This is a genomic window from Streptomyces sp. NPDC056231 (assembly GCF_048270745.1).
Lineage (GTDB): Bacteria > Actinomycetota > Actinomycetes > Streptomycetales > Streptomycetaceae > Streptomyces.
Map to the genome: position 1 here is coordinate 1 of NZ_JBLVKW010000041.1, position 57,298 is coordinate 57,298.

51 protein-coding genes and 1 pseudogene (1 of these 52 cut by a window edge) are annotated in these 57,298 nt (G+C 70.3%); 18 read left to right on the forward strand and 34 right to left on the reverse strand.

All coding sequences use genetic code 11. The features are described 5' to 3' along the window. Positions 1-49: 49 nt before the first annotated feature. From ACNPQM_RS26800 to ACNPQM_RS26815, 4 genes are all read right to left on the reverse strand, one after another. Positions 50-1,174, reverse strand: a complete 1,125-nt coding sequence (locus ACNPQM_RS26800) for a GuaB3 family IMP dehydrogenase-related protein (RefSeq protein ID WP_030914322.1) — start codon at positions 1,172-1,174, stop codon at positions 50-52. 104 nt (positions 1,175-1,278) lie between these two features. Further along, the gene (guaB, locus tag ACNPQM_RS26805) at positions 1,279-2,781 is read right to left on the reverse strand and encodes an IMP dehydrogenase (protein ID WP_358860548.1); all 1,503 of its coding nucleotides are present in this window, start codon (positions 2,779-2,781) and stop codon (positions 1,279-1,281) included. 140 nt (positions 2,782-2,921) lie between these two features. Continuing rightward, complete coding sequence (locus ACNPQM_RS26810; protein ID WP_030084428.1) at positions 2,922-3,497, reverse strand: sigma-70 family RNA polymerase sigma factor; 576 nt, start codon at positions 3,495-3,497, stop codon at positions 2,922-2,924. A gap of 279 nt (positions 3,498-3,776) precedes the next feature. Next, positions 3,777-4,388, reverse strand: a complete 612-nt coding sequence (locus ACNPQM_RS26815) for a response regulator transcription factor (RefSeq protein ID WP_003948568.1) — start codon at positions 4,386-4,388, stop codon at positions 3,777-3,779. Between the two features lie 413 nt (positions 4,389-4,801). Here ACNPQM_RS26815 and ACNPQM_RS26820 point away from each other — a divergent pair, with 413 nt between their 5' ends. Continuing rightward, the gene (locus ACNPQM_RS26820; RefSeq protein ID WP_418086023.1) at positions 4,802-5,134 is read left to right on the forward strand and encodes a WhiB family transcriptional regulator; all 333 of its coding nucleotides are present in this window, start codon (positions 4,802-4,804) and stop codon (positions 5,132-5,134) included. Positions 5,135-5,427: 293 nt separating this feature from the next. Here ACNPQM_RS26820 and ACNPQM_RS26825 read toward each other — a convergent pair whose 3' ends face one another. Continuing rightward, complete coding sequence (locus ACNPQM_RS26825) at positions 5,428-6,318, reverse strand: LysR family transcriptional regulator (RefSeq protein WP_358860550.1); 891 nt, start codon at positions 6,316-6,318, stop codon at positions 5,428-5,430. Between the two features lie 147 nt (positions 6,319-6,465). On the opposite strand from ACNPQM_RS26825, the gene ACNPQM_RS26830 reads away from it, so the two are divergent. Further along, the gene (locus ACNPQM_RS26830) at positions 6,466-7,140 is read left to right on the forward strand and encodes an MOSC domain-containing protein (RefSeq protein WP_418086024.1); all 675 of its coding nucleotides are present in this window, start codon (positions 6,466-6,468) and stop codon (positions 7,138-7,140) included. Positions 7,141-7,174: 34 nt separating this feature from the next. Further along, positions 7,175-7,948, forward strand: a complete 774-nt coding sequence (locus tag ACNPQM_RS26835; RefSeq protein ID WP_358860552.1) for an SDR family NAD(P)-dependent oxidoreductase — start codon at positions 7,175-7,177, stop codon at positions 7,946-7,948. Between the two features lie 21 nt (positions 7,949-7,969). On the opposite strand, the gene ACNPQM_RS26840 is transcribed toward ACNPQM_RS26835, so the two are convergent. Next, positions 7,970-9,499 (reverse strand): right-handed parallel beta-helix repeat-containing protein, encoded by a 1,530-nt coding sequence (locus tag ACNPQM_RS26840; protein ID WP_418086025.1) that lies wholly within the window; start codon positions 9,497-9,499, stop codon positions 7,970-7,972. 166 nt (positions 9,500-9,665) lie between these two features. Here ACNPQM_RS26840 and ACNPQM_RS26845 point away from each other — a divergent pair, with 166 nt between their 5' ends. The 6 genes from ACNPQM_RS26845 to ACNPQM_RS26870 all read left to right on the forward strand — a co-directional run bounded on the left by ACNPQM_RS26845 (position 9,666) and on the right by ACNPQM_RS26870 (position 15,842). After that, the gene (locus tag ACNPQM_RS26845; protein WP_358860554.1) at positions 9,666-10,760 is read left to right on the forward strand and encodes a substrate-binding domain-containing protein; all 1,095 of its coding nucleotides are present in this window, start codon (positions 9,666-9,668) and stop codon (positions 10,758-10,760) included. Positions 10,761-10,920: 160 nt separating this feature from the next. Further along, a complete protein-coding gene (locus ACNPQM_RS26850) occupies positions 10,921-12,249 on the forward strand; it encodes an ABC transporter substrate-binding protein (RefSeq protein WP_418086026.1) in 1,329 nt (442 codons plus the stop codon). After that, positions 12,249-13,142, forward strand: a complete 894-nt coding sequence (locus tag ACNPQM_RS26855; RefSeq protein ID WP_358860556.1) for a carbohydrate ABC transporter permease — start codon at positions 12,249-12,251, stop codon at positions 13,140-13,142. The genes ACNPQM_RS26850 and ACNPQM_RS26855 overlap by 1 nt, the downstream gene beginning before the upstream one ends. After that, complete coding sequence (locus ACNPQM_RS26860; RefSeq protein WP_418086027.1) at positions 13,139-13,993, forward strand: carbohydrate ABC transporter permease; 855 nt, start codon at positions 13,139-13,141, stop codon at positions 13,991-13,993. Before ACNPQM_RS26855 ends, ACNPQM_RS26860 begins: the two co-directional genes overlap by 4 nt. Before the next feature lie 51 nt (positions 13,994-14,044). Further along, positions 14,045-15,073: a hydroxyacid dehydrogenase gene (locus tag ACNPQM_RS26865; protein WP_418086028.1), complete on the forward strand. Its 1,029-nt coding sequence runs from the start codon at positions 14,045-14,047 to the stop codon at positions 15,071-15,073. 73 nt (positions 15,074-15,146) lie between these two features. Further along, positions 15,147-15,842: an ester cyclase gene (locus tag ACNPQM_RS26870; RefSeq protein ID WP_358860559.1), complete on the forward strand. Its 696-nt coding sequence runs from the start codon at positions 15,147-15,149 to the stop codon at positions 15,840-15,842. A 95-nt stretch (positions 15,843-15,937) separates the two neighbouring features. Here ACNPQM_RS26870 and groL read toward each other — a convergent pair whose 3' ends face one another. From groL to ACNPQM_RS26890, 4 genes are all read right to left on the reverse strand, one after another. Next, on the reverse strand, positions 15,938-17,563 hold the full coding sequence (groL, locus tag ACNPQM_RS26875; protein ID WP_327244799.1) for a chaperonin GroEL: 1,626 nt from the start codon (positions 17,561-17,563) through the stop codon (positions 15,938-15,940). 100 nt (positions 17,564-17,663) lie between these two features. Beyond that, entirely contained in the window at positions 17,664-17,972 is a 309-nt protein-coding gene (gene groES / locus ACNPQM_RS26880; RefSeq protein WP_003998759.1) for a co-chaperone GroES, read from the reverse strand. Between the two features lie 487 nt (positions 17,973-18,459). Next, the gene (locus tag ACNPQM_RS26885; RefSeq protein WP_418086029.1) at positions 18,460-18,909 is read right to left on the reverse strand and encodes a hypothetical protein; all 450 of its coding nucleotides are present in this window, start codon (positions 18,907-18,909) and stop codon (positions 18,460-18,462) included. A 1-nt stretch (position 18,910) separates the two neighbouring features. Next, positions 18,911-23,464 carry a DNRLRE domain-containing protein gene (locus tag ACNPQM_RS26890; protein ID WP_418086030.1) on the reverse strand — a complete coding sequence of 1,518 codons (4,554 nt, stop codon included), beginning with the start codon at positions 23,462-23,464 and terminating at the stop codon, positions 18,911-18,913. 622 nt (positions 23,465-24,086) lie between these two features. Here ACNPQM_RS26890 and ACNPQM_RS26895 point away from each other — a divergent pair. Next, on the forward strand, positions 24,087-26,105 hold the full coding sequence (locus ACNPQM_RS26895) for a hypothetical protein (RefSeq protein WP_418086031.1): 2,019 nt from the start codon (positions 24,087-24,089) through the stop codon (positions 26,103-26,105). 465 nt (positions 26,106-26,570) lie between these two features. Here ACNPQM_RS26895 and ACNPQM_RS26900 read toward each other — a convergent pair whose 3' ends face one another. Then, the gene (locus ACNPQM_RS26900; RefSeq protein ID WP_418086032.1) at positions 26,571-26,993 is read right to left on the reverse strand and encodes a hypothetical protein; all 423 of its coding nucleotides are present in this window, start codon (positions 26,991-26,993) and stop codon (positions 26,571-26,573) included. Between the two features lie 195 nt (positions 26,994-27,188). On the opposite strand from ACNPQM_RS26900, the gene ACNPQM_RS26905 reads away from it, so the two are divergent. After that, the gene (locus tag ACNPQM_RS26905; RefSeq protein WP_418086056.1) at positions 27,189-28,361 is read left to right on the forward strand and encodes a THUMP-like domain-containing protein; all 1,173 of its coding nucleotides are present in this window, start codon (positions 27,189-27,191) and stop codon (positions 28,359-28,361) included. 232 nt (positions 28,362-28,593) lie between these two features. Here ACNPQM_RS26905 and ACNPQM_RS26910 read toward each other — a convergent pair whose 3' ends face one another. From ACNPQM_RS26910 to ACNPQM_RS26920, 3 genes are all read right to left on the reverse strand, one after another. Next, positions 28,594-29,145: a nuclear transport factor 2 family protein gene (locus tag ACNPQM_RS26910; RefSeq protein WP_418086033.1), complete on the reverse strand. Its 552-nt coding sequence runs from the start codon at positions 29,143-29,145 to the stop codon at positions 28,594-28,596. Positions 29,146-29,273: 128 nt separating this feature from the next. Beyond that, positions 29,274-29,678, reverse strand: a complete 405-nt coding sequence (locus tag ACNPQM_RS26915; protein ID WP_418086034.1) for a nuclear transport factor 2 family protein — start codon at positions 29,676-29,678, stop codon at positions 29,274-29,276. 342 nt (positions 29,679-30,020) lie between these two features. Beyond that, entirely contained in the window at positions 30,021-31,070 is a 1,050-nt protein-coding gene (locus ACNPQM_RS26920; protein ID WP_418086035.1) for a medium chain dehydrogenase/reductase family protein, read from the reverse strand. Positions 31,071-31,187: 117 nt separating this feature from the next. Here ACNPQM_RS26920 and ACNPQM_RS26925 point away from each other — a divergent pair, with 117 nt between their 5' ends. Continuing rightward, complete coding sequence (locus tag ACNPQM_RS26925) at positions 31,188-31,829, forward strand: TetR/AcrR family transcriptional regulator (RefSeq protein ID WP_418086036.1); 642 nt, start codon at positions 31,188-31,190, stop codon at positions 31,827-31,829. A 390-nt stretch (positions 31,830-32,219) separates the two neighbouring features. On the opposite strand, the gene ACNPQM_RS26930 is transcribed toward ACNPQM_RS26925, so the two are convergent. After that, the gene (locus ACNPQM_RS26930) at positions 32,220-33,152 is read right to left on the reverse strand and encodes an NAD(P)/FAD-dependent oxidoreductase (RefSeq protein ID WP_418086037.1); all 933 of its coding nucleotides are present in this window, start codon (positions 33,150-33,152) and stop codon (positions 32,220-32,222) included. A gap of 76 nt (positions 33,153-33,228) precedes the next feature. On the opposite strand from ACNPQM_RS26930, the gene ACNPQM_RS26935 reads away from it, so the two are divergent. Then, a complete protein-coding gene (locus ACNPQM_RS26935; RefSeq protein WP_418086038.1) occupies positions 33,229-33,804 on the forward strand; it encodes a helix-turn-helix domain-containing protein in 576 nt (191 codons plus the stop codon). Between the two features lie 360 nt (positions 33,805-34,164). Continuing rightward, positions 34,165-34,770: pseudogene (locus ACNPQM_RS26940) on the forward strand (transposase); the annotation flags it as partial. Positions 34,771-34,880: 110 nt separating this feature from the next. Here the strand turns inward: ACNPQM_RS26940 and ACNPQM_RS26945 are convergent. Together ACNPQM_RS26945 and ACNPQM_RS26950 are read right to left on the reverse strand one after the other, a co-directional pair. Further along, a complete protein-coding gene (locus tag ACNPQM_RS26945; RefSeq protein WP_358860564.1) occupies positions 34,881-35,246 on the reverse strand; it encodes a hypothetical protein in 366 nt (121 codons plus the stop codon). A gap of 53 nt (positions 35,247-35,299) precedes the next feature. Next, positions 35,300-35,965, reverse strand: coding sequence for a hypothetical protein (locus ACNPQM_RS26950; RefSeq protein WP_358860565.1), 666 nt, complete (start codon positions 35,963-35,965; stop codon positions 35,300-35,302). Positions 35,966-36,090: 125 nt separating this feature from the next. Here ACNPQM_RS26950 and ACNPQM_RS26955 point away from each other — a divergent pair, with 125 nt between their 5' ends. Beyond that, positions 36,091-37,149, forward strand: a complete 1,059-nt coding sequence (locus tag ACNPQM_RS26955) for an aldo/keto reductase (RefSeq protein ID WP_418086039.1) — start codon at positions 36,091-36,093, stop codon at positions 37,147-37,149. A gap of 234 nt (positions 37,150-37,383) precedes the next feature. Here ACNPQM_RS26955 and ACNPQM_RS26960 read toward each other — a convergent pair whose 3' ends face one another. The 6 genes from ACNPQM_RS26960 to tsaB form a co-directional block, all read right to left on the reverse strand. Then, positions 37,384-38,664 carry an RNA polymerase sigma factor gene (locus tag ACNPQM_RS26960; protein ID WP_418086040.1) on the reverse strand — a complete coding sequence of 427 codons (1,281 nt, stop codon included), beginning with the start codon at positions 38,662-38,664 and terminating at the stop codon, positions 37,384-37,386. Positions 38,665-38,708: 44 nt separating this feature from the next. After that, positions 38,709-39,065 carry a YciI family protein gene (locus tag ACNPQM_RS26965; RefSeq protein ID WP_358861560.1) on the reverse strand — a complete coding sequence of 119 codons (357 nt, stop codon included), beginning with the start codon at positions 39,063-39,065 and terminating at the stop codon, positions 38,709-38,711. A 564-nt stretch (positions 39,066-39,629) separates the two neighbouring features. After that, entirely contained in the window at positions 39,630-39,905 is a 276-nt protein-coding gene (locus ACNPQM_RS26970) for a hypothetical protein (RefSeq protein ID WP_418086041.1), read from the reverse strand. Then, positions 39,902-40,999 carry a tRNA (adenosine(37)-N6)-threonylcarbamoyltransferase complex transferase subunit TsaD gene (gene tsaD, locus ACNPQM_RS26975; RefSeq protein WP_418086042.1) on the reverse strand — a complete coding sequence of 366 codons (1,098 nt, stop codon included), beginning with the start codon at positions 40,997-40,999 and terminating at the stop codon, positions 39,902-39,904. The genes ACNPQM_RS26970 and tsaD overlap by 4 nt, the downstream gene beginning before the upstream one ends. Then, a complete protein-coding gene (rimI, locus tag ACNPQM_RS26980) occupies positions 40,999-41,514 on the reverse strand; it encodes a ribosomal protein S18-alanine N-acetyltransferase (protein ID WP_345515005.1) in 516 nt (171 codons plus the stop codon). The genes tsaD and rimI overlap by 1 nt, the downstream gene beginning before the upstream one ends. Then, the gene (gene tsaB, locus ACNPQM_RS26985; protein ID WP_418086043.1) at positions 41,511-42,173 is read right to left on the reverse strand and encodes a tRNA (adenosine(37)-N6)-threonylcarbamoyltransferase complex dimerization subunit type 1 TsaB; all 663 of its coding nucleotides are present in this window, start codon (positions 42,171-42,173) and stop codon (positions 41,511-41,513) included. Before tsaB ends, rimI begins: the two co-directional genes overlap by 4 nt. A 150-nt stretch (positions 42,174-42,323) precedes the next feature. Here tsaB and ACNPQM_RS26990 point away from each other — a divergent pair, with 150 nt between their 5' ends. After that, positions 42,324-42,887, forward strand: a complete 564-nt coding sequence (locus tag ACNPQM_RS26990) for a hypothetical protein (RefSeq protein ID WP_418086044.1) — start codon at positions 42,324-42,326, stop codon at positions 42,885-42,887. A gap of 219 nt (positions 42,888-43,106) precedes the next feature. Here ACNPQM_RS26990 and ACNPQM_RS26995 read toward each other — a convergent pair whose 3' ends face one another. The 11 genes from ACNPQM_RS26995 to ACNPQM_RS27045 form a co-directional block, all read right to left on the reverse strand. Then, entirely contained in the window at positions 43,107-43,304 is a 198-nt protein-coding gene (locus tag ACNPQM_RS26995) for a hypothetical protein (protein ID WP_418086045.1), read from the reverse strand. A 130-nt stretch (positions 43,305-43,434) separates the two neighbouring features. Beyond that, positions 43,435-43,992, reverse strand: coding sequence for a tRNA (adenosine(37)-N6)-threonylcarbamoyltransferase complex ATPase subunit type 1 TsaE (tsaE, locus tag ACNPQM_RS27000; protein WP_418086046.1), 558 nt, complete (start codon positions 43,990-43,992; stop codon positions 43,435-43,437). Then, the gene (locus ACNPQM_RS27005) at positions 43,961-45,223 is read right to left on the reverse strand and encodes an alpha/beta fold hydrolase (RefSeq protein WP_358861567.1); all 1,263 of its coding nucleotides are present in this window, start codon (positions 45,221-45,223) and stop codon (positions 43,961-43,963) included. Before ACNPQM_RS27005 ends, tsaE begins: the two co-directional genes overlap by 32 nt. A 64-nt stretch (positions 45,224-45,287) precedes the next feature. Then, on the reverse strand, positions 45,288-46,445 hold the full coding sequence (alr, locus tag ACNPQM_RS27010; RefSeq protein WP_418086047.1) for an alanine racemase: 1,158 nt from the start codon (positions 46,443-46,445) through the stop codon (positions 45,288-45,290). A gap of 160 nt (positions 46,446-46,605) precedes the next feature. Next, on the reverse strand, positions 46,606-46,989 hold the full coding sequence (locus ACNPQM_RS27015; RefSeq protein WP_418086048.1) for a DUF488 domain-containing protein: 384 nt from the start codon (positions 46,987-46,989) through the stop codon (positions 46,606-46,608). Positions 46,990-47,047: 58 nt separating this feature from the next. Beyond that, the gene (locus ACNPQM_RS27020) at positions 47,048-48,508 is read right to left on the reverse strand and encodes an NAD(P)H-hydrate dehydratase (RefSeq protein WP_418086049.1); all 1,461 of its coding nucleotides are present in this window, start codon (positions 48,506-48,508) and stop codon (positions 47,048-47,050) included. A gap of 4 nt (positions 48,509-48,512) precedes the next feature. After that, positions 48,513-48,881: a holo-ACP synthase gene (locus tag ACNPQM_RS27025; RefSeq protein WP_358861589.1), complete on the reverse strand. Its 369-nt coding sequence runs from the start codon at positions 48,879-48,881 to the stop codon at positions 48,513-48,515. Positions 48,882-48,905: 24 nt separating this feature from the next. Beyond that, positions 48,906-50,753 (reverse strand): glutamine--fructose-6-phosphate transaminase (isomerizing), encoded by a 1,848-nt coding sequence (gene glmS / locus ACNPQM_RS27030; protein WP_418086050.1) that lies wholly within the window; start codon positions 50,751-50,753, stop codon positions 48,906-48,908. A gap of 222 nt (positions 50,754-50,975) precedes the next feature. Next, positions 50,976-51,722 (reverse strand): copper homeostasis protein CutC, encoded by a 747-nt coding sequence (locus tag ACNPQM_RS27035; protein ID WP_418086051.1) that lies wholly within the window; start codon positions 51,720-51,722, stop codon positions 50,976-50,978. Further along, the gene (locus ACNPQM_RS27040; RefSeq protein WP_358861573.1) at positions 51,719-53,242 is read right to left on the reverse strand and encodes a M81 family metallopeptidase; all 1,524 of its coding nucleotides are present in this window, start codon (positions 53,240-53,242) and stop codon (positions 51,719-51,721) included. The genes ACNPQM_RS27035 and ACNPQM_RS27040 overlap by 4 nt, the downstream gene beginning before the upstream one ends. 23 nt (positions 53,243-53,265) lie before the next feature. Beyond that, positions 53,266-54,486: an ROK family transcriptional regulator gene (locus tag ACNPQM_RS27045; protein WP_358861574.1), complete on the reverse strand. Its 1,221-nt coding sequence runs from the start codon at positions 54,484-54,486 to the stop codon at positions 53,266-53,268. Between the two features lie 285 nt (positions 54,487-54,771). On the opposite strand from ACNPQM_RS27045, the gene ACNPQM_RS27050 reads away from it, so the two are divergent. Next, positions 54,772-56,589: a peptide ABC transporter substrate-binding protein gene (locus ACNPQM_RS27050; RefSeq protein WP_358861575.1), complete on the forward strand. Its 1,818-nt coding sequence runs from the start codon at positions 54,772-54,774 to the stop codon at positions 56,587-56,589. Between the two features lie 50 nt (positions 56,590-56,639). Then, positions 56,640-57,298, forward strand: partial view of an ABC transporter permease gene (locus ACNPQM_RS27055; protein ID WP_358861576.1) — the 5' portion only. The gene runs 301 nt beyond the window's last position; the window shows 659 of its 960 coding nt (coding positions 1-659); it begins with the start codon at positions 56,640-56,642; the stop codon falls past the right edge of the window.

Consider the following 57,298-nt stretch of genomic DNA (forward strand, 5'->3'; position numbering starts at 1 on the left):
GGCCCGGACCGCTCAAGCGGTCCGGGCCCTTCCGTATGTCCGTCACCAATCAGCGGCGGTGCTGCGAGTCCGCCACCGTCACCTCGACGCGCTGGAACTCCTTGAGGTCGCTGTATCCCGTCGTCGCCATCGCCCGGCGCAGCGCCCCGAAGATGTTCATCGAACCGTCGGGGGTGTGAGAGGGGCCGGTGAGGACCTCCTCCGTCGTGCCGACGGAGCCCAGGTCGACCAGCTTGCCGCGCGGCACGTCCTCGTGGACGGCCTCCATGCCCCAGTGCCGGCCGCGGCCGGGCGCGTCCGTCGCGCGGGCCAGCGGGGAGCCCATCATCACGGCGTCCGCACCGCAGGCGATGGCCTTCGGCAGGTCGCCGGACCAGCCGACGCCGCCGTCCGCGATCACGTGCACGTACCGGCCGCCGGACTCGTCCATGTAGTCGCGGCGGGCCCCGGCCACATCGGCGACCGCGGTCGCCATCGGGACCTGGATGCCGAAGACGTTGCGCGTGGTGTGCGCGGCGCCGCCGCCGAAGCCGACGAGGACACCGGCCGCGCCGGTCCGCATCAGGTGCAGGGCCGCGGTGTACGTGGCGCAGCCGCCGACGATGACCGGGACGTCCAGCTCGTAGATGAACTGCTTGAGGTTGAGCGGCTCGGCCGCGCCCGAGACGTGCTCGGCGGAGACCGTCGTACCGCGGATGACGAAGATGTCCACGCCTGCGTCGACGACGGCCTTGGAGAACTGCGCGGTGCGCTGCGGCGAGAGCGCGGCGGCGGTGACGACACCGGAGTCGCGCACCTCCTTGATGCGCTGCCCGATCAGCTCCTCCTGGATCGGGGCCGCGTAGATCTCCTGGAGGCGGCGGGTCGCCGACTCCACGGGCATCTCGGCGATCTCGTCGAGGAGCGGCTGCGGGTCGGCGTGCCGGGTCCACAGGCCCTCGAGGTTGAGGACGCCGAGGCCGCCCAGCTCGCCGATCCTGATCGCGGTCTGCGGGGAGACCACGGAGTCCATGGGTGCGGCCAGGAACGGCAGCTCGAACCGGTAGGCGTCGATCTGCCAGGCGATCGAGACCTCCTTCGGGTCGCGGGTGCGACGACTCGGAACGACGGCGATGTCGTCGAATGCGTACGCCCTGCGGCCGCGCTTGCCGCGCCCGATCTCGATCTCAGTCACGATGGTGTGGCCTTTCCCTCTACGTCTGCGTTCCCAGTATCCCCGACACACGGCTGAGGGGCGGTCCCGGTGCGCCCGGACCGCCCCTCACCTGTGGTGATGCGTTACTTCCTGCTGTAGTTCGGCGCCTCGACCGTCATCTGGATGTCGTGCGGGTGGCTCTCCTTGAGCCCCGCCGAGGTGATCCGTACGAACCGGCCGTTGGCCTGGAGTTCCGGGACGGTGCGGCCGCCGACGTAGAACATCGACTGGCGCAGACCGCCTGTGAGCTGGTGGACGACCGCGGAGAGCGGGCCGCGGTACGGGACCTGGCCCTCGATGCCCTCGGGGACGAGCTTCTCGTCGGAGGCGACGCCCTCCTGGAAGTAGCGGTCCTTCGAGAACGACTTGCGGTCGCCACGGGTCTGCATCGCGGCAAGCGAACCCATGCCGCGGTACGACTTGAACTGCTTGCCGTTGATGAAGAGCAGCTCGCCCGGGGACTCCTCGCAGCCCGCGAGCAGCGAGCCGAGCATCACGGTGTCCGCACCGGCCACGAGGGCCTTGGCGATGTCGCCGGAGTACTGCAGGCCGCCGTCGCCGATGACCGGGACACCGGCCGCCTTGGCGGCGAGCGAGGCCTCGTAGATCGCCGTGACCTGCGGCACGCCGATACCGGCGACCACGCGGGTGGTGCAGATGGAACCGGGGCCGACGCCGACCTTGATGCCGTCGACGCCCGCGTCGATCAGCGCCTGGGCACCGTCACGGGTGGCGACGTTGCCGCCGATGACATCGACCGAGGAGTTCGACTTGATCTTGGCGACCATGTCGGAGACGAGGCGGGAGTGGCCGTGCGCGGTGTCGACGACGATGAAGTCGACGCCCGCCTCGATGAGCGCCTGGGCCCGCTCGTACGCGTCGCCCGCGACACCGACGGCGGCGCCGACCAGCAGTCGGCCTTCCTTGTCCTTGGCGGCGTTCGGGTACTGCTCGGCCTTGACGAAGTCCTTGACGGTGATGAGGCCCTTGAGGACCCCGGCGTCGTCGACCAGCGGAAGCTTCTCGATCTTGTGGCGGCGGAGCAGCTCCATGGCGTCCACGCCGGAGATGCCGACCTTGCCGGTGACGAGCGGCATCGGCGTCATGACCTCGCGCACCTGGCGCGACCGGTCGGACTCGAAGGCCATGTCACGGTTGGTGACGATGCCGAGCAGCTTGCCCGCGGCGTCGGTGACCGGCACGCCGCTGATGCGGAACTTGGCGCACAGCTCGTCGGCGTCACGCAGGGTCGCGTCCGGGTGCACCGTGATCGGGTCGGTGACCATCCCGGACTCGGAGCGCTTCACCAGGTCGACCTGGTTGGCCTGGTCGGCGATGGAGAGATTGCGGTGCAGTACACCGGCGCCGCCCTGCCGGGCCATGGCGATCGCCATGCGGGCTTCGGTGACCTTGTCCATCGCTGCGGAGAGCAGCGGGATGTTCACCCGTACGTTCTTGGAGATGTACGAGGAGGTGTCGATCTGATCGGGCGCCATGTCGGACGCGCCGGGCAGCAGCAGCACGTCGTCGTATGTCAGCCCGAGCGTCGCGAATTTCTCGGGCACTCCGTCGACGTTTGCAGTCATGACACCTTCCCCAAATGGCCTTGATCGGTGCGGATGTCCATGCTAACGGCCTCCGGGGGTATCTCATTCCACGATCAAGATCACCTAGAGGTTCTGTAGCTTCGTACGGAACCTGCACACAAGGAGAGCCCGACGCAGCCCTACTGCTCGGCGAGGGCGCGCAGCCTGCTCAGTGCGCGGTGCTGAGCCACCCGGACCGCACCCGGCGACATGCCGAGCATCTGTCCGGTCTCCTCGGCGGTCAGACCGACCGCGACCCGGAGAACCAGCAGCTCGCGCTGGTTCTCCGGAAGATTGGCGAGGAGTTTCTTGGCCCAGGCCGCGTCGCTGCTGAGCAGTGCACGCTCCTCGGGCCCGAGTGAATCGTCCGGCCGCTCCGGCATCTCGTCGGAGGGCACGGCGGTCGACCCCGGGTGCCGCATCGCGGCCCGCTGGAGATCGGCGACCTTGTGGCCGGCGATGGCGAAGACGAAAGCCTCGAAGGGCCTGCCGGTGTCCTTGTAGCGCGGCAACGCCATCAGCACCGCGACACAGACCTCCTGCGCCAGGTCCTCCACAAAGTGGCGAGCATCACCGGGCAACCGGTTCAGCCTTGACCTGCAGTAGCGCAGCGCGAGGGGGTGGACATGGGCCAGCAGATCATGGGTGGCCTGGGCGTCTCCGTCGACGGCGCGGTGCACCAGAGCACCGATCACCGTCGTCTCGTCGTCGCGCATCGGACCATGGTGCCTCGACGCCGCTTCATCCGCGGCACCGCGTCCGTAGTTGTGCACCGAAGCGTTATGAGCGGGTGCGCCGGAAGTCATGTCCTGCGCCCTCCCCTTCCGCTCGACCGAATCGTTCCCGAGGAACTCCACATCTCAAGGATGCGTCATCGGCCGGGAAGCGTCACATACCGAGGCCGCCGAGCAGCCGATCGACGTCCCGCCGCCCCCGTCACCCCGTCCGCCGAAGTGCGGACGGGGAAGCGGCCGGTTACCGGTCATGGCCGGTCATCAGCGGACCAGGCCCCAGCGGAAGCCGAGTGCGACGGCGTGCGCCCGGTCCGAGGCGCCGAGCTTCTTGAACAGCCGCCTGGCGTGCGTCTTCACCGTGTCCTCGGAGAGAAAGAGCTCGCGCCCGATCTCCGCGTTGGAGCGGCCATGGCTCATCCCTTCGAGCACCTGGATCTCACGCGCGGTGAGCGTGGGCGCCGCACCCATCTCGGCGGACCGCAGCCGACGCGGGGCGAGCCGCCACGTCGGATCGGCCAGCGCCTGGGTGACGGTCGCCCGCAGCTCCGCGCGGGAGGCGTCCTTGTGCAGATATCCGCGGGCGCCGGCGGCGACCGCGAGCGCGACACCGTCCAGGTCTTCCGCGACGGTCAGCATGATGATCCGGGCCCCGGGGTCGGCGGAGAGCAGCCGACGGACCGTCTCCACACCTCCCAGACCGGGCATGCGTACGTCCATCAGAATCAGATCCGAACGGTCGGCTCCCCAGCGGCGGAGAACTTCCTCGCCGTTGGCCGCCGTCGTCACACGCTCGACGCCGGGCACGGTCGCGACCGCGCGACGGAGCGCCTCTCGGGCAAGCGGGGAGTCGTCGCAGACGAGGACGGATGTCATGACCGTCCTCCGCAGCTGATGCGCGTCACCTTGAGCCTCCAGGCTGTTACAAGTCGTCACCTGTGCGATTGACGCTCTCGGACATCTGCCCGATCGCTTTTTCTGCCAACCGCCTCCGCACTCTCAACGATGGTCACTCGAAAGAGTTACGGGCCCGCAGGGCGGGTTCGGCACTCTACGTGAGGGACCGTGCACAGAGGAGAGCGGCGCGGATCGTCAAGCCGTCAACCGAACTTCACTTGAACGTATGCCCCATTTAGTCACTTTTCTTCCCTTTTGCTGGTGTCTGTGGCTAGATTCGCAATCAGTCATATTTACATCTACTAGCACCGTAGATGTACGGTCATGGGCACCGGTCCAACGACGAACGACAACGACGTTTCCGACCCACCATGGTTTCGAGGAGACAAGCAATGGCAGATTTCTCCCGCCTTCCCGGACCCAACGCCGATCTGTGGGACTGGCAACTGCTGGCGGCCTGCCGTGGGGTCGACAGCTCGCTGTTCTTCCATCCGGAGGGTGAGCGCGGAGCGGCACGGAGCGCCCGCGAGAGCTCGGCGAAAGAGGTCTGCATGCGATGCCCGGTACGCGCCGAGTGTGCGGCGCACGCCCTGGCAGTGCGCGAGCCCTACGGAGTGTGGGGCGGACTGACCGAGGACGAGCGCGAGGAGCTCATGGGACGGGCCCGCAACCGGCTGATCGCGGCGGCACCCACAGGGATGGCCGCCCCGTCCGGACACGGCTGATCGATCCTTCCGCGCCTTGCACAACAACGGAAGAAACGTTCCTGCACCGCATGCCTGCGGGGCGGGCCAGTGGCATGCCCCGGCCCCGGTCTAGTGCTGCGACCGGAAAGGTTCACCGGCTCGCGACGCCCGGCACTTCCCCGAGCTCTCGGCTTCGCTCGAGCAGGGGAGACCCCATCCCTCGCCGCGTTGTCGCATCACCCGAGTACGTCCAGTACGAGGGCGATCCTCCGCCTTACGATGCACCGCACCGGACGCCGCGAGCTTCCCGGCAAACCTCTCCGGTCGCAGCACTAGCGGGCGGCCGCCAGGGACAGCTGGTCCAGGGTGGCTGCCACCGCGGGAACGTGAGCCAGGTCGGGAAGAGTCAGCGCGACGATCTCGCGTTCGATCGCCGGCTCCACCGTCACCGTACGGGCCCCCTTGGGACGTACCGACTCGATCGCCAGCTCCGGCAGTACGGCCACTCCCAGACCGGCCCCGACCAGGCCGATCACCGCGGGGTAGTCGTCGGTGGCGAAGTCGATCCGGGGAATGAAACCGGACTTCTCGCAGACCTCCACCAGCTGTCGACGGCAGCGCGGGCAGCCCGCGATCCAGGACTCGTCGGCCAGTTCACCGATCCCCACCGCGTCCGCGCCGGCCAGCCGGTGCCCGTCGGGAACCAGGCCGATCAGCCGGTCGGTGAGCAGCGGGCGCACGACCAGATCCTCCCACTCGCCGCCCGAGGCGCCGTAGCGGAACGCCAGAGCGATGTCGCAGTCCCCCTCCCTGAGCATCTCGACCGAGCGCGGCGGCTCCGCGTCGACCAGGGAGACCCTCGTCCCGGGGTGGGCGGCGCGCAGGGCGGCGAGGGCCCCGGGAACCAGAGTGGAACTGCCACTGGGGAACGAGACGAGCCGGACCCGGCCGGCCCGCAGCCCGGCGATCGCGGCGACCTCCTCCTCGGCGGCGGTCAGCCCGGCGAGGATGCCGGACGCGTGACGTACCAGCGCCTCACCCGCCTGGGTGAGCCGCATCTCGCGCCCTGTCCGGATCAGCAGCGTGGTGCCGGCCGAGGACTCCAGAGCCTTCATCTGCTGGCTGACCGCGGGCTGGGTGCAGCCCAGTTCGCGCGCGGCGGCGGAGAACGAGCCGGTGGCGGCCACGGCGCGCAGGACACGGAGATGACGGGCTTCGATCACGCTTCAACCATAAGGGCAGCTTGGGACACATGCGAATTATTCACATGTGGCTTTGGGGGTGGGGCCGCCGGAGCGTGTTTCGAAAGCAGCGCCGTCCGCCCGTAGGACGGGGCACGGCTTGCCGGGAGGCGCACTAGCGTTCGCTGCATGGAACTGCTGACTGTGAATGCGGGACGGCCCGAGGCCGTCGACTACACCGACGCCGCCGGAGGCGTCACCGGGATCGGTAAGCGGCCGGCCGACGGCCCGGTATGGGTCACCGATCCCGGTCCCAAGGGCAGCGGCGGCAGCGGGGTGGCCGGGGACGCGGTGTGCGATCTGCGCCATCACGGCGGCTCGGACCAGGCCGTGTACGCCGTCGCCCGCGAGGATCTCGACGTCTGGGAGCGTTCGCTCGGCCGCCCGCTGGCCAACGGCGCGTTCGGCGAGAACCTGACGACCGCCGGCCTGGACGTGAGCGGCGCGAGGATCGGCGAGCGCTGGCGGATCGGACCCGATCTGGTCCTGGAGGTGACGTCGGGCCGCATTCCGTGCCGCACGTTCGCCGGCCACCTCGGGGAGAAGCGCTGGGTCAGGCGATTCACGGAGGCTGCCGCTCCGGGTGCCTACCTGCGGGTGATCGAGCCGGGCGAGATCCGCGCCGGGGACCCGGTCGAGATCGTTCACCGGCCGGACCACGATGTCACCGTACGGATGCAGTTCCTGGCGTCGACGACGCGACGGGACCTGTTGCCGGAGCTGCTCCCGGCCCGGGACGCACTGCATCCCGAGACGCTGCGCGCCGCCCTGAAGTACGTGGAGTCGCAGGCGCCCGGCGAGTGATCAGTGCGGTGCGCGGGGCACTAACGTGCCGCGTATGACGACTGCATTGATTACGGGCGCGACCGCGGGAATCGGGGCCGCCTTCGCGCGGCGCCTCGCGGCCGACGGGCACAACCTGGTGCTGGTGGCGCGCAGCACCGAGCGGCTCCGGGAACAGGCCACCGAGCTGCACGACCGGCACGGCATCGAGGCCGAAGTGCTGACCGCCGACCTCTCCGAGGACGACGGGATCGCCTCGGTCGAGGCGCGGCTGACGAACCGTCGGCAGCCTGTCGATCTGCTGATCAACAATGCCGGGTTCGGCAACAAGGGCCGCTATCTGGATGTGTCGATGGCGGACGAGCTGAAGATGCTGAAAGTGCACTGCGAGGCGGTGCTGCGGCTGACCTCGGCCGCCGCGGCGGGGATGAAGGAACGCGGGCGGGGCGGGGTGGTCAATGTGGCCTCGGTGGCGGCGTTCGTACCGCGCGGGACGTACGGCGCGTCCAAGGCGTGGGTCGTTCAGTTCACCCAGGGCGCGGCGAAGGACCTGGCCGGTTCGGGGGTGCGGCTGATGGCGCTGTGCCCCGGCTTCGTACGGACCGAGTTCCATGAGCGCGCCGGGATGGGGACCGGCAACATCCCGGGCTGGATGTGGCTCGACGCGGACAAGCTGGTCACATCGGCGCTGGCGGATCTGGCGCGCGGGAAGTCGGTGTCGATCCCGGACGCGCGGTACAAGGCGCTGATGGGGCTGGTGAAGGTGGCGCCGCGCGGCCTGCTCGGAGGGGTCACCTCCAAGACAGGCCGCAAGTACGGTCCGCAGTAGGGCGGTCGGACGGTGTGCGGATTACTCGACGCCGCGGCCCGCGTACGCGCCGATGTTGGGGGCGCCGGGCTTCAGCTCGTTGCCGAACCAGTCCTTGCCGCCGTTGTTCTCGATGACGGCTCCGGCGGCGAGGGCGGGCGAGCCGTTGCCGAGCCGGAAGTCGTCCCGCAGCTTCGGGTCCTCGGTGATGCCGCCGGGGTTGGGGCGGGTCATGTCGATGCCGTAGAAAGCGTTGTGGTCGAAGGAGAGCCCGGGGGTCGGGTTCTTGAACGCGTAGCCGCCGGTGCCCTCGCTCACGAAGATGTTGTTCCGGACGGACAGTTCGTGCCGGGTGGTGGCGGGGCTTCCGGCGTCGTCCTGGACGAGGTAGCCGGGCACCTTCTCCTTGTTGTGGAACGTGTTGTTGTAGATCTGCGTGTCGAGGATCGGGCCCCAGCAGTTCTGGATGAGGCGCGCGCCGTCGTTCCGGCTGACGTTGTAGCGGGCGACCGTGCCGATGGTCTTGGCGCCGCTGTACGGGCAGATCAGCAGGAAGCCACCGGTGTTGTCGTGGCTGTAGTTGTACTGGAAGACGGTGTTCTGCGAGGCGCCGTCGGCGTCGAAGGACATGCCGTCGTGGGTGTTTCCGCCGCCCGAGACCTCGTTGTACTCGATGGTCGTGTCGTCGGTGTTGAAGGTCCAGATGCCGGCGTTGGCGGAGGGCGAGCGGAGCTGGAAGCCGTCGACCCTGTTGTGGTCGACGCGGGCGCCGCTGGTGGTGTCGAGCTTCATGCCGTCACCCGCGAGGGACTTCAGCGAGTTGTGGTGGATCCGGACGCCGGTACTGGGCGTCCACTCCCCCGGGTAGACGTTCGGGTCCTGCTGCTGACCGACCAGATCGCGCTTGGAGAACGTCGACTTGAAGTAGATACCCTCGCGGTCGACGTCCTCGATGCGGTTGTGGCTGATGTCGAGACCGTCGTACGCACTGGGCTCTGCCTTCCCCTCGACCGCGATGTGGATCGCGCTGGAGCCGGAGACCGTCTTGTAGTCGCCACCGCGCACATCGTGGATGTACAGGCCGGAGATCTTGAAGCCGCGGGCGATGCCGTAGTCGGTCAGGCGCAGCCTGACCCCGTTGCGCTCGCTGCCGGGGGCGGCGGCATTGGTGATCTCCAGGTCGCCGAGGTGCACGTACTGCATGTTGGAGAGCAGGACGACGTCGTGGGCGCCCGCACCGTCGAGCTTCGCGCGGGCCCCGCCGCTGCCGTAGTCGGCAATGGTGAAGGGGGCGCGGGCGGAGCCGGCGCCCCGCGGGGCAAGGGTGCCGGTGCAGGTGGTGCCACGCTTGAAGAGCAGCCGGTCGCCGGGGCCGTAAGTACGGGCGCCGGCCTCGGCCAGGGTGGTCCACGGGTGCTGCTTGCTGCCGGTGGCACCGGCCGGGTCGGCCGAGCAGTCGACATGGAAGGTGCGGCCGGTGGGTGCGGCCTGTGCGGCTCCCTGGCCCGCGACGGTCACACCTGCGGCAGCAGTCAGGGCCGCGAGCGCTGCGGCGATGACGCGATGTCTCACAATTCCTCCGTACGAACAGTCAGGGTCGAGTCGGCATCGCCGGAATCCTGGACTCGGATTGATCGAACGTCAATGGATTGCGTTTGAATGATCGAAACTTCCATCGTTCGATCACGCTGGACTAGGGTCGACCCCGGGGTCGGATCACTGCGAGGGGACTGCTGCCGTGCGCGAAACTGCTGCTGAACGTCATGACCGGCTACTGGGGCTGGTACGGGAACGGGGCTCGGCCCGGGTCTCCGATCTCGCCTCCCAGCTGGGCGTCTCGCCGGTCACGGCGCGCCGGGACGTGGAGGAGCTGGCGGGCCGGGGCCTGCTGGACCGGGTGCACGGCTCGGTCTCCTGGCCGCAGGACCACGCGGCCACCGGCGCCGCCGGCGCGGCCACCGGCGCGGGGAGCGGCCCGGTCCTCGGCATGCTCGCGCCCTCCGCGACGTACTACTTCGCCGAGGTCATCCGCGGGGCGCACGAGGCGGCGGCCCGGGCCGGGGCAAGGCTGATCCTGCGGATCTCGGACTACCGCCCCGAGGAGGACCACGCACGCACCGAGGGTCTGCTCTCGGCGGGCGCCGAGGGCCTGCTGATCGCGCCCGGCTGGCAGCATCCCGGCGACCCGGCGGCGTTCGGCGACTGGATCGCCTCACTGCCGGTGCCCACGGTGCTGCTGGAGCGCCGGCCCGCCGCGGGCTCGCGGCTGGACGGCCTGGACCGGGTCTGCTCGGACCATGCCCACGGGGTGCTGCTCGCCGTGCGCCACTTGGTGGAACTGGGGCACGGGGCGCCGCTGCTGATGGCCCGTGCCGACTCCCCGACAGCGATCGCGGTGCGGTCCGGATACGCGGAGGCACTGGCCGTGCTGGGGCTGCGCGCACCGCAGGAGGTGATCGATTCCGTACCGGCGGAGCTGACTCCCGACGCCTTCGAGGCGGCGGTGCAGGCGCTGCGCGAGGCGGTCGTCTCGGGGGTGGCCACGGCGGCGCTGATCCACAACGACGTGGACGCGATCCAGGTGGTGCAGCGTCTGGCCGAACTGGGCGTGCGGGTGCCGGACGACCTGGCGCTGATCGCGTACGACGACGAGGTGGCGGCGCTCGCGGACACACCGCTGACGGCGGTGGCGCCGCCCAAGCGCGATGTGGGCCGGCATGCCACCGGACTGCTGGTGGAACGGCTGGGCGAGGGCGGGGGCGCGCCGCGGCGCCATCTGACACTGCTGCCGCAGCTGCGGGTCCGCGACTCGTGCGGTTCGTCCCTCCCGTAGCCCGTCCCCGAGGCCCCCTCCCGCAGCTCCGCCGTCCACTTCCGTACGTAACTTGTTTGATCTTTTTTCGATCAATCAATCTTTCGCTCTTGACTTCGGTCACGACTGGTTCAAAGATCACGGCCAACGCCAATGTCGTCGCCTGTTCAGGAGCCTCGCTGTGAGCCGCAGTTCGACCAGAACGTCCCTTGCCTTCGCCGGCGCCGCCACCGCCCTGGCCGTACTCACGGCCTGCGGCGGCAGCGGCGACGACAGCGCCGCCCCCGGAAGCGACGGCAAGCCCGTCAGCATCACCTTCTGGGGCTGGGCCAAGGGGTCCAAGGAGGTCGTTGACGCGTTCAACGCCTCGCACAAGAACATCAAGGTCGTGTACGAGGAGATCCCGTCCGGCAACGCGGGCGGCTACGCCAAGATCTCCAACGCGGTGAAGGCGGGCAACGCCCCCGACCTGGTCTCCATCGAGTACCCGCAGCTCCCGGAGTACGTCAGTCAGGGCGCGCTCCAGGACATCGGCCAGTACTTCACCGAGGACATCAGGAAGAAGCTGCTGCCGCAGGCGGTGGAGCTGACGACGCTCGGCGGCAAGAACTGGGCCGTCCCCTTCGACGCCTCGCCGCAGTCCTTCTACTACCGCAAGGACCTGTTCGAGAAGTACGGCGTCGAGGTCCCCACCACCTGGGACGAGTTCCGCAAGGCGGCCGAGAAGGTCAAGAAGGCCGACAAGAAGGCCCGCATCGGCACGTTCTTCCCCGACGACCCGACCACGTTCCAGGCGATGGCCTGGCAGGCCGGCGCCCAGTGGTACAAGGCCGAGGGCGACACGTGGAAGGTCACCACGACCGACGCGGCCACCAACAAGGTCGCCGACTACTGGCAGGGTCTGCTCGACGACGACCTCATACGCGCCAACGCCTCGTTCAGCCCCGAGTGGACCAACTCCCTGAAGAGCGGCGGCACCGTCGGCTATCTCGGCGCCACCTGGGGCGCGGGCGTCCTGAAGGGCACCCTGCCCGAGCAGAGCGGCAAGTGGGCGGTCGCCCCGATGCCCAGCTGGGACGGCAAGCCGGCCAGCGGCATGCTCGGCGGCTCCACCTTCGCGGTGACGAAGACCAGCAAGAAGGCGAAGGCCGCGGTCGAGTTCGCCACCTGGATGTCGACCACCGAGGACGGCATCAAGGCCCGGATCGAGTCCGGCACGTCGAGCGCCTTCCCGGCCGCGGCCGAGCTGCGCCCGGTGGCGAAGAAGGCCTTCGACGCGGACTTCTACGGCGGCGAGGACATCTACCAGGTGTTCGAGGGCGCGGCGACGTCCATCGGCCCCAACTGGACCTGGGGTCCGACGACCGGCACGACGAACACCGCCATCAAGGACCAGTTCGGCAAGGTCGCGGCCGGCGGCACGACGATCGCCGATGCGGTCAAGGCGGGCCATGACGCCACGGTCGCCGAGCTGAAGAAGCGCGGTCTGAAGGTCGAGGACGCAGGCTGATGAAGCGCGCCCGGACGACCGGAGCCGCCGCCATTCTGCTGGGGCCCTTCTTCGTGCTGTTCACGTTGGCGATGGTGGTGCCGATCGGATACGCGGTCTGGCTCAGCCTGTTCACCGAGAAGCAGTCCGGCCTGGGCTTCGGCGGCACCGAGACCGTCTTCAGCGGACTCGACAACTACACGGCGGCGCTGGGCGACCGGGCGTTCCGCGAGGGCTTCGGCGTACTCCTCGGATACTGCCTCTTCTACATTCCGCTGCTGCTCATCGGGGCCCTCGCCCTCGCCCTGCTGCTGGACTCCACGCTGGCCCGCGCCCGCCGGTTCTTCCAGCTCGCGCTCTTCCTGCCGCATGCGGTGCCGGGCATCATCGCCGCGCTGATCTGGGTGTACCTCTACACGCCGCAGCTCAGCCCGGTCATCAGTGCCATGGAGTCCGGCGGTATCGGCTTCGACTTCTTCTCCCCCGAGGGCGCGCTCCCGTCCGTCGTCAACATCGCCCTGTGGGAGTGGCTCGGCTACAACATGGTGATCTTCTACGCGGCGCTGCAGGCCATCGACCGGTCCGTGCTCGAAGCGGCCACGGTCGACGGGGCGAGCGCCTGGCGCATCGCGCTGAGCATCAAGGTGCCGCTGATCCGCGCCTCCGTCGTGATGGTCGCCCTGTTCACGGTCATCGGCTCGCTGCAGCTGTTCACCGAACCGCTGATCCTCAACAAGGGCACCGGATCCGCCGTCTCCTCCACCTGGACGCCGAACATGTACGCGTACACCGCAGCCTTCGAACGCAACGACTACGGCCTCGCGGCCGCGGCCTCCATCCTGCTGGCCCTCACCGCCGCGCTGCTGTCCTTCGCCGTCACCCGCTTCACCGGCCGGAAGGGCAGGAAGGCATGAGCTCCTCAGCTCCGAAGAGCCGTTGGATGTCCAGGACGGCGGTCAACGGTTTCCTGGTCCTCGCGGTCGTCTACATGCTCTTCCCCCTCGTCTGGCTGGTCACCGCCGCCACCAAGGACACCGGCGGTCTGCTCGCGGGCAACGCGTTCTCCTTCGACGGCTTCAATCTCGGAGAGAACCTGTCGAACCTCGCCGCCTACGGCGACGGCATCTACTTCCGCTGGTACCTCAACAGCCTCTTCTACGCAGGCGGCGGGGCCGTCGTCTGCTCGCTGATCTGTGTCGCCGCGGGGTACGCCTTCAACACATACGAATTCCGGGGCAAGGAGACGCTGTTCGGCCTGGTGCTGATGGGTGTACTGGTCCCGACCACGGCGCTCGCCCTGCCGATGTATCTCCTGGCGTCCAGGACCGGCCTGGTCAACACCTACTGGTCCGTGCTGATCCCCGTCCTCGTCAACCCGTTCGGCGTCTACCTCGCGCGGGTCTTCTCCGCCGGTTACATCCCGAACGAGGCGCTGGAGGCCGCCCGTATCGACGGCGCCGGCGAGTTGCGCGTCTTCTGGTCGATCGGGCTGCGCATGGTCATGCCGGGCTTCGTGACCATCTTCCTCTTCCAGTTCACCGCGATCTGGAACAACTTCTTCCTCCCCCTCGTGATGCTGTCGGACCGCAAACTGTTCCCGCTGAGCCTCGGTCTGTACTCCTGGAACACCAACACCCACGGCGAGCCGAGCTTCTATCCGCTCGTCGTCACCGGATCCCTCCTCGCCGTGATCCCCCTGATCGTCGCCTTCGTCTCCCTGCAGCGGCACTGGAAGGCGGGGCTGACCGCCGGAAGCGTCAAGTGACCGTCACCCGCCCTTTGAGCCGAGCCCCCTTTGAGGAGTCCGAGTTCCACCATGCCCCACGCCACTGACAACCGGCCGAAAGCCCTGCTGGCGATGGGCCCCGGCATCGCCGACCGGCTCCTCGCCGACCGCCACCGCACGCGACTGGCCGCCCTCACCCGTACGGATCCCCGCTTCGTCGCCCACGACCTGGCCGACCCGACACCGGAGACGGCCGCCGCGCTCGCCGAGGCCGACGTGCTGTTGACCTGCTGGGGTGCGACGCCGCTGACCGCCGAGGTGCTGGAGGGCGCTCCGCGGCTGCGGGCGGTGGTGCACGCGGCCGGTTCCGTGAAGCACCACATCACCGACGCCTGCTGGGAACGCGGGATCGCAGTCACCTCGGCGGCCGCTGCCAATGCGCTGCCCGTCGCCGAGTTCACCCTTGCCGCGATCCTGTTCGCGGGCAAGCGGGTGCTGCAGACCGCGCAGCGTTACGCCGCCCTGCGCACCGACCACGACTGGCAACAGGAGCTCGCCGGCTCCGGCAACTACCGCCGTACCGTCGGCATCGTCGGCGCATCCCGCATCGGCCGACGGGTGATCGAGCTGCTGCGCCCCTTCGACCTGGACGTCCTGCTGTACGACCCGTTTGTCGACGCGGCGGAGGCGGCCCGGCTGGGCGTACGGCTCGCGGCGCTGGACGAGCTGTGCGCAGGCAGTTCCGTCGTCTCCGTGCATGCGCCGCAGCTGCCGGAGACGCACCATCTGATCGGCGCGGCGCAGCTGGCGGCGATGGCGACGGGCACGACGCTGATCAACACGGCTCGCGGGTCGCTGATCGACGAGGACGCCTTGCTTCCCCAGCTGCAGAGCGGGCGGCTGCACGCGGTGCTGGATGTGACGGATCCCGAACTTCCGCCCGCGCTCTCGCCGTTGTACGAGCTGCCGAATGTGCTGCTCACACCGCACATCGCAGGCTCGATGGGCAATGAGCTGCACCGGATGGCCGACCAGGCACTCGACGAGATGGAGCGGTTCGCGTCCGGTCTGCCCTTCGCGGACCCCGTGCACGCCGGAAGCCTGCAGCACTCGGCCTGAGCCTCGAACATCGAAAGCCCGCGCCTCTAAACTGGAAGGATCCCATCCGCGCACCGCAGGACCGGGAGACGCCATGAGATTCGTACAAGTGATCGACTGCAAAACCGAGCGGTTCGACGACATGGACCGCCTCATGGACGAATGGGTCGCACGGACCAAGGGCACCCGGACGGCCACGCACAGCCTCATCGGCAAGGACCGCTCCGACGGGTCCCACTACGTCGAGATCGTCGAATTCCCTTCGTACGAAGATGCGATGGCGAACTCGAAGCTGCCGGAGACCGACCAGATCTTCCAGGAGCTGGTGGCGCTCTGCGACGGGATGCCCACCTTCACCGACCTCGATGTGGTCCGTGACGAACAGTTGAACCAGACACTGTCGCGCCGGTTCTTCCACGAGATCGCTGTCGGGGGCAACCTCGAAGCCATCGACGAGGTGTTCGCGCCCGACTACATCGACCACGACGTCGCAAAGGAACAGGACACGGTGATCGGGTCCGGCTCCCTGAAGAACGACGTGATCGCATGGCGCGCGGCCTTCGACTTCACCGTCAGCCTGGACCGCCAGGTCTGCGAGGGTGACGACGTCGTGACGCTGTGGACCTGGACCGGCACCCACGAGGGCGACTTCATGGGGATCGCCCCCACGGGCAGGCAGTGCACCATGACGGGCACCACGATCTTCCGTTTCAAGGACGGCAGGATCCAGGAAGGCTGGTGGCACGGGGATCTCCTCGGTCTGATGCGGCAGCTCGGCGCGCTCGACTGATCCAGCGGCCAGGACGGCCGAAGGCCCCCGTTTCCCTCGCTGAACAGCGAGGGAAACGGGGGCCTTGTGCGGCGGTGAGCCGAGGCGTCAGCGCGTCAGTGCGAGTGACCGTGACCGCCGTGACCGGCTTCGGCCTCTTCCTCGGCCGGCTTCTCGACGACCAGGGTCTCGGTCGTCAGCAGCAGCGACGCGATGGACGCGGCGTTCTCCAGCGCGGAGCGGGTGACCTTGACCGGGTCGATGACGCCGGCCTTCACCAGGTCGCCGTACTCGCCCGTCGCGGCGTTGAAGCCCTGGCCCTTGTCGAGCTCGGCGACCTTCGAGGTGATGACGTAACCCTCGAGGCCGGCGTTCTCGGCGATCCAGCGCAGCGGCTCGACCGCGGCGCGGCGCACGACCGCGACACCGGTGGCCTCGTCGCCGGTCTTGTCGAGGTTGCCCTCGAGGACCTTGACGGCGTGGACCAGAGCGGAGCCACCACCGGAGACAATGCCCTCCTCGACCGCGGCGCGGGTCGCGGAGATGGCGTCCTCCAGACGGTGCTTCTTCTCCTTGAGCTCCACCTCGGTGGCGGCACCGACACGGATCACGCACACGCCGCCGGCCAGCTTCGCGAGGCGCTCCTGGAGCTTCTCACGGTCCCAGTCGGAGTCGGTGGCGTCGATCTCGGCCTTGATCTGGTTGACCCGGCCCTTGACGTCGCCGGGCTCGCCGCCGCCGTCCACGATGGTCGTGTCGTCCTTGGAGACGGTGACACGGCGGGCGGTGCCCAGCACGTCCAGACCGGCCTGGTCGAGCTTGAGGCCGACCTCCTCGGCGATGACGGTCGCACCGGTGAGGGTGGCGATGTCGCCGAGCATGGCCTTGCGGCGGTCACCGAAGCCCGGGGCCTTCACCGCGACGGCGTTGAAGGTGCCACGGATCTTGTTGACGACCAGGGTCGACAGGGCCTCGCCCTCGACGTCCTCGGCGATGATCAGCAGCGGCTTGGAGCCGCCGGCCTGGATGACCTTCTCCAGCAGCGGGAGCAGCTCCTGGATCGAGCCGATCTTGCCCTGGTGGATCAGGATGTACGGGTCGTCGAGGACGGCCTCCATACGCTCCTGGTCGGTCACCATGTACGGGGACAGGTAACCCTTGTCGAAGGCCATGCCCTCGGTGAACTCGAGGTCCAGACCGAAGGTGTTCGACTCCTCGACGGTGATGACACCGTCCTTGCCGACCTTGTCCATCGCGTCCGCGATGAGCTCGCCGACCTGCGAGTCCTGCGCGGAGAGCGCGGCCACGGCGGCGATGTCGGACTTGTCGTCGATCGGGCGGGCGGTCGCGAGGAGCTCCTCGGACACAGCCTTGACCGCGGCGTCGATGCCCTTCTTCAGGGCGGCCGGGGAAGCACCCGCGGCAACGTTGCGCAGGCCCTCGCGGACGAGCGCCTGGGCGAGCACGGTGGCGGTGGTGGTGCCGTCACCCGCTACGTCGTTGGTCTTGGTCGCCACCTCCTTCACCAGCTGGGCACCGAGGTTCTCGTACGGGTCGTCGAGCTCGACCTCGCGCGCGATGGTGACACCGTCATTGGTGATGGTGGGAGCGCCGAACTTCTTGTCGATGACGACGTTGCGGCCCTTGGGGCCGATCGTCACCTTGACCGTGTCGGCAAGCTTGTTGACGCCGCGCTCAAGGGCGCGACGGGCGTCCTCGTCGAACTTCAGAATCTTCGCCATGGGAGCTGAACTGTCCTCTCGAACGAACTGCGCCCCTGACCGCCCGGCTTGTTATCTCGCAGGGGACCAGGGGCGCAGAACGGAAGCAAACGTGTGTGAATTACTTCTCGATGATCGCGAGCACGTCGCGGGCCGAGAGGACGAGGTACTCCTCGCCGTTGTACTTCACCTCGGTGCCGCCGTACTTGCTGTACAGCACGATGTCACCGGTCTTGACGTCGAGCGGCAGGCGCTCGCCGTTCTCGAAGCGGCCCGGGCCCACGGCCAGGACGACGCCCTCCTGGGGCTTCTCCTTGGCAGTGTCCGGGATGACCAGGCCAGAAGCCGTGGTCTGCTCGGCGTCGAGCGGCTGGACCACAATGCGGTCCTCAAGCGGCTTGATGGCAACCTTGGAGCTGGTGGTCGTCACGATCCGGCCTCCCCCTTCGGAGATCTCGGGGTTAACTGCGGGGTTAACTGTCTGGGGTGGCGATCAGGTGGGTCCGTCGTCGCGGGTGCCGGACCTGCCGATCGCACAGTACTGCTGGCACTCTCCAGTGGGGAGTGCCAGGGCTGAGACTATGACCGCGATTAGCACTCGGTCAAGCGGAGTGCCAATTCAGTCCGGTCGTGGCGTCACCGCACCGGGCTGCTCCGATCGGGACGGCGTACGGGGAACGAGGGGACGAACCGCACCGTTCCGTACGACGGTGGGGAGATGCCGGACGCCAGGCCCCCACGTCGGCGCCCGCGCCTTCATCCGCCGGCATCGCGGCCCCGACTGCGGCCCCGAGGCGCTGCCCAAGCTGTTCGAGGGCCGGGAAACCGAGACCGTGCACGCCCACAGCTGGTCCCGAACGGCGCGAAGCGCCCGTCCCTCCGGTGCTGCCGGGGGACGGGCGCTTGCGTGGGGTCGCTCACCCCGGGAGCTTCATGCCCTCGGGTGAGGTGAGGCCCTTGTCGGGGTGGGCACGGAACGTCGCCGTCCAGATGGTGGGCGGGCAGGACGTGCCGTTGGGGTGCTGCTCCTTCAGCCTGGCCCGGGTGCTGTCTTCGACGACCGTGTCACCGCTCTTCACGGACGTCACGGTGAGCCGCACCGGCACGGTGGACGCACCGATGTCGTCGGGGAGTCGGACCGACAACGAGGCGAACGGGTCGCCGGGACTGCCCGACGTCCGCTCCTCGCAGGTGCCGTCCACGCACAGCCGGATCCGCGCCGCGTCCCGGCCGCCGAAGTCGGCGGGCCGCCACACGGCGGAGACGTGCGAGTCCCCGCCGACCTTGGTGCACGGCGTGTCCTGGCCGAGGAACGAGCATCCGGTCAGGGCCGCCGCCAGCAGTGGTGTGAGAAGGGCTCGGCGCATGTCAGTACGCCGCTACCGTGCCGGGGAAGGCGCTGTTCGCCAGCCCGATGTCGGTGAAGTACAGCCAGCAGGGGTCGAAGAACCCGCCGCTGTTGTCGCTTCCGCCGCCACCGCCGCCGGACAGAATGCCCTTGGCGTACGCCTGTCCGCTGCTGTCGACGGTGTACACCGGGGCTCCGGAGTCACCCTTGATGGAGCAGGATCCGGACGTCTTCTTGGCGACGACCATGTTCTTGGCGGTGGTTCCGCCGGAGTAGTGGATGGTCGCCTGGGTCGCGGTCACCTTCCATCCGCACATCTCGCCGGTCATCATGCCGCCGGTGCAGACCTTGTCGCCGCTCTGCGCCCAGCGCTTCCAGTAGCCGTGGACGAGCCGCGACGAGCTGGACGTCTTGCCGCCCTTGTAGATCCGGGGCGTCGCGGCGCTGTCGTTGTTGACGCGGTACAGCGACAGGTCACCCGAGTAGTAGCTCTGGCCGGCGAGCTTCACGGAGCCGTACCCGTTCTTCCAGTTGTCCCGGACGACGGGGCCGATGTAGTCGCTCCCGCTGGGGTTCGTGACGGCCCCGTTGCCGCTGGTGCAGTGGCCCGCGGTCACCATGTACCACTTGCCGTCGTACCGCCAGGTGAAGCCCGCCGTGCACCAGACCGCCGAGCTGGTGCTCAGGTACGACTTGATGCGCGACCCGCCGTAGTAGGGCGAGGTGTCGTTCTGGCGGTTCGCCTGGGGTTCCGCCGCGTCGGCACCGGGCGTGAGGTGCACGGCGACGGTGTCGGTGCCGTACCGCTCGCCCAGGGCCGTGACCAGTGCCGGGGCGGCTGTCTCGGTCTCCACGACGACACGGTTCTCCGCAGCGTCCACGAACGCGACGTGCAGTCCGCTCACGCCGGGCAGCTCCGCCTCCGACAGCTGGAGGACCTCGTCGCGCACGGACTCCAGCGCGGTGACGCTGTGCTCCACCACCTCGGCGCGCGGGGTGACCTGCTCGGTGACGGTCGGCCCGTCGGGCGCGGGAGTGGTCTCCGTGGCGTCCTCGGGCATCTCGAACGACTCCTCGCCGGTGGTCTCCACGGACCCGTCGGCGGGCGGCGACGGAGTCTCCGCCTCGTTGGGCTCGGTGTCGGGCTTGGTGCCGTCCTCCGTGTCCGCGGCGGGCAGACCGCTGCCCTCGTCCGCGGGGGCCTGTGTCACCTGGATCGGGGCGGACGCCTCGTCAGTGGAGGCCGGTTCGACGACCGGCGCGACCAGTTCGCCCGAGGTCGGGTCGATGTAGGGCGGAGCGAAGGCGTCGGGGTTCTCGGCCGCACGGGTCGCGGCCTGCTCCAGGGCGTAGGCCCGGGCGGGCTCGGACTCCGGCATGTCGTCACCCAGGCCACCGTCGATGACCTCGACACGGTCGACGACCACCGAGACGGGTTCGGCGGCGGGCGGGGCGTACGCGCCGCCGAAGCGGGCACCGATCTGCAGGCCGCTGCTGCGGGACAGAGACGAGGTGTCCCACAACAGCTTCGGTGCCGAGCCGCCGGTGAGCGGCACCGGCCAGGTCACGGCCGAGCCGTCGGCGCGGGTGACCTGGGAGGCCTGGACGACCTGCCACGGGTCGGCGGCCGAGGCCCGCTGGAGGAAGGTGACGTCCGTCAGCGAGGCCGGGGCACCGACCGCGAGGTCGACCGAGCCGACGAGCACCTCGCCGTTGGCGGGCGCGGTCACGGCCGCCCGTCCGACGTGGAAGGCGCGCTTTGTCTCCGCCGAGACGTTGCCGGCCCGGTCGGTTGCGGTGACGGTGAGCTGGTGGCTGCCCTCCGTCGCCGGGGTGATCGGCAGCTCCACGGGACCGCCGGTGGTGGTGACGGTCCGCGCAGTGCCGCCGTCGACCTTGTACGTGAGGCTCCGGGTGTCAGTGCCGTCGGGCGTCAGCGTGAACGTCCCGGTCACCTGCGCGCCGCCGGCCCAGGCGTCCGACGGGTAGGCCGCGGAGGTCACGGCCGGCGCGCCGGGCGCGGTGGTGTCGACGGTGAACCGGTAGTGCGAGGTCGCCCCGCCCGTGCCGTTGCCGTCGATGCCGCGCACATGGAGATACCAGGTGCCCTCGGTGCGGGTCGTGCTGTAAGAGGTGCCGGTCGTCTCGGCCGTGCTGTCGGGCACGGTGTCGGTGGTGCCGTCGACGACGATGCTGTACCCGGCGGAGGCGCCGGACGGCGCGGTCCAGGTGGCGCTGAAGGAGCCGCTCCTGTAAGCGCCCGTCTGGTCCGGGTGGGTGGTCGAGCTGATCACGGGGCTCGGCGGCAGCGTCATGTCGACCTTGAACGGCAGATGCGCGGCGGTGGACGACCAGTTGCCGGCCCGGTCCTTGGCCCGTACGTGCAGGTACCAGGCGCCGTCCGCGTCGACGGTGGTGGTGAGGCTCGTCGCCGTCTGGACCGTGCCTGTGGTGACTGGCAGGGTGTCGGCGGCGCGGTCCACGGCGACCGCGTATTCGGCGGCGCCGGACAGGTCGGCCGGCGCCGACCAGCTGAACGACGCGGTGCGATTGGCGTAGGCGTTGGTCGTCACCGGGTGCGTGGAGGAGACCAGACTGCCGGGCTCGCCCGGCGCGGTGGTGTCGACGTTGAAGCCGAAGTGCCGGGTCGGGGACCACAGCCCCGCCTTGTCCCTGGCGGCGGCATGCACCCACCAGGTGCCGTCGGTGCGCCCGCTCCAGCTGACGGCGGTACCCGTCTGCGTGACGGCGGTACCGGCGGCAGTCGTCGGGCTCTGGTCGAGCTTGACGGCGTACCCGGTCACACCGGAGGCGTCCGTCGCGGCGAGCGTGCCCGCGAAGCTGGTGGCGTTGTACCAGGCCGACGCCGACGGGTGGCTGGTGGAGGTGATGGTGGGGGTGGACGGCACGGTCGTGTCGACGGTGAAGGTCTGCCATGCCGACCAGGCACCGGTGTCGGTTCCGTCCGAAGCCCTGGCCCGCCACTTGTAGTTGCCCGGCGTCAGGGCGGCGACCGTGCAGGTCGCCACCGCTCCGGCGGCCACGGCGGCGGAGGTGCCGGACTTCAGGGCCGCGGTGCCGTCTGCCGCCCAGACCTCGAAGCTCAGCGTGAGCTGCTGTGCGTCGGCGTCGGTGGCCTTGGCGGACAGCGTGGGCGTGGTGTCCGAGGTGTAGGTGCCGGACAGCGGCGAGACGGCTGTCGCGGTACCGGGCTTGGAGTTGTAGGTGACCGTCAGCGAGGGCTCGTAGGCGGCGTTGTGCGAGCCGTCCGTCTGGTTCGCCGAGTAGTAGCGGCGCCAGGTCAGCGGGTCCGTCTCGTCGACGGCCGCGATCCGCACGCCGTAGTTGGGCTGTCCGTCGGCCCACGCCTGGACGATCCCGTCGACGTCCCAGGAGACGTGGCCGGCGGGGCAGCCGGAGTTGTAGCCCTTGGCCGCGGTGGAGGTCACGGCGCCGGTCGCGGTGGTTGTGGGCTGGTCGGCCCAGGTGATGGCCGAGGGGTCCCAGACGGAGGTGATGCGGCGCACCTGGTTGCCGGAGTTGACCGTGTTGCATGTGGACGAGTAGTACGAGTACAGGCGCAGGTCGGTGTCGAGGATGTGCTTGCCCGCGTACTTCGCCACGTCGAACTTCAGGTACGAGCGGGCCTTCTCGGTGCCGTTGTAGGTACCGGCCTTCAGCTCGGTCGAGCCGCGCTGCGAGGTGAGGTAGTCGTCGTACTGGACCCAGGTGTCGGTGACCGGGCCGAAGAGCGAGTCGGTCGGGTCGATGGTGACCGGATACTCCAGCGCCGGGTCGGCGAGGAACTCCGCGTCGGGCTTCAGGACCAGGACCTGGTCGCCGGTGTCCGCGTCCCGCTCGATGGTGACGTCGATGGGCGCGAGGTCCTCGGGCTCACCGGAGGCGCGCTTCTCCCCCGAGCCCCACATGACCGGCAGCGGCGCGGTGGCCACCGTACGGCCGCTGGTGTCGCTCCAGCGCAGCCGTTTGTCGGCGGTCTCGTGCAGGGTCAGGCCCTCAGCCGAGACGGGCAGCCGGTAGCTGACCGGGGCGTCGGGGCGCTCGTGCAGAACGATGGAGTGGGAGAAGCCCTCCTTGAGGGCGGTCACCACGAGGTCGCCGCCCTCCACGGCGTCGGGGTAGACGGCGGTCGGGCCGTCCAGCCGCGGTTCGGGCAGCTTGCCCGGCCAGTCGAGGCCGAGCGTATGGCCGCCACGGGAGACCTCGGCCAGCGGCTCGCTCGAGCCGCCGCCGGAGAAGGCGATGTCGGCGGCGGCCGTCTTGGGCCGCACCACACCCTTCTCGGCCACGAGGGTGGTGTCGATGGGCCGCCAGCTGCCATCCGGCTGCTTGACCCGGATCGGGCCGGTGTACGCCTCCACGGTGGTCGTGCCGTCGGCGTTGGCCCAGGTGGTGGTCGAATCGGTGCGCTCGGAGACGATCTCGGTCCGGGCTCCGGTCGCCTGCTGCCCCGCCGGCGCATCGGCGGCCGGGGCGGCGTCCTCGGCGAACGCGGGCTCGTCGAGCGGGGGCAGCGGGGCGCACACGAGGGCGGCCAGCAGGGCTGCCGCCAAGGCTCGTTGCTTCCAGCGGGATCTTCGTCCGCCCGAGGCCGGGACGGACGACGCGGAGTGGTGCACAGGGAATCCTTCCAGTCATCCTGGTTGAAGATCGGATGATCTTAGGGCCTGTACATGTCACACCAACAAAGGGAAGAGAGCGCTCCACTTCTGACGGCTCATCATCACCGATCACCCTTGATCGCCTGAGGTTCAACCCGTGTTCCGCACAAGAGAGTTCGACCCCGACGCCGCCGCTCAGGCCTACCCGACGCGCCATCATCTCCCTGGCTCACACTCAGACCTGGACAGTCTCACGCGGGCCCATGCACCCTGTCCGGTCCGCGCGGCGACGCAGGCCGGACACGCCGGACATGGAGAGCCGTCAACGCCTCCCCCGGTCGTCGACAGAGCCACCGATGAGATCCACACGCCGTGGCCCTCCGCCGATAGCGCGGACCAGCTCCAGATATTCGTAAACAGAAGGTGAATTTTTTCCCTGGGTTAGGTTTACAACTCTTCACCTTCCTCACGAGTCGAACTGGCGTACACCAGTTCGCCCCATCTACGTCTGGGCGAACGTCTCGGAAGAGGAAGCCTGCCCATGATGATCCGTCGGTTGTGTGGAGTCCTGCGCGTGCGCGGGGTGACCGACCTGCTCCTTGTGCTCCTGCTCGGCGTCGGTTTCGTCGCTTTGCCGGTCTTCGCCCTGCTGCCGTCCCTGTGGGCTTTCGTGGCGGCGGCGGCCGTGACGTATGCGGTGGACGAGGTACTGCATGTGCGAGCTCCGAGTTTCGTGCGCCGGCTCGCGGCGCTGCATCTCGATCGCACCATGCGGTTCGCGGTTCGTACGGTGATGCTGCTCGCACTGGCCAGCCAAATGGACGCGCCGGGCGTGGTGATGGTCACCGCCCTCGCCGTCTTCAGTGGTCACTTCGCGATGATGATGCTGTACACGGCGGTGCACCACGCCATCCGCCAGCGCCGGATGCTGCCGCTGGTGGTGCGCAACCTCGACCTGAGCGAGCTGCCGATACCGCAGCAACCGCCCGCCCTTCTGCACAGACGCCACTTGCGCAAGCTCCTCCACCTGGACCTGCCGGCCCACGCCGGGCTCCTCGCCGCGCTCGCCGCCGGCACCCGGGAACCGGCCTACGCGGGCTTCGCGTTCACCGCCGGTGTGACCGTGGCCGCTGTCCTCGCGCTGCTGGGTCAGTACCGCAGGGTGCGCCGGATGCCCGCACGGGACGAGGTGTTCACCGAGGTCAACCGCCAGTTGAAGGGATACCGGCCGGAAGTGGCGCTCTACTTCAGCTTCGCGGCCGTCTCCCGTGACTTCATGTACCAGGTCAACATGTGGATCGAGACGCTCGAGCAGCTCGACCTGCGTCCGGTGATCATCCTTCGGGAGCGTGCCTCGTTCCGTTACCTGAGCCGTACCTGGATCCCGGTGGTCTGCGTGCCGAAGGCGGACGACCTGGCGGAGCTCGAACTGTCCGGCGTCCGGGTCGTGTTGTATCCCGGCAACGCGGGCAAGAACGTGCACATGCTCCGCGTGGCCGAGGCCAAGCACGTCTTCATCGGGCACGGCGACAGCGACAAGCTCGCCAGCAGCAACCGGGTCAGCAAGGTCTACGACGAGATCTGGGTGGCCGGCCGCGCGGGCCGGGACCGCTACCAGCGGGTGCGGCACGCCATCAGTGACAGCGCGATCGTGGAGGTGGGCCGCCCGCAGCTGTCCCCGATCCGCCTGCACGCCGAGCACGTCCCCGGCCCTCTGCCCGTCGTCCTCTACGCGCCCACCTGGGAGGGCTGGAGCGACGACGATTGCCACACCTCTCTGATCCCGATGGGCGTGCCCCTCATCGAGAAGCTCCTGGCGGAGAACGTGCGGATCATCTACAAGCCGCACCCGCTCACCGGCAAGCGCTCGGCCGAGGCGGCGGCCGCCGACCAGGCGATCCGCGAGCTGCTGCGCGCCGACAACGAGCGGCGCGACCCCGCGGAGGCGGAGGCCGCGGCCGCGGCTGTCCGGCCTCGGCTGCAGGAGATCCAGGCCCGCCTCGACGAACTGGCCGGCCGGCACGACGGCGACGACGACGCCGAGCAGATGCGCGAGGCCCGGGTTCCCGACCGTGCCGGGGCGGCCGAGTGGCAGGAACTGCGCGCCGAGTGGCACCGGATCTTCTGGGAGAGCCAGGGCGCCGTCCGCCACAACGTGATCGTCGATCAGCTGCCGAACCTCTACGAGTGCTTCAACCAGGCGGACATCCTCATCAGCGACGTCTCCTCGGTGGTCGCCGACTTCGTGGCCAGCCTCAAGCCGTACGTCCTGACCAACGCGGGCGACCTGCCCGACCACGAGTTCCGGGCCGCCTACACCACTGCGGGCGGCGCCTACCTCCTCGACCGCGAGTGCAACCGCCTCCCGGAGATCCTCGACTCGGTCCGCGCTCCGCACACCGACCCGATGGTCCTCGACCGCCGTACCCTGAAGGAGTACGTCCTGGGCCCCGACGATCCCACCTCCATGGAGCGCTTCAACTCCGCCACCAACGCCCTGGCCGCAAAGGGAGAGGCGGAACTGGCCGAAGCCGCGATGGAGGCGCAGCAGGGAATCTCCGCGACGGCGCTGCAGCCGACCGGGCTCGGGTGACACGAGCGCGTTCCCAGGTCAGCGGCGCGGGCTCGATTCAGGCCTTCGCCACGATCGCACCGCGCCTCGTGACGGCACGGATCGGGCACCTCGGCTACCGCCGGCCGCACCTGGGGCGTGTTTCGAAAGTCCCCGTGCCCACTCCGCCGGACGGTCCCGACCGGTCGGGCCACCAGTGCCTCAGCGGCGGAGACAACCACGGAGGCCCGGGCTCCTGCAGCCGCCCCGGCCGGCTGCAGGACCCGGCGACCATCGGCCCCGCCTCCCCCTCATCACCGCGCGCACCCTGCCGGCGCTCCGCCTCCGTCGCCGGTCCCGCCCCCGGCGTCCGGTGCGGCCGGCTCACCTTCTGCGCGGCCTTCCGGCCCAGCCGTTCGATCGGGTCGACCGACTGCGCGCACCCGGCGGTGGCGGTCAGGAGCGCACCGGTTGCCAGCAGTCCGGCGAGCAGCCGGTGCGCCCTTCTCATACGTAGCCCTCCAGCCGGGCCAGGGCGTACCCCTTGTCCGTGATGGTCCTCATGACCGCGCGGACCAGGCCGGCCATGGAGCCGCCCCAGTTCTTACGGCCCCTGAAGTACGCGAGGATGATGTCGCCCGGTTGCGGAGCGCGTTCCCTCTCGCGCCACTGCATGTGGTCGGGGGCCGCCCCCTCGGCCCGGAGGGGCGCGGCCTTGATGCCGCGGGACTTCGCGATGCGCGCAGGGGCCGGCGGCGTGGTGGCCGGCCCCCGCTTCCTGGCTGCCGCCGCGTGTGCGGCCTGCGTCCGCCGGGCGGAGCCGCCCGGATGCCCGACGGCGGGGCCGCCGCCGGACTCGAAGGCACAGCGGGGCGCGGCTGCGGCGACGAGAAGTGCGGCCAGGACCCCATGGCCCGGTCTGCGCCACATGACGCCCGAATCATGCCTTGGTGCGGTTAAATCTTCCTTTTGTCGTACAAGCCGCATGGTTTCGCATACTGCCAGTGGCTGCCCGGCCACTGCGGCCGACACCTCCGCCGGGCCCGCGCGGTCCCCCGGCTGGCTCACAATGGGCCGGTGAACGCCTTCGATCCGACCGACCCGACCGACCCGCTCGCCGCCTTCATGGCCCTGCGCACACCGGAGGGCGAGGCACTCCTCGCCGAGCTGCGGACCTACGACCCCTCCCAGGAGCTCGCCACCGCCACCCGGCTGCGCCGCAGTCATCCGGCCCCGCTGGTGTCGGCGGCGCTGGGGCAGGCGCGGCTGCGGCAGCGGGCGGTGGCGAAGTTCGGCGCCGAGGACGCGTACCGGATGTTCTTCACGCCGAACGGCGTCGAGCAGGCGACCCGCACCTCGGTCGCCACCTACCGCGCCCGGCGCTTCGCCGAAGCGGGGGTGCGCAGCGTCGCCGACCTCTGCTGCGGGATCGGCGGTGACGCCCTCGCCCTCGCCCGCGCGGGCATCTCCGTCCTCGCCGTGGACCGCGACCCGCTGACCGCCGAGGTGGCCCGCGCCAATGCCGCCGCACTCGGTCTCGACACCCTGATCGAGGTGCGCTGCGCCGATGTCACCGAGATCGACACGTCCGCGTACGACGCGGTCTTCGTCGACCCGGCCCGGCGCGGCGGGCGCGGCAGGATCTTCGACCCCGGGGCGTACTCGCCGCCGCTCTCCTGGGCGACCGGCGCCGCGCTGGCGGCCCCCCGCGCCGCGCTGAAGATCGCCCCCGGCATCCCGCACGAGGCGATCCCGGCACAGGCGGAGGCGGAGTGGATCTCGGACCACGGCGATGTGAAGGAGGCCGTGCTCTGGTTCGGCGAAGGGTTCGCCCCGGGCTCGTACCGCGCCACACTGCTCCCGGCGGGCGCGACCCTGACGGCCCCGGCCGCACTGCCCGCCCCGCCCGTCGGGCCGGTGGGCCGCTATCTGTACGAGCCGGACGGCGCCGTCATCCGCGCCCATCTGGTCGCCGACATCGTGGAGCGGTCGGGCGGCCGGCTGGTCGACGAGACGATCGCGTACGTCACGAGCGACGAGCCGTACGACTCCCCCTACGCCTCCGCGTACGAGATCACCGACCAACTGCCCTTCAGCATGAAGAAGCTGAAGGCGCTGCTGCGGGAGCGGAAGGTCGGCGTCCTGACCGTCAAGAAGCGGGGCTCGGCCGTCGAGCCGGAGGAGCTGCGCAGGAAGATGAAGCTCCAGGGCCCCAACGCGGCGACGGTGTTCCTGACCCGGGTCGCCGGCGCGCCGACCCTGCTGATCGGCCACCCCGTGCGGCCCGGCACGCCTTAGCCCGGATCCACCGAAGGGCGGGTCCGGGGGCGGTCACCGAGCCTCGGTGACCGCCCCGGTCAAGGGGAACCAACCGCCGCGCGTACAGCGGGCACGACTTCCTGGGCCCACCGGGCACGGGCCGTCCGCTGTTCATTGGCGGTTTCGGCGACGGGAAAGTACACAAAGCCACCGGCGCGGGGTTCGGTGGCCGCGCTCACCAGTTCCTCGGTAGCTGTGAGTAGTGCTGGATTCAGCCGGCGGAGGGGGTCCAGTCGGCGGGCAGTCCCGACTGGGCCAGGACATCGGCGAGGTTGTAGAAGTCCTGGTTGGCGGTGATCCGGCGGCCATCGGTGTCCAGCAGGGTGACGCTCGGCACCGCGAAGGGCTTCGGCGCGCCCTTGATGTGCCCGGAGTACACGCCCCGGATCGTGATGTGGTGCCCGCCCTCGCGCCATGCGTCCTTCACCGTCACGCGGACGTTCTCCATCGTCGCGTCAGTGCGCGCCTTCCAGCCGGCGATCTGCTCCCGGCCGGTCATGGTGACCCCGATCGCCTGATCGGTGTACGTGCCGTTGGCGGTGAACAGCTTGCCGAGCGCGGCAGGGTCGGAGCCGCTCCAAGCGGCGCTCCAGGCCTTGACAGTGCTGGGCAGGTGCTTGGCAGGCTGGTGGTGTGCGGCCTGCACTGTGGTGGCGGCCGGGCTGGAGGCGTTGGCGGACATCGCGCCGAAGGTCCCCGCGCCGACGACGGCGACGACGACGGCACCGGTCAGGACGCGGGTGCGCAGCGACAGCTTCTTCATGGTGTGGTGTTCCTTTTCTGATCAGGGCTTTTGATGGTTCGTGGCCGGTGGCGCCGGTCGGGGCGGCGCTCGGGCTGTCCGGGGCAGGCGCGGCAGTTGCGGAGTGTGCCGAATCGGATTGCCGGGTGTCAGGAGGTGACCGGGGTCCAGTCGGCGGGCAGACCGGACTGGGTGAAAACCGTGTTCAGGCTGTAGAAGTCCTGGTCCCTGGCGATCTCACCGTTCTCCAGGTCGAGCAGTGTGGCCAGCGGGACGGCGAACGGGGTGGGCGCTCCCTTGATGTGACCGGCGTAGACACCCTCGATGGTGATGCGGTTATCACAGTACGAGGCGTGGTTCACGGTGACCCGCACGTCCTCGATCCCGGCGTCGGTGCGGGCCTTCCATCCGGAGATCTGCTCGCGACCGACCATGGCGACGCCGATTCCCTGGTCGATGTAGGTGGCGTTCGGGGTGAACAGGGCGCCCAGGGCGGCCGGGTCGGTGCCGTTCCATGCGGCGGTCCAGGCAGTGACGATCTGGTCGAGGTTCATGGCAGTGCCTTTCAACAGGTGTTTGGTGACAGGGGTTCAGGGGGTTGGGACGACATTGCCGGTGTCGGTTCCGGGTTCCAGGTCTGCAGCGCCTGTGCGGCCTGGGCAAGTGGGAACTCGGGAGGCGAGCCTCAGCGGTGTCGGAGCCCTGGGCAATGGGTGGGTGGCCACATGGACCGTTGCAGGAGCGGGTATGCGGGACACCATGGACGGCCGGGACGATCGCACGGGTTCGTGATTGGCTCGTGCCTTGTGGCGTGGTCGAGGGTGCGCGTCAGGTGTCAGGTGTCAGGGCTGAACGCGGTGCGGGGGCGAATGATCCGGGGGCGGGCTCGGCGGCCGCTAGTTCGGATCGGAAACGATGACGACTTTGCCGGCGACCGTGCGGGATTCGGCGAGCGCCAGCGCCGCGCTTGCCTCGGCCAGCGGGAACTGGGCGGCGATCTGCGGAGTGAGCGTCCCGTCGGCCAGCAGCCTCAGTACCTGGGTGAGGTCCTCGCGCAGCCGACTGCGGAAGGCTTCAAGGCGTCGCTTGCCGGCCCAGAAATTGTAGAAGTGCGCGCTCTTGCCGTTGGGTAGGTAGTTCCACAAGGCCAGCTGGGCGACCGACTGCAACACCGGCAGTTGGGAGTTGCCATCCTCGTTCTTCGTGGCCGCTGTGCCGTAGGACACCAAGGTCCCGCCCCGGCGCAGCAGCCCCCACGACTCCTTCAGGCCGGGCCCGCCGACGTGGTCGAACACCGCGTCGACGCCGTCGGGCGCGATCTCGCGGATGCGCTGATACATGTCCGGGTCGCGGTAGTCGACCGGGATGGCGCCCAGATCGCGCACGAGCTGGTGGTGACGGGCCGACGCCGTGCCGATCACTTTGATGCCCGCGTGCCGGGCGAGTTGCACGAGGGTGGAACCGACGCCGCCGTTCGCACCCAGGACCACGATCGTCGCGCCGCTGCGTACCTTGGCGATCCGGTGCAGCATCTGCCAGGCAGTGATCCCGTTGACCACCACGGTCTCCGCGGAGACGGCGTCCACTTCGTCCGGCACGGGCACGAGGTCCGCGGTGTCGACCAGCAGATGACTGGCCCAGCCTCCGATCTTGGTGACCGCGGCGAAACGGCGCCCGATCAGGGCGGCATCGGCCTGCGAGCCGGCGGCGGTCACCGTGCCGACCACGTCATATCCGGGGACGAAGGGGAAAGCCGGCTGGTCGTAGTACTTGCCACGGCGCATCTGCTGCTCGGCGAAGGACACGCCCGTCGCGTCCATCCGCAAGACAACCTTTCCCTCGGCCGGGGCAGGAAGTTCCCGGACCCGGACTTCGAGGCCGCCCGGCTCGACCTTCCCAGGCAGGACGATCTCGGTGGCAGTGGTGGTAAAGGGGCTGACAAGCACGATGGACTCCCGGTCCGGAACTTCCCTGACGCACGTAAACTTACAAGCGTTACCTTTGAGTGTGCAAGGTGAACGGCTGTAAGTTTTTCTGCGTAAGACGACGACCTGGGAGAAGACATGCCCACACCCGCCTCACCGAGGCCCGCCCGCACTCGTAACCCCCGCGGGGAGGGGGGCCGCCTGCGTGAGGACATCGTGGCCGCGGCGACCGAGCTGATCGATGAGAGCGGCGACCAAAGCAGCGTCACCCTGCGATCCATCGCCCGCCGGGCAGGAGTGGCCGCTCCCTCGATCTACCGCCACTTTCCCGACCAGCCGAGCATCATGCTGGCAGTGGTGCAACAGGCTTTCGCCATGTTCGAGGCCGAGTTGCGCAGCGCAATGGATGCCGCGGGCGGTGACGCCAGAGGACGGCTGTTCGCCTTCTGCAATGCCTACCTGGACTTCGCGGACAAGCACCCTGGCCGTTACCGCACGATGTTCGGCGGGGTCTGGATGCCCGATCTGGGCAGCAGCTCGGTGACCGAAGGCGACGTTTCATCGTTGGGCGGGGAGAGCCTGACCCTGCTCGCCGACGCTCTTGACGGCTGCGTCCGCGCGGGCTGCGCAACCAGCAGTGACCCGGTCGCCGACGCCGTTGCCCTGTGGCTCGGCCTGCACGGGCTCGCCCACCAGCGGCTGGTGACCGTCGCCTTCCCGTGGCCGGCGGACATCGCCGAACGCCTCATCACCACGCTCGCCCACCTCAACGACGCGTAGCTGCGGGGCAATCAGGCCGCAGCGGGCGCCATCCCCGTGCCCAGCTCCGCATGCAGACGGAAGCGTCCGCCGTTCATTCAGACCGTGCCGAAAATCGGCTGGGGGAAGTGGGTGCCCAGCAGCAGGATGCCGGTGTCCGCCAGGAAGTACGTCAAGCTCAAGGTGCACCGGTATGCCGGTCCCGACACCTGCACGGAGCGGCTGGGTGGTGCCGCGCTCGGCTGGGGCGGGAGGTCCGATGGCGGGACGCCGCACGTGGCGTCGGCGGGGGCCCCTGAAAGGGGCGCGGGGAACTGCGCGAGCAACCAGGACGGCGCCGCACCCGGCCGCGGCGGGAAGCCCCACGGCGGTGAACCGCGCGAGCAACCCGCACCCCCAACGACCGCCGCACTACCCCTGAATCGCTGCGTCCAGGTCGGCGAACAACAGCTCCCCGTTGATCGCCGCGCCCGCCCGGTACCCCCGGCTCGCCGCGTTCACCACCTGTTCGATGGGGCCGCTCGCGTTGCCCGCCGCCCACAGGCCGGGCACGCTCGTCAGTCCCCGCTCGTCGGTCACCGGGTAGGCGCCGAAGGGCGTCTCGCGCAGCTCGGCGCCCAGTCGGACGAACAGGTGGTTCTCCGGCACGGCACGCGGCGCGGCGTACAGCACCGCACGGTCGTGCACCGTGCCGTCCGCCAGGCGTACGCCGGTGAGCCGGTCGCCGGTGACGACGAGCTCCGCGACCTCGCCGGGCATCACCCCGACCCCGGCGGCGGCAAGTCGCCGCAGGTCCTCGTCCGTCAGCTCCGCCTCCCGCACCTGGTGCAGGAACAGCCGTACGTCCTTCGACCACCGGGTGACCATCAGCGCCTGGTGGACGCTCAGCTCGGAGGTCGCCAGCACCCCGGTCGGCAGGTCGCGCGCCTCCCAGCCGTGGCAGTACGGGCAGTGCAGCACATCCCGGCCGAACCGCTCGGCCAGCCCCGGCAGCGGCGGCAGTTCGTCGCGCAGCCCGGTGGCCACCACCAGCTGCCGGGCCCGCATCGCGGTCCCGTCGCCGAGAACGACGGTGAAGCCGCCGTCGTCCCGGCTCGCGTCCACCACCCGGCCCCGGACCAGCTCCACCCCGTACCGGGCGATCTCCTCCCGGCCCACGGCCAGGAACTCCGCCGGGGACATCCCGTCCCGGCTCAGATAACCGTGCATGTGCGCGGACGGCGCGTTGCGCGGCTCGCCCGCGTCCACGACCAGCGTCCGGCGCCGGGCCCGGCCCAGCACCAGCGCGGCGGACAGCCCGGCCGCCCCGCCACCGACGACGACCACTTCACAGCTCTGGGTCATGTGACCACCTCCGCCCCGACGGTCCCCCGGAGCCAGCGGGATTGACAAATCCATTTGCCGAAACTGCAATGAACCCATGGGTACCGAAGACGTTCTGGCGGAGGTGGGTCCCCGGCTGCGGCAGATCCGCAGGGAGCGGGAGGTGACCCTGGCGGCGCTGTCCGAGACCACCGGCATCTCCGTGAGCACGCTGTCCCGGCTGGAGTCCGGGCTGCGCAGGCCCAGCCTGGAACTGCTGCTGCCGATCGCGCAGGCCCACCAGGTCCCGCTGGACGAGCTGGTCGGCGCGCCGCCGGTCGGCGACCCCCGGGTGCGGGCCGAGCCCCTGCGGCGGCACGGCCGCACCTTCTGGCCGCTGACCCGCCAGCCCGGCGGCCTCCAGGCCTTCAAGGTGCTCGAACCCCAGCGCCGGGTGGAGCCGGACCCGCGCAGCCACGAGGGGTACGAGTGGCTGTACGTGCTCTCCGGACGGCTGCGCCTGGTGCTCGGCGAACACGACGTGGTGCTGTCGGCCGGGGAGGCGGCCGAGTTCAACACCCGGGTGCCGCACTGGTTCGGGTCGACGGGGGAGGGGCCGGCGGAGTTCCTGAGCCTGTTCGGGGCGCAGGGGGAGCGGATGCATGTGCGGGCGCGCCCGACTGCGCCGAAGTGACCCCTCCGGCGGGGTGTTCCCTCATGGGCAAGCGACCGCTTAGCCTCGATCCAACGGGTGATGGTTCGTCCAGTGCCTGGACATGAAAGTGGAGATGCACTCTGACCTGGGAGAATAGGAGTTCTCTAGGCTTTCTACTCAACCAGTTCGGAGGTGCATCTCCGGGATGCATTCTTCCATGCCGCCGCGTGCGGTGTCCGCTGTGTTCGATGACCCGAACCTGGTCGCGCATGCCGGACTCGTACCGGTGATGCGGCTGGCCGAACGGTGTGGGCTGTCGGACCTGGTGACGCAGAAGGTGAAGCTGACCGGGGCGGCGAACGGCGCGGGGGCTGCGGCGGATGCCAAGATCAGCAGCGCATGGCGGCGGGCGCGGACAGTATCGACGACCTCCGCGTGCTGCGGCACGGGGCGATGCCGACGCTGTTCGGCGGTATCCGCGCCCCGTCCACGCTGGGCACCTTCCTTCGCGCGTTCACCCACGGTCACGCCCTCCAACTCCACGCTGTGCACCGCAGATTCCTGGCCGCGCCGGCCGCGCACACTCCACTGCTGCCCGGCTCGGGAGAGAAGGCGTTCATCGATGTCGACTCCACCCACAAACGCGTCTACGGCCGGACCAAGCAGGGCGCCGAGTACGGCCGGTTCAAGGGCATCCGCACCCTGCACCCCCTCCTCGCCACGCTCTGCACCCCGCACGCGCGGCCGGTGATCGCCGGAGTTCGGATGCGACGCGGCAAAGCAGCAGACTCCCGAGGCGCCCCGAAATTCGTGAGCGAGGCCCTGGCCACCGCCGTCGAGGCCGGCTGCACCGGCATGCGCATCCTGCGGGCCGACTCGCAGTTCTACAACGCCGGGGTGATCGCCGCCTGCCACCGGGCCGGAGCCCACTTCTCGATCACCACCGGCATGAACCCCTCCATCAAACGAGCCGTCCACAGCATTCCCGACGACGCCTGGCAGCAGACCAGTTACCCGACCGCGGTGCCCGACCCCGAAACCGGTGAACTCATCTCGGACGCCGAAGTCGCCGAGATACTTAGACCGACCGGCAATTGGGGGGGTGGGGAAGGCCGTCAGGCCAGGTCGGTCAGGTCGTCGGCGTACACCTGGGAGAGCGGCTGCGGGCCCACGTACTGCTGGCAGTTGCACTGCCCGGCTTCGAAGCGGACCGGCTTCTTGCTCTCGTCCCAGGCCGTCGGCACCTCGACCCGCTCATGGCACCTGCCCTGCTTGTCATGCTTCGCAAGGTGGTGCGTGCAGCCGCAGACCGGCTCCGGCGGCCGGTTCGCCGCCTCGACAGCCAGGCGTTCCTGTTTGCCCGCCTCCAGCAGTTCCAGCCTGCGGGTGTGCCGGTTGCGCAGCGCCGTACGGACGTTGTCGACCACCCATCCGAAGCCGCCGGTCCAGAAGATGATGAGCACCCACCAGTACCACTCCATGTGAAACCCTCCCCCTGGGCTGATCCTGTTACGCGGCCAGGATAGAGGCGATTTCAACGGTGAGCACCGCCGCCGACGGAGAACAGCGGCTCGGGCCCGGGCGCCCCGACGAGCACCCTCAGCACCCAACGTCGGTGCGCGAACGCCTTGGTGACGCCGATCAGACCGAGCAGCCAGCCGATCATCCCGAGTCCCATGACGAGGGCGACCGCACCGTAGGTGTCCTCGGGCGCCGCCGCATTCGCCGGGACGGCCACGCAGGCGTACAGCCCGACCGCGCACAGTGCGAACGACGGCAGCATCCAGGCGAGGCTCGCACCGGGGGCCCGCAGCCGCATGTCGCCGTCCGGGTCACGGTCCAACTCGCCCCAGGCGTAGAGCAGTCGGCGGATCTGCCGGTCGCGGCGCAGACCGACGACGACGAAGACCACCGACGGCACGACACAGCAGGCGCCCAGGGCGGCGAGGACGACGCCGAGGACGGCACTGAAGATGTCGTACGACTCCTCGAAGGTGAGGATCGCGGTCCCCACCAGCGACCAGCCGAGCGCGCACAGGACGCCCCACAGCCACAGCAGCACCAGCCGGCCGCGCCCCACATACAGGGTGACCAGCTCGCCGAGGACGACCGCCCGGTCGGCGAGCAGGGCTTCCCTGTCGGGCCAGGAACGTATCTCGACGGGCGGAGGGGGCGGCGGCAGCAGTGCGCGGCGGGACATGGGCCCGACCCTACCGACCGGGTGCGGGCACGGTACGGCGTGGCTTGCGTCGAAGCGCGCTCCAGCTCGTAACGTCCGAATGCGACCGGCTGACCGGAAGCACGCACGTACCGAGGGAGAACACTGTGCAGTACACGCTGTTCGGCCGGACCGGCCTGCGGGTGAGCGAGCTGAGCCTCGGCGCCATGACCATCGGCGAGGACTGGGGGTGGGGTGCGGACAAGGAGACCAGCGCCCGGATCGTCGATGCCTACGCGGACGCGGGCGGCAACTTCATCGACACCGCCAACAACTACACCAACGGCAGCTCGGAGACGATCCTCGGCGAACTGCTCATGGGCCGCCGGGACCACTTCGTACTCGCCACGAAGTACAGCTGCGCCACCCGCACCGGCGATGTGAACGCGGCGGGCAACCACCGGAAGAACCTGGTCCAGTCGGTGCAGTCGAGTCTCGCCCGGCTGCGTACCGACCGCATCGACGTGCTGTGGGTGCACGCACGGGACAACTTCACCCCGGTCGAGGAGGTCATGCGCGCCCTCGACGACCTCGTACGGTCCGGCAAGGTGCTCTATCTCGGGGTGTCGAACTGGGCGGCGTGGGAGATCGCGCAGGCGAGCACCATGGCCGAGCTGCGGGGCTGGACCTCGTTCGCCGGTTCGCAGCTGCGGTACAACCTGCTGGAGCGCACCCCGGAACGTGAACTGCTGCCGCAGGCCCGCGCCTTCGGCCAGGCCGTGCTGGCGTGGAGCCCGCTCGCCGCAGGCAAGCTCACCGGGAAGTACCGCCGCGGCGAAACGGGCCGGCTGGACTCGCCCGCCTTCGACAACCGGGCCGACCGCCGGGAGGAGAGGATCCTCACCGCGGTGCTGGAGGTCGCCGAACAGGGCGGCTGGAGCCCGGCGCAGGTAGCGCTGGCGTGGCTGCGCGGACGGCCGGGGAACATCATCCCGATCATCGGCGCCACCGGGGTGAGCCAGCTCGCCGACAATCTCGCCGGTGCCGATGTCGCGCTCGACGCCGACGCGGTGCACCGGCTCGACGCGGCGAGCGAGGTACCGCTCGGTTTCCCGTACGACTTCCTGCGGGAGCCGGGGGTCAGGAGGAACGTGTACGGGGACCTCTGGGCGGACATCACGGACCGGCACTCGACCTACCGCCGGACGGCGAGCGAGACCTGCTAGGGCGTGTTTCGAAAGTCCCGTCTGCCGGGCGACGCTACTTTCGAAACACGCCCTAGCGGCTCTCCGCGGGCAGGCCCGCCAGTTGCCGGTCACCGGGGCAGCCTTGAGGCACGTGCCGCACACCCGGCCCACCGGGCCGGGTCCGCATCGGCCGGGAGCCGCCGACCGGGCTGCACCGACGCCGTCAGGCGTTGCGTTGCGCCTCGATCTCGAGCCCCGGCGGGCCGGCCGAACTCATCGCGCCGCGCCGGATTCCTTCTCCGCCCGGGCCAGCAGCAGCGCCCGCTCACGTGCGTTACGGGTCAGTTCCGCCGCCCGCAGGAACTCCGCCCGTGCCTCGTCCGTGCGCCCCAGCCGTGCCAGCAGATCGCCGCGCACGCTCGGCAACAGGTGGTACGCCCTCAGCGCCGGGTTCGCGGCCAGGGCGTCGACCAGTGCGAGCCCCGCCTCCGGCCCCTCCGCCATCGAGACTGCGACCGCCTGGTTCAGCTCGACGACCGGCGACGGGGCCGCCTTCAGCAGCAGCCCGTAGAGCGTGGCGATGACCGTCCAGTCCGTCTCCTCGTACCTCACCGCGTGGGCGTGGCACGCGGCGATCGCGGCCTGCAGAGCGTACGGGCCCGGGGCGTCGCCCACCGCGTTCGCCCGCTCCAGGGCCGCGTACCCGCGCCGGATCAGCAGCCGGTCCCAGCGGGACCGGTTCTGGTCGGCGAGCAGCACGGGCGCACCGTCCGGCCCGGTCCTGGCCGCGATGCGGGACGCCTGGAGTTCCAGCAGGGCCACCAGGCCGTGCACTTCGGGCTCCTTGTCCATCAGCCCGGCCAGCACCCGGGCCAGCCGCAGCGCGTCCTCGCAGAGTGCCGGGCGCAGCCAGTCGTCGCCCGTGGTGGCCGAGTAGCCCTCGTTGAAGATCAGATAGATGGCTTCGAGGACGGATTCGAGCCGGGCCGCGCGCTCGGGGCCGTACGGCACTTCGAAGGAGATGCCCGCCCGGCCCAGGGTGCGCTTCGCGCGGACGATGCGCTGGGCGACAGTCGGCTCGGACACCAGGAAGGCCCGGGCGATCTCGTCGGTGGTGAGTCCGCCGAGCAGCCGCAGGGTGAGCGCGATCCGGGCCTCGGTCGACAGCACGGGGTGGCAGGTGGTGAAGATCAGCCGCAGCAGGTCGTCGTCGATGTGGTGGGGGTCCTCGGTGCCGTTGAAGTCTCCCGGCCCGGGCGGCGGCACGTCCTCCAGGCTCCGCCCGACCTCGGCCAGCTTCCGCGCATACGTCTCCTTGCGGCGTACGAGATCGATCGCGCGGTGCTTGGCGGTGGCCATGAGCCAGGCGCCCGGTCTGTCCGGGACACCCGACTCCGGCCACTGCTCCAGCGCGGCGACCAGAGCGTCCTGCGCAAGCTCCTCGGCGATGCCGACGTCACGCACGATGCGGGTGACACCGGCGATGATCCGCGCGGACTCGATCCTGAATACCGCCTCGACCGCCTGCGTCGCGCTTGCTTCCGTCACGGCCACCCATCACAGCAGCCGTGCCGGGGCGCGGCAAGCGCGGCTCGGTCTCAGCTCTCGGCGATCTCACGGACCTCGGAGGTGACGGTCCAGCTCTTCGGGTGGATCTCCAGGAACCGCTTGGTCCACTCCAGCGCCTCGGCCATGTCCTTGCACTGGGTGATGGCGTAGCCGCCGACGACTTCCTTCGTCTCGGTGAAGGGCCCGTCGGTGCAGCTCAGCTTGCCGCCCTCCCAGGTGACCCGGGTCCCCTGGGAGGTGGGGGTGAGCCCGGCGGTCTCCAGCATGACCCCGGCCTTGGTGATCTCCTCGAACAGCGCGCCCATGCGCGCCTCGAAGTCGGGGTCGGGGACCTCGGAGGCAAGGTTCTGCTCATCGATGCGGACCATCGACAGGAAGCGCGGCATGGTGACTCCTCGGTGCGGGAGGGCGGGGGCTTTCCCCGCCTCTCGCCCTTGCGTCGAACGGGAGGCGCCGCAATCGACACACTCTCCCGAAGAAGTTGAAGAAATTTCCCGGAGACTTTTCCGGACTACCGCAGGGACGCCCACAGCTCGCTCGCGGCCGGTTCCTGCGCCACCACCCGGTTGGGGTCGGACAGGGCGGTGACGACGGGCATGGTGACGGTCTATCACCGCGGCGGCCGCCCTGAGCGGGCGGGTGCGGCGTCTCTTCTCTCCGGTCACGTCGAGGAACGTAAGACCGACCGGCAATTGGGGGGGTGGGTGAAGGAGCGGGGCTGGGGTGCGTGCATCGCAAGGCGGAGGATTGAGCCGGATGGGGTCTCCCCTGCTCGAGCGAAGCCGAGAGCTTGGGGAAGGAGCCATGGTGATTGACGACAACGCCGCGAGGTGCGTGCCCCAGCCCTATGACGCCGCCTCCCAATTGCCGGTCGGTCTGAGTCGGAATCATGGCGACAGGAACCCTTGTTCGGTATTCCTTCGGAAAATCTCAGGATCCCTTGAGCTTTCTCATGCTCCGCCGGTGGAGCCGCCGGCCACCTCGAACCGCCATCGGTGCACCGCCCGGGTGATCAACTCGGCTGCGGGTTCGGGCAGCTCGGGCAGCTCGGCGCCGTATGCCGCCTCCCACCAGGTGATGACGAGCACCCGGTCCTGCGGGGCGCGCAGCAGCTCGTACCGCAGCGGCTCGTCCGCCAGCTCACCGGTGCGCGCCCGGGCCCACTCCAGCAGTTCGGCGCCCCGGCCGTCCACGGCCCGGGCCTCCCACATGAGGGCGACGGTCATGAGTAGAGGTTGTCCTTGCTGATCTCGTGCACATGGTCGTGGTCGTGCGCGCTGCCCGGCACATGCGTGTCCGTCACCGGGAGCGACGAGTCCGCCGACAGTTCCAGATCGGACGCGGGGCGGTTGCGCGCCACCATCTCGGCGCCCAGCGCCGCGACCATCGCCCCGTTGTCCGTGCACAGTCCGGGCCGCGGCACCCGCAGCCGGATGCCGGCCCGCTCGCAGCGCTCCTGGGCGAGCGCCCGCAGCCGCGAGTTGGCCGCGACGCCGCCGCCGATCATCAGGTGGTCGACACCCTCGTCCTTGCAGGCCCGGACGGCCTTCCGGGTGAGCACATCGACGACGGCCTCCTGGAAGGACGCCGCCACGTCCCGTACCGGCACCTCCTCGCCCGCGGCCCGCTTCGCCTCGATCCAGCGGGCGACGGACGTCTTCAGACCGGAGAAGGAGAAGTCGTACGCGGGGTCGCGCGAGCCGCTCAGTCCGCGCGGGAACGCGATCGCCTTCGGGTCGCCCTCCTTCGCCAGCCGGTCGATGACCGGGCCGCCGGGGAAGCCGAGGTCCAGCACCCGGGCGATCTTGTCGAACGCCTCGCCCGCCGCGTCGTCGATGGTCGCGCCCAACGGCCGTACGTCGTTGGTGATGTCCGGCGCGAGCAGCAGCGAGGAGTGGCCGCCGCTGACCAGCAGCGCCATCGTCGGCTCGGGCAGCGGGCCGTGCTCCAGCTGGTCGACGCAGATGTGCGAGGCGAGGTGGTTCACCCCGTACAGCGGCTTGTTCAGGGCGTACGCGTACGCCTTCGCCGCCGAGACGCCGACGAGCAGCGCGCCCGCCAGCCCGGGACCGGCGGTGACGGCGATGCCGTCGAGGTCGCGGGCACTGATGCCCGCGTCCTTCAGGGCGCGTTCGATGGTGGGGACCATCGACTCCAGGTGCGCGCGGGAAGCGATCTCCGGGACGACGCCGCCGAAGCGGGCGTGGGTGTCGACGCTGGACGCGACGGCGTCCGCGAGCAGTGTCGTACCGCGGACGATGCCGACGCCGGTCTCGTCGCAGGAGGTCTCGATACCGAGTACGAGCGGTTCGTCAGCCATCAGTCAGTCCCAGTTTCCTGTACGTGCTCTGGTGCGGGTTCTTGTACGTGGAGACGCATGACGAGTGCGTCGATGTTGCCCGGCTGGTAGTAGCCGCGGCGGAAGCCGATCGGTTCGAAGCCGAAGCGTTCGTACAGCTTCTGCGCACGCGTGTTGTCGACCCGGACTTCGAGGAGCACCTCCGCGCACTCGAAGGCCGTGGCGTGCTTCAGCAGATCGGTGAGGAGTTCGGAGCCCAGCCCGCCGCCCCAGTGATCGCGGGTGACGCCGATCGTCTGGACGTCGGCGAGGTCACCGGCGGCGGCGAGTCCCGCGTATCCGACGATACGTCCGGTGTCCGGGGCCTCGGCGACGACATAGCGGCGGGTGGCCTGCGGCCCGCGGGCGTGCGCCAGCTCGGACCAGAACATGCCGGCCGACCAGGCGTCCTCCGGGAACAGCTCGTGTTCGAGCTGCAGCACCGGGTCGATGTCCCACCAGCGCATCTCACGCAGCACGGCAGTCGGGCTCGTCACTTCGGGGTGACCACCTTGTAGTTCTTCGGGACCTGGGCGTCGGGCCGGCGCAGATACAGCGGCTGCGGCGGCAGCAGCTCCGCTCCGGCTGCGAGCCGCTCGGCGGCCAGCGCCGCGAGCGCCCCGGCGCTGACGTGCTCGGGACCGCGGGCATCCGGGAACGCGTCGGGGTAGAGCGCCGCACCCGCCCCGACCACGGGGAGCCCGGCGAGCTGCTCGGCGATGTCGGCGGGCCGGTCGACGGCGGGGTCGCCGACGCGGGTACGGGGATCCTCGTACCGCGCCCAGTAGACCTCCTTGCGGCGGGCGTCCGTCGCCACGGCGAACGGGCCCTCCAGTCCGCCCTGCCCGGCGGCGTACGCGAGACCGTCCAGCGTGCACAGCCCGTGGACCGGCACGGAGAGCGCCGAGCCGAACGTCGCGGCCGTCACAAGACCGACCCGCAGACCGGTGTACGGGCCGGGGCCGACGCCCACGACCACACCGGTCACTGCGTCGAGATTCACGCCGGCCTCGGCGAGGACCCGGTCGACGGCGGGCAGCAGCAGCTCCCCGTGCCTTCGGGCGTCGACCTGGCCCGACTCGGCGACGACGGTTTTCCCGTCGTGCAGGGCGACGGTGACGGCGGGGGTGGCGGTATCCACGGCGAGCAAGAGCACGCAAACAGCCTACGGCTCCGCCGACGGCTCCATGGCGCCCCGTACGACATCCTGTTCCCACCGGCCCCTGCTGCTACCGTCACCGGGTAGACGCGGGTACGACGTAAACGCTTGTACGACATACGGACGTCGGCGAAAGGGGCACGCACGGTGGCAAGGGGCAGCTCGGGAATCGTGGCCGGGCTCACCGCGGCGGCAATGGGCGCGGTCGGCTTCCTGGCCTACCAGGCATCGGCGAACGCCCCCGACTCCGTCGCCGTCCCCAAGCCGGAGGCATCCAGCAGCGCCCCCGCCGTCCCCCACGACAAGCCGAAGAACAAAAAGCGTCCGGCCGCGCTTCCCGCCGAATCCGGAACCGGTGCGCGGGTGGTGTACGCACTGGGCGACCGGCGCGTGTGGCTGGTCGACGCGCGGGGAAAGGTGACCCGGACCTTCGCCGTCATGCCGAGCTCCGTGAGCCCGCGGCCCGAGACTTACAAGGTGCGTTCGCGCACAGGCTTCATCAAGGGCTCGGACGGCGTGCCGATCGAGCACGTGGTGCTGTTCGCGATGGCCGACGGAGGTGTGCCCGTCGGGTTCAGTGCGGCGCAGGACGGCTCCATGGCGAGCCCGGACCCGAAGCTGAAGACCGGCGGGGTACGGATGAAGCGCGCGGACGGCGACGCGATGTGGACGTTCGCGACGGTCGGCGCCACGGTGGTCGTCGTCCCGTAACGCCACCGGGGACGTGCGGCCCGGGACCTCTCGTTCGGATCGTGCCGGGTTCGGCACGCACAGCTGCGGCGATGTCGTCGGTCGCCGCCCCCTGGCCTTCAAGGTGTCGTCAAGGCGTGTGGGACGCCCTTCGCATGGGCTTCTCCACCGCCCCTTGGCTGCACGCACCACGGCGACACCGGCCCGCTCCCCGATCCGGCCCGGTCCACACGAAGGAACTCAGGCGGCGTCGCGCTCGCCGTCACAGCCCTGGGGCCCCTGCTTCCCGGGCTCGTGCCGCTCCTGGCGCTCCTGCCGTTCCTCCGAGGGCGGCGTCGAGACCGCGGTCGCCGCGGCGCAGGCTGCCAGCAGATCCTTCATCGACACCGCGGACGTCTCTGGCGGCTGCGGCTGCGCTTCACGCTCGGGCGTCGGCATGGATGCCTCCTGGGCTCCGGTGGAAGGCGTGGTTAGGCAGGCCTAACCAGCTCTCGGCATCCATGTGACCACGCCCGGCCCGCCCCGCGCAACAATTTGCCGACAGCCTGTCGGAAACGTGTCGATGCTCTCAGCGGCCGGCCTCCAGCGCCGCCCCCAGTCCTGACCAGCGCTCCCCGATCCCGACCAGCGTGACCGAGCGCCGTTCGTCGTCCGTGTCACCGACCGCGCGGTGGATCACCACCTGCAGCCGGTCGTCCGAGAGCTCCTCGACCTTGCCGTCGCCCCACTCCACGACCACCACCGACTCCGGCAGCGACACATCGAGGTCCAGGTCCTCCATCTCGTCGAGGCCGCCGCCCAGCCGGTAGGCGTCGACATGGACGAGCGCCGGACCCCCGCTCAGGGACGGGTGGACGCGGGCGATCACAAAGGTGGGAGAGGTGACGGCGCCGCGCACCCCGAGGCCCTCGCCGAGCCCCCGGGTCAGTGTCGTCTTCCCGGCGCCGAGCTCGCCGCTGAGCATCACGAGGTCGCCGGGGCGCAGCAGACCGGCGAGACGGCGGCCCAGCGCCTGCATCTGTTCGGCGGACGTGACATCGAGACGGGCGATGACGTGGGCCTGTGCGGTCATGGCCGCCGGGGTGTGCGCGGTTTCAGCTGCCGGGCTGTTGTGCGGTGCTTCCATGCCCGCCAACGTTAGCCGCTGCCGCCACGGCTCCGATCCGTACCAGCAGGTCCGCCAGCCGGTCGGTCACCGTCTCCGGGTGCTCCAGCATCACCAGATGCCCGCCGTCCGGCACGATGACAAGCTCCGCGTCCGGCAAGTGGTCGGCGATCGCCTCGCTGTGCGAACTGGGTGTCACCAGGTCCTTGTCGCCCGCCAGGATCAGCACCGGCACGTCCCGGAACGCAGGCAGCGCCGTGCTCTTGTCGTGCTCGGTGAAGGCCGGGTAGAACTCCGCGACCACGTCGATCGGTGTGGACTCGATGAGCCGCTCGGCGAACCGCTCGACCGCCGGGTCCACGTCCCGCGAGCCGAACGAGTACCGCTTGATGAGTCCGGCGAAGAGATCGGCGGTCGCCCGCCGCCCCCGCTCCACCAGCTCCGCCTGCGAGCCGAGCGCCCTCAGCACCCCGGGCAGCACCCGCCGCACGGCGTTCACACCCGCGACCGGCAGCCCGAAACTGACCTCGCCGAGCTTCCCGCTCGACGTGCCCACGAAGGCGACGGCGGCGACCCGGTCCCGGATCAGCTGCGGATACTGCTCGGCGAGCGCCATGATCGTCATGCCGCCCATCGAGTGCCCGACCAGTACCAGCCGCCCCTCGGGGGCTGCCGCGTCGATGACCGCCTTCAGATCGCGGCCGAGCTGGTCGATCCCGACCGTCACGCCCTGCGCCTGGGCCCGGCCGCGCTCGGACCGGCCGTGGCTGCGCTGGTCCCAGTGCACGGTGCGCACCAGGCCGCGCAGCGCCGCCCGCTGGAAATGCCAGGAGTCCTGGCTGAGGCAGTAGCCGTGGCTGAAGACGACGGTGACGGGCCCGGGGACCTTGCGGCCGAAGAGCCGGCGTCTGCGCGGTCCGGTACCGGCGGGCCCGGAGCCCGCACCCGGACCGGTGCCCGCGCCCGTACCGCCGTCGGGTTCGACCTCGTCGGTCTCGTAGTACAGCTCGGTGCCGTCGTCGGCGGCGGCCCGGCCGGGCATGCCGCGCAGCGAGCCGTACGGCCCCGAGGCGTCCAGCGCCAGCCTGGCCCGCCTGCGCATGCCCCGGCCGACGGTCATCCGCTCGACCGCGACACCGGCCGCCGCACCGGCGGCGATCACGCCTATGGCAGCTCCGGCGACGCCCGCCCGGCGCCAGCCGACCGCCGAAGCGGCCGTCGCCACCGCGTCCCCCGCGCTGATCTCGCTCACCGTGCCGTGCTCCTCGTCGGTCGTTGTCCGTCAGGTCAGGTCAGGACGTGCAGGACAGAGCGGATCAGAGAGAACCGGTCGGGGTCTCGTTCAGATAGACGCGCGGCACGCGGCCGCTGATGCGGGTGACAATCTCGTACGCGATCGTGCCGGCCGCCTCCGCCCAGTCCTCGGCGCTCGGCTCGCCCCGGTCCCCGGGGCCGAAGAGCACCGCGTCGCTGCCCACCTCGACGGTGTCCCCGTCGAGATCGACGACGAACTGGTCCATGGCCACCCGGCCCGCGACCCGCCGCCGGATACCGCCGACCAGGACCGGGCCGCGCCCGGAGGCATGGCGCGGAATGCCGTCCGCGTAGCCGAGCGGGATCAGACCGAGTGTCGTCTCGGCGGAGGTCGTGTAGTGGTGCCCGTAGCTGATGCCGTGCCCGGCGGGCACCTGCTTGACCAGGGCGACCGACGCGGCGAGCGTCATCACGGGACGCAGCCCGAAGTCGGCCGGGGTGCCCAGCTCCGGGCTGGGCGAGATGCCGTACATGGCGATGCCGGTCCGCACGAGGTCGAAGTGCGACTCGGGGATCGCCAGCGTCGCCGGGGAGTTGGCCATGTGCCGCACCTCGGGTTCGACGCCCGCCTTCTCGGCGTGCGCGACCATGTCCCGGTACACCGCCAGCTGGGCGGCGATCGACGGATGGCCGGGCTCGTCGGCACAGGCGAAGTGCGACCAGAGGCCGGTGACCTTCACCGTGCCCTCGCTCTCGGCGGCGCGGGCGGCGGAGACCAGTTCGGGCCAGTCGGCGGGCTGGCAGCCGTTGCGCCCCAGTCCGGTGTCGGCCTTGAGCTGGATGCGGGCCGGCCGTCCGGCCTCCCGTGCCGCGGCGACGACCTCGCGCAGCGCCCACATGCCGCTGACCGACACATCGATGTCGGCCTCGATCGCCTCGCGCCAGGGGCCGCCCGGTGTCCACAGCCAGCACATCACCCGGCCGCCGAGCCCGGCGGCGCGCAGGGCGAGCGCCTCGTGCGGGGTCGCGGTGCCGAGCCAGGTCGCCCCGGCTTCGAGCGCGGCCCTGGCGCAGGGCACCGCCCCGTGCCCGTACGCATCGGATTTGACGACGGCCATGAGTTGCGCGCCGGCCGCCCGGGCGCGCAGAACACGCACATTGGCGCGCAGTGCGGCGAGGTCGATCTCGGCTCGGGCTCTCAAGGACGCTGTCTCGTTCATCGCGCCCAGTCTCTCAGAGGCGTACGCCAGGACCCTCAGGTGCCGGGTGCGGTCAGGGCCTTTCTTTCGGATCATGCCGGGCTTGCGGAGTCCGGTCCGGCCCAAAGGTGCGGCCCGGGGTGCGTCTCCGGTGGCGGCAGCCGTCGCGAGGCCGCTGCTGTCACCGATGCCGCAGCTCATGTGCCACGTGGTCGACGAGGACCGGGACATGGCTGTGCGGGATATCGTGCACTGCTGTGACGAGGGTCACCGGCCCGCCCGCGCGGACCAGCTCGACCAGCTCCCGCACCGCCGCCGCGTGGGCGGGGTCGGCGAGTTCGGTGCGGTAGCGGTCCACGAAGTCGTCGTACCGGGTGCCGCTGCGGTCCTCGTGGTACCAGGAGCGGAGTTCGTCCGACGGGGTGAGGTCCTTCAGCCACCGGTCGATCCGTGCCCGGTCCTTGGCGACGCCGCGGGGCCAGAGCCGGTCGACGAGGACGCGGGTCCCGTCACCGTCCTCCTGCGGGTCGTACACCCGGCGTACGCCTACGGAGTCGCTGCCCACTGTCGACCACTCCTCACCGGCTCGCCTCCGCGGTTCCGTGTCCGGTGCCCAGGATCTCTCAGGCCCGCACATCACGCCACGCCGCGGGGACCGCGTCCGCGACGTCCTGGGCGGAGACCGGGCCACCGTCCGAGGCGTGGCGGGCGGCGAGGCCGTGCAGGTAGGCGCCGGCGGAGGCGGCGTCGCGCGGGTCGAGACCCGCGGCCAGCAGAGAACCGGTCAGCCCGGAGAGGACGTCGCCGCTGCCCGCCGTGGCCAGCCAGGATGTGCCGGTCGGGTTGACCCGTACGGGAGCGTGTCCGGTGCCGTCGGCGACCAGGGTCGTCGACCCCTTGAGCAGCACGGTGCAGCGGTAGCGGGCGGCGAGCTCCCGGACGGCGGCGAGCCGCTCCCCCTCGACCTCCTCGCGCGGTACGCCGAGCAGCGCGGCGGCCTCCCCGGCGTGCGGGGTGAGCACCGTCGGCGCGGTGCGCGACAGCACGACGGCGGCGTCGAGCAGCCGCAGCCCGTCCGCGTCGACAAGCACCGGGACCTCGGCGTCCAGCACATCGGCAACCGCCGAGACTGCATCCGTACCGTCCCCGAGCCCGGGTCCGACGACCCAGGCCTGCACCCGCCCCGCCTTCGACGGCGGGCCCGTGTGGACCAGGGTCTCCGGGTGCCGGGCGATCACGGCACCGGCGCCCGGACCGACGTACCGCACCGCGCCCGCACCGCCCCGCAGCGCCCCGCCGACGGCGAGCACCGCCGCGCCCGGATACCGCGCTGACCCGGCAACGATGCCGACGACACCACGCCGGTACTTGTCGCTCTCGCTGCCGGGGAGCGGCAGCAGCGCGGCGACATCGGCGTACTGCAGCGCCTCCAGATCGGGTACGGCGGGCAGCTCGTCCCGGAGCCCGATGTCGACGAGGTGCAGCGCACCCGCCAGGTCGGCGGCCGGGTCGATGAGCAGCCCCGGCTTGTACGTACCGAAGGTGACCGTCGCATCGGCCCGCACGGCGTCGCCGAGCACCTCCCCGGTGTCCGCCTCGACGCCGCTGGGCAGGTCGACGGCGAGGACCGGCGCCCCGGTCGCCTTGTAGGCGCGCACCAGCGCGGCCGCGTCCGGGCGCAGCCCGCCGCGCCCGCCGATGCCGGTGATGCCGTCGACCACCAGATCGACACGGCCGATCCGGTCCGTGCCCACCTGCGCCGCGTCCTGGGCCAGCCCGCCCGCCGCGCGGAGCGCCGCGACCCCGCCCTCGTGGGCGCGGCCCGGCGAGGTCAGCAGAGCGCGGACGCCCGCGCCGCGCCGGGCCAGCCGGGCACCCGCGTACAGCGCGTCGCCGCCGTTGTCGCCGCTGCCGACGAGCAGGACGACCCGGGACCCGTACACGCGGCCATTGCGCCGCAGCAGATCGCCGCAGGCCACGGCGAGTCCCGCGGCGGCCCGCTGCATCAGGGCCCCCTCCGGCAGCCGTGCCATCAGGGCACGCTCGGCGGCCCGTACGGTCTTCACGCTGTACGCAGTTCGCATACGGTCAACCTTCCGCGATCACCACGGCCGACGCCACCCCCGCGTCATGGCTCAGCGAGACGTGCCAGTGCCGTACGCCCCGCTCGGCGGCGCAGGCGGCGACGCTGCCGCGGACCCGCAGCCGGGGCCGGCCGCTGTCCTCGACGTACACCTCGGCGTCCGTCCACAGCAGCCCGCCCGGCGCACCGAGCGCCTTCGCCACGGCTTCCTTGGCGGCGAACCTGGCGGCCAGCGAGGCGATACCGCGCCGCTCACCGCTGGGCAGCAGCAACTCCCGCTCCAGGAAGAGCCGCTGAGCCAGATGCGGCGTACGCTCCAGCGCCTCGCCGAACCGCTCGATCTCCGCCACATCGATCCCGACCCCGATGATCACGCGCTCACTCACTCATTCTTCGACTCACTCGACGGTCACGGACTTCGCCAGATTGCGCGGCTGGTCCACCTCGTTGCCGCGGGCGGTGGCCAGTTCGCAGGCGAAGACCTGCAAGGGCACGGTTGCCACCAGCGGCTGAAGCAGCGTAGGCGCAGCGGGGATCCGGATCAGATGGTCGGCGTACGGAACGACCGCCTCGTCGCCCTCCTCGGCGATGACGATGGTGCGGGCGCCGCGGGCCCGGATCTCCTGGATGTTCGACACGATCTTTTCGTGGAGCACCGAACGCCCGCGCGGCGACGGCACCACCACGACGACCGGCAGATCGTCCTCGATCAGCGCGATCGGCCCGTGCTTGAGCTCGCCGGCGGCGAAGCCCTCGGCGTGCATATAGGCGAGTTCCTTGAGCTTCAACGCGCCCTCGAGGGCGACCGGATAACCGACGTGGCGCCCCACGAAGAGGACGGTGTCCTTGCGCGCGAGCGAACGGGCCAGCGCACGCACCGGCTCCATGGTCTCCAGGACCCGTTCGACCTGCCCGGGGACCTCGGAGAGCTGCCGGACGACGGTCCGGATCTCGTCGCCCCACTTCGTACCGCGGGTCTGACCGAGATACAGGGCGACGAGGTAGCAGGCGACGAGCTGCGTCAGGAACGCCTTGGTCGAGGCGACGGCGACCTCCGGCCCGGCGTGCGTGTACAGCACCGCGTCGGACTCACGCGGAATGGTCGATCCGTTCGTATTGCAGATGGCGAGGACCTTCGCCCCCTGCTCACGGGCGTGCCGCAGCGCCATCAGGGTGTCCATCGTCTCGCCGGACTGGGAGATCGCGATGACGAGGGTGCGCTGGTCGAGGATCGGGTCGCGGTACCTGAACTCGCTGGCGAGTTCCGTCTCGCAGGGCAGCCTGGTCCAGTGCTCGATGGCGTACTTGGCGATCATCCCGGCGTGGTACGCGGTCCCGCAGGCGACGACGACGACCTTGTCGACCTCCCGGAGCACGCTCGGCGCGATGCGCACCTCGTCGAGGCGGAGCGAGCCCGAGCGGTCGATCCGCCCGAGGAGCGTGTCGGCCACGGCCTTCGGCTGCTCGGCGATCTCCTTGAGCATGAAGTAGTCGTAGCCGCCCTTCTCGGCGGCGGAGACGTCCCAGTCCACGTGGTACTCACGGACCTCGGCGGCCTCCCCGTCGAAGCCGGTGACCGTGACGGACTCCCGGCGCAGCTCGACGACCTGATCCTGCCCCAGCTCGATCGCCGACCGGGTGTGCGCGATGAACGCGGCCACATCGGAGGCCAGGAACGCCTCGCCATCCCCCACCCCGACCACGAGCGGTGAGTTCCGCCGGGCGCCCACCACCACATCCGGCTCATCGGCATGCACGGCGACCAGGGTGAACGCCCCTTCGAGCTGCCGGCAGACCTGTCGCATCGCCTCTGCCGGGTCACCGGTCGACGAGTACGCCTCGGCAAGCAGATGGGCCACGACCTCGGTGTCGGTCTCGGACGCCAGATCATGCCCGCGCTCGGCGAGTTCGGCGCGCAGCCCGGCGAAGTTCTCGATGATTCCGTTGTGCACGACGGCGACGCGGCCCGCGTTGTCGAGGTGCGGGTGGGCGTTGGCATCGGTGGGCCCGCCGTGGGTGGCCCACCGGGTGTGCCCGATCGCGGTGGTCCCGGCCGGAAGAGGCTGTTCGACCAGTGCCTTCTCCAGATTGACGAGCTTGCCGGCCTTCTTCATGGAGGCCAGCCCGCCGTCCGCGAGAACGGCGACACCTGCGGAGTCGTACCCGCGGTATTCGAGGCGCTTCAGCCCAGCGACGACAACATCAAGCGCGGACTGCCCACCGACGTACCCGACGATTCCACACATAACGATCCTTTCGTGGTCGCCCTCCCCTCGCTTGGCATCGTCGCAGAAGGGGCGCCGGGCGGCCGGGATCATTCGTCGGCGGAGTCGTCGCGAACCGCTGCGAGCAGCGGCCCCGGGTCCGCTTCCCGCTCCCGCGCCCACCGCCGAAGCCCCGCGAACCGCTGCCCGCTCAGGCCGCGGGCCCGGAAGCCGGCGCTCCCGGCGCAGGACACCAGCCCTGCGTCACCCCACCGCCCGCCGTGCCTCGGCCACCACGTGGGGATCGGTGACGAAGTGGGTGTCCTGCTCGGCCGACGCACCCCCGGCGCCGAGCGGTACCCAGCCGCCGCCGCGCCGGGGCAGCGCCCTGGTCTTGGCGGAGAGGTGGACGGCGGCGGCTCCGGCGGAGATCAGGGCCGGGATGTCGGCGGGGCGCACCCCGCCGCCGGCCATCACCTGCACCCCGGGGGCGGCGGCGGCCATCGCGGCGATCGCCTCCAGCCCCTCGGCCGCGGTGGGGGCGCCGCCCGAGGTGAGGACCCGGGTGAGGCCGAGCGAGGGCAGCAGTGCGGCGGTGGCCACCGGGTCGGCGGACTGGTCGATGGCGCGGTGCAGGGTGATGTCCACCGGGCGGCCCGAGGCGCGGGCCGCTTCGGCGAGGCGGGCGACCGCGACCGTGTCCAGGGCGCCGTCGGCGGCCAGCGCGCCGATCACCACACCGGAGGCACCCGAGGCGATGACGGACCGCACCTCGGCGGCCATCAGTGCGATCTCCTCCGCGTCATGGACGAAGTCGCCGGGCCGGCACCTGACCAGCACCTGCACCGGCAGCCCCTCCCCGGCGACCGCCTCCACCAGGGCTGCCGACGGGGTCAGGCCGCCCAGCTCCAGGGCGACGCAGAGCTCGACGCGGTCGGCACCGTTCTCCCGGGCGACGCGGGCGCCGGCCGGTGAGGTGACGGCGATCTCCAAGGCGGGGCGTGTGGTCACTCGTCGTCCCCGGTCAGCGGCTGGTCGGAGGCGGGGATGATGCGGGCCGACAAGTCCGGGTCGGCCATCTCGCGGTCGAAGGGGAACATCGGGCGGCGGATGCGGTGGTGGCCCAGGCGTACCAGGTCCTGGTCCACACCGCCGGGGGTGAGCGCCATCTTCCAGCCGACCGACATGTCGAAGAGCTCGGGCTCCAGGTAGCCGATCTTCACGATCACGATGTCGGCGCCGCGCGGGTCGAGGTCCAGGTCGGTGAAGTCGTGCTCGTGGTGGTAGGGCTTGCGCAGCTTGGTGAGGATCGCGTACACGCTGCCGGTCCGGATGACGACCTCGGTCTCGGCGTCGCGGTCGCCGTGCCGGACGGCGTGCACCACACCGGTCAGGGTGACAGGGCCCGCGTGCCGGTCGTCCACCTCGGCACCGGCGGTGACCGTGACGGTGGCGCCGACGCCGGCGGCGACGGCGGTCTCGACGGCGGCCGGTCCGGGCACCGAGGCGTAGATGACGGTCGGGCCGTCGTCCTTCTGGAACTCCGGGCGAGTCAGCAGCCGGGTCAGGCCCCAGGTCACGTCGCCGGCGCCGCCTGCGGTCGGGTTGTCCCCGGTGTCGCTGATGAAGTACGGGCGCTGGTCGGAGGCCAGGGCCTCGTCCAGGATGCCGTCGAAGGTGCCGGTCGGGGCGACGAAGTCGAAGTCGTCGCGGGCCTTCCAGAAGCCCTGGGCCAGGCGCTCGGAACCGGCCGAAACGGCGGCCCGGTCGGTGCCGGTGACCACCACCACGGCGCGGTTGCGCGGTTCGTCGGCCCAGGCGTAGCCGACCCATATCGCGGCGTCGATCACGCCGTCCATGGCCTCGACCTCGTCCACGGCCGCGTACACGCTCTTGGCCGGCTCGATCCGGGTGGAGGTCTGCTCGCCGGCCAGCAGCACCGGCACCGGCACCCAGGCCTTGACCGGGCGGGGCGCGCCGGAGACCAGCAGGTCCACCAGATTGCGGACGGCCCGCTCCTTGGTCTCCATGTGGTCCTCGTGCGGAGCCATCCGGTAACAGGTGATCAGGTCGCTGCCGTGGGCGAGCTCGCGGGAGACGTTGCCGTGCAGGTCCATCGAGGTGGAGATGATCACGTCGGGGCCGACGGTGGCGCGGATGCGCTCCAGCAGCACCGCCTCGGCGTCGTCGATGCCCTCCACGGTCATCGCACCGTGGATGTCGTACCAGAGCCCGTCCGGCTTGGGCAGCGCGGCGAGCCGCTCGATCAGCTCGTCGGTGAGCTCGGCCCAGGCGGCGGCGGTGACGGTGCCGCCCGGCAGCGACTTGCCGACCAGGGCGCCGTGCCAGTCGGCGGCCTCGCGCAGTTCCTCACCGGGCGCCAGGAAGGGGTAGCGGTCCAGCACCTCGGCGCCGCGCGAGGGGTGGAACGCGGGGGCCTGGGTGCGGGCGGGAGAGAAGGTGGACGACTCGATGCCGAGCCCGGCGATGGCGATGACCGGGCGGGCTGCGGCGGTGCGGGAATGCGGCATGGCTCCTCGTAGGGGATGGGGTGTCAAGGGTGGCGGGGCGCCGGAGCGCGGAATTGGTCGGTGCCGACGACCTCGCCCAGGGCGAGGGCCAGGGCGCGCTGCAGGGCGAACTGCCCGGCGCCGACCAGTCCGGCGTCGGCGCCCAGGCTGGCCCGCTCGATGGTGAGGTGTTCGGTGACCAGCGGGTGGCAGCTCTCGTAGAGCTGGCTGCGCACGGCGGCGACGAACGGCTCCAGGGTGGAGAGGATGCCGCCGAGATAGACGGCGTCCGGGTTGAAGAAGTTGACGTTGGCGGCGAGCACTTGGCCGAGGTAGTCGCCGGCCCTGCGGACCGCGCGGGTGGCCTCCGGGTCGGCGTCGGTGGCCAGCCGGGCCACGTCCTCGATGCTGCTGACGTCGGCCCCGCGCTGGCGCAGGATGCGGACCAGGGCGGCGCCGGACGCCACGGTTTCCAGGCAGCCGGTGTTGCCGCAGGAACAGGGGATGTCGGCGCCGCCGTCGATCCGGATGTGGGTGATGTCACCGGCCGCGCCGGTGGCGCCCCGGTAGAGACGTCCGTCTGCGATGACGCCGGCGCCGATCGCCGAGCCGATCTTCACCATGATCGTCTGCCGGTGCCCGGCGGGCCGTACGGTGTGCTCGCCGACCGCCATGCAGTTGGCGTCGTTGTCCACGGCGGCCGGGACTCCGAAGCGTTCCTCCAGCCAGGCGGTGACCGGGAAACGGTTCCAGCCCGGCATCCGGGACGGCAGGACGACCGAGCCCGACGCGACGTCCACCGGCCCGGGCAGCGAGAGCCCGACCCCGCGCAGCCGGCCGCGGCCGCGCTGCTCGGCCAGCGCCTCCAGGGTCTCGGCGAGCCGGGGCAGGGCCGCCTCGGGGCCGTCGGCGATCACGAAGGGGACGGTCGAGACGTCGGTGAGACCTCCGCCGGGCAGCACCACACCGATCCGGGCGTGCCGGCCGCCGAGGTCGGCGGCGACGGCGAACTCGTCGTTGCTTCCCAGCCTCAGCGTTTTGCGGGGGCGTCCGCCGGTGGAGGACTGGGTGCCCTCCTCGGCGATCAGCCCGCGCTCCACCAGATGGGCCACGGTGAGAGAGATGGTGGAGGCGGCGGCCCCCAGCAGTCCGGCGAGTTCGGCACGTGACGAGGCCTGGCCCGATGCGACGAGTTCCAGGACCCGCGTGGCGAGGGCCGGGATGCCTTTCGTGGCCTTGCGGTCCCCTGCACTTATTTCAGTCATGTACGAAGTAACTTCCGCAACGGTATGTGTGGCGAAGACAATACGCCCGCGCTTGACGCAGGGGAACAGCTTCGCGAAGGAAGTGGGCCACCCTTGAAACCCGCTCAATCCACCCAAATGCACCCATTAGAGAGGGGTGATTGGGGCGAGCTGGCTTTTTTCGGAGACGTAGTAACTTACTTGTTACTAATTCTTGTTTGTTTCTTCGGCGCGTCCGTCGTTAGCTGTCGTGAACGCAGTGCCGGTCCCAGGACAGATACGGGTCCTTTCACTCTGAGGAGAGTCATGTTCCTTGCTCGCACGGCGAACAGCCGCCGCTGGGCCCTCGTCGCGGGTGCCGCTGTCACCGCGGGCGCTCTGCTGACCGGTTGTTCCGGCGGCAGCACCTCGTCGTCCGCATCCGGCTCGTCGGACACCATCAACTACGCGCTGCCGGCGAACTTCACGCCGAACTGGATCCTCCCGGTCGGCACCGCGGCGCACCTGAACACCAACAACTCCTCCATATCCCAGGCCGTCTGGGAGCCGCTGATCGCGTACGACGGCTCCACCGGCAACGTCGGCTGGAACAAGAACAACTCGCTGGCCACCGCCGCCGACTTCGCCAAGGACAGCAAGAGCGTCACGATCACGCTCGGCGACCGGCACTGGAGCGACGGCAAGCAGATCACCTCCCGCGACGTGGAGTTCTGGTTCAACCTGGTCAAGGCCAACAAGGCCGACTGGGCCAGTTACAGCCCTGGTAAGGCGCCTGACAACTGGACCTCCCTGAAGATCGTCGACGACACGCACTTCACCATCACTTTCGACCAGGCGTACAACCAGCAGTGGATGCTCGCCAACGAGTTGAGCATGATCCGCCCGATGCCGCAGCACGTCTGGGACAAGACCAGCGACTCGGGCACCGTGTCGGACCTCGACCGCACCACCGCGGGCGCCAAGAAGGTCTGGACGTACCTGAACGACGTTGCCAAGAAGATCTCCGGCTACGCCACCGACCCGCTCTGGAAGACGGTCAGCGGCCCGTACACCATCAAGTCGTTCTCCACGGCCGGCAAGGTCGAGCTGACCGCCAACGCCAAGTACGACGGCGGCGGCAAGGCCAACATCAAGAACGTGAACCTGCTGCCGTTCACCACCACGGACGCGGAGAAGAACGCGCTCCGGGCAGGCACGGTCGACTACGGCTACATCAACGCCACCGACCTCAGCCAGGAGGCGTCCTTCACCTCCAAGGGCTACACGGTGAAGCCGTGGTCCGGCTGGGCCATCACCTACATGCCCTACAACTTCAACAACCCCGCCATGGGCGCGGTCTTCAAGCAGCTCTACGCCCGCCAGGCGATCCAGATGTCGGTGGATCAGGCCACCCTCTCCAAGGTCGTCTTCAACGGCACCGCGGTCCCCACCTACGGCCCGATCCCGCAGGGACAGAACTCGTCGTTCGTCTCGCCGGAGCAGAAGAACAACCCGTACCCGTTCTCCACCACCAAGGCGAAGCAGCTGCTGACCAGCCACGGCTGGACCGAGCAGAACGGCACCATGGTGTGCACCAGCCCGGGCACCGCCGACAGCCAGTGCGGCGCCGGCGTGGACAAGGGCACCAAGTTCCAGATGCAGGTGCTCTCGCAGTCCGGTTCGACCGTGACCGACAACATGATGAGCGCCCTGCAGTCGTCGTTCGCCAAGACCGGGATCGACTTCACCATCAAGACCGCCCCGGTCAACTCGGTCCTCTCGCAGGCCGGCCAGTGCACGGCCGACCAGGCCGGCTGCAAGTGGCAGCTGTCGTTCTTCGGCACCGCGGGCAGCTGGTACTTCCCGGCCTACCCGAGCGGTGACTCCCTCTTCGCCACCGGCGGCGGCTCCAACTTCGGCAGCTACTCCAACCCCGCCGTGGACAAGCTGATCACCCAGACCACCACTTCCTCCTCCGACGAGGCGGTGCAGAAGTACAGCGCCGCCCTGGCCAAGGACCTCCCGGTCATCTGGCTGCCGGAGCCGGACTACCAGGTCTCCGTGGTCAAGAAGGGCCTGGGCGGCTTCGCCCAGGACTCGCTGGCCAACTTCCACCCCGCCATGTGGAAGTGGACCACCAAGTGAGCCCGGTCGGTGACCGTGCGTTCCACTGAGCCGAAGCGACCGGAAAACACATGAGTACTTCCTCGTACCTGATCAGGCGGGTCCTCCAAGCCGTCGTGGTGATCGTCATCGTGACGATCGTGGTCTTCGGTCTGCTGCACGCCCTGCCCGGGGGTCCCGCTCGCGGGATCCTCGGCCCGCAGGCCACAGCGCAGCAGATCACGTCCTTCAACCACGAGCAGGGCCTCGACAAGCCACTCCCCGTGCAGTACTTCTACTACCTGAACCAGCTGCTGCACGGCGACCTCGGCACCTCGTACACCCTCAATGAGCCGGTCTCCCAGCTCATCACCGAGCGGCTGGCCAAGACCCTGGTCCTCACCGCCCTGTCGGCGATCGTCGGCCTCGTGCTGGCCATCCCGCTCGGCATGTGGCAGGCCGTCCGACGCAACAAGCCCGTCGACTACGTCATCACCACGCTGAGCTTCATCGCCTACTCCACACCCGTGTACTTCCTCGGGCTGATCCTGGTGCTGGTGTTCAGTCAGGCGCTGCCGTGGTTCCCGTCCCAGGCCCCGCAGGGGGACACGCTCGCCCAGGTGCTCTCCGACCCGCAGGCGCTGGTGCTGCCGGTCATCGCCGGTGCCGCCTCGATGATCGCGGTGTTCAGCCGCTACATGCGGGCGGCCACCCTGGAGAACCTCTCCGAGGACTACGTCAGGACGGCGCG

Coding starts and splice junctions, on each gene's coding strand:
- guaB (WP_358860548.1), bottom strand. CDS start 2,781: ATGACTGCAAACGTCGACGGAGTGCCCGAGAAATTCGCGACGCTCGGG.
- ACNPQM_RS26810 (WP_030084428.1), bottom strand. CDS start 3,497: ATGCGCGACGACGAGACGACGGTGATCGGTGCTCTGGTGCACCGCGCC.
- ACNPQM_RS26815 (WP_003948568.1), bottom strand. CDS start 4,388: ATGACATCCGTCCTCGTCTGCGACGACTCCCCGCTTGCCCGAGAGGCG.
- ACNPQM_RS26820 (WP_418086023.1), top strand. CDS start 4,802: ATGGCAGATTTCTCCCGCCTTCCCGGACCCAACGCCGATCTGTGGGAC.
- ACNPQM_RS26830 (WP_418086024.1), top strand. CDS start 6,466: ATGGAACTGCTGACTGTGAATGCGGGACGGCCCGAGGCCGTCGACTAC.
- ACNPQM_RS26835 (WP_358860552.1), top strand. CDS start 7,175: ATGACGACTGCATTGATTACGGGCGCGACCGCGGGAATCGGGGCCGCC.
- ACNPQM_RS26855 (WP_358860556.1), top strand. CDS start 12,249: ATGAAGCGCGCCCGGACGACCGGAGCCGCCGCCATTCTGCTGGGGCCC.
- ACNPQM_RS26860 (WP_418086027.1), top strand. CDS start 13,139: ATGAGCTCCTCAGCTCCGAAGAGCCGTTGGATGTCCAGGACGGCGGTC.
- ACNPQM_RS26865 (WP_418086028.1), top strand. CDS start 14,045: ATGCCCCACGCCACTGACAACCGGCCGAAAGCCCTGCTGGCGATGGGC.
- ACNPQM_RS26870 (WP_358860559.1), top strand. CDS start 15,147: ATGAGATTCGTACAAGTGATCGACTGCAAAACCGAGCGGTTCGACGAC.
- groL (WP_327244799.1), bottom strand. CDS start 17,563: ATGGCGAAGATTCTGAAGTTCGACGAGGACGCCCGTCGCGCCCTTGAG.
- ACNPQM_RS26885 (WP_418086029.1), bottom strand. CDS start 18,909: ATGCGCCGAGCCCTTCTCACACCACTGCTGGCGGCGGCCCTGACCGGA.
- ACNPQM_RS26900 (WP_418086032.1), bottom strand. CDS start 26,993: ATGTGGCGCAGACCGGGCCATGGGGTCCTGGCCGCACTTCTCGTCGCC.
- ACNPQM_RS26905 (WP_418086056.1), top strand. CDS start 27,189: ATGGCCCTGCGCACACCGGAGGGCGAGGCACTCCTCGCCGAGCTGCGG.
- ACNPQM_RS26910 (WP_418086033.1), bottom strand. CDS start 29,145: ATGAAGAAGCTGTCGCTGCGCACCCGCGTCCTGACCGGTGCCGTCGTC.
- ACNPQM_RS26915 (WP_418086034.1), bottom strand. CDS start 29,678: ATGAACCTCGACCAGATCGTCACTGCCTGGACCGCCGCATGGAACGGC.
- ACNPQM_RS26925 (WP_418086036.1), top strand. CDS start 31,188: ATGCCCACACCCGCCTCACCGAGGCCCGCCCGCACTCGTAACCCCCGC.
- ACNPQM_RS26930 (WP_418086037.1), bottom strand. CDS start 33,152: ATGACCCAGAGCTGTGAAGTGGTCGTCGTCGGTGGCGGGGCGGCCGGG.
- ACNPQM_RS26935 (WP_418086038.1), top strand. CDS start 33,229: ATGGGTACCGAAGACGTTCTGGCGGAGGTGGGTCCCCGGCTGCGGCAG.
- ACNPQM_RS26945 (WP_358860564.1), bottom strand. CDS start 35,246: ATGGAGTGGTACTGGTGGGTGCTCATCATCTTCTGGACCGGCGGCTTC.
- ACNPQM_RS26950 (WP_358860565.1), bottom strand. CDS start 35,965: ATGTCCCGCCGCGCACTGCTGCCGCCGCCCCCTCCGCCCGTCGAGATA.
- ACNPQM_RS26965 (WP_358861560.1), bottom strand. CDS start 39,065: ATGCCGCGCTTCCTGTCGATGGTCCGCATCGATGAGCAGAACCTTGCC.
- ACNPQM_RS26970 (WP_418086041.1), bottom strand. CDS start 39,905: ATGACCGTCGCCCTCATGTGGGAGGCCCGGGCCGTGGACGGCCGGGGC.
- tsaD (WP_418086042.1), bottom strand. CDS start 40,999: ATGGCTGACGAACCGCTCGTACTCGGTATCGAGACCTCCTGCGACGAG.
- ACNPQM_RS26995 (WP_418086045.1), bottom strand. CDS start 43,304: ATGCCGACGCCCGAGCGTGAAGCGCAGCCGCAGCCGCCAGAGACGTCC.
- tsaE (WP_418086046.1), bottom strand. CDS start 43,992: ATGGAAGCACCGCACAACAGCCCGGCAGCTGAAACCGCGCACACCCCG.
- alr (WP_418086047.1), bottom strand. CDS start 46,445: ATGAACGAGACAGCGTCCTTGAGAGCCCGAGCCGAGATCGACCTCGCC.
- ACNPQM_RS27020 (WP_418086049.1), bottom strand. CDS start 48,508: ATGCGAACTGCGTACAGCGTGAAGACCGTACGGGCCGCCGAGCGTGCC.
- glmS (WP_418086050.1), bottom strand. CDS start 50,753: ATGTGTGGAATCGTCGGGTACGTCGGTGGGCAGTCCGCGCTTGATGTT.
- ACNPQM_RS27040 (WP_358861573.1), bottom strand. CDS start 53,242: ATGCCGCATTCCCGCACCGCCGCAGCCCGCCCGGTCATCGCCATCGCC.
- ACNPQM_RS27045 (WP_358861574.1), bottom strand. CDS start 54,486: ATGACTGAAATAAGTGCAGGGGACCGCAAGGCCACGAAAGGCATCCCG.
- ACNPQM_RS27050 (WP_358861575.1), top strand. CDS start 54,772: ATGTTCCTTGCTCGCACGGCGAACAGCCGCCGCTGGGCCCTCGTCGCG.